The sequence below is a fragment of the Lautropia mirabilis genome, from assembly GCF_900637555.1.
GTDB lineage: Bacteria > Pseudomonadota > Gammaproteobacteria > Burkholderiales > Burkholderiaceae_E > Lautropia > Lautropia mirabilis.
The window spans coordinates 1,678,875-1,736,545 of sequence record NZ_LR134378.1 but is presented as its reverse complement, the minus strand read 5'-3'; the positions used below and the strand labels follow the sequence as shown (position 1 = coordinate 1,736,545).

At 65.7% G+C, this 57,671-nt stretch carries 42 protein-coding genes, 1 tRNA gene and 1 pseudogene (1 of these 44 only partly in view); 10 read left to right on the top strand and 34 right to left on the bottom strand.

Annotated features, from left to right (window positions below; translation table 11 throughout):
* Nucleotides 1-2,342 carry the 3' portion of a cytochrome c peroxidase gene (locus EL249_RS06995; protein ID WP_005673480.1) on the top strand. The gene continues 49 nt to the left of window position 1, outside the view, so only the last 2,342 of its 2,391 coding nucleotides appear in the window; its start codon lies off the left edge, out of view; the stop codon is at nucleotides 2,340-2,342.
* Nucleotides 2,343-2,461: 119 nt separating this feature from the next.
* On the opposite strand, the gene typA is transcribed toward EL249_RS06995, so the two are convergent.
* The 12 genes and pseudogenes from typA to EL249_RS06935 form a co-directional block, all read right to left on the bottom strand.
* Entirely contained in the window at nucleotides 2,462-4,324 is a 1,863-nt protein-coding gene (gene typA, locus EL249_RS06990; RefSeq protein ID WP_005673481.1) for a translational GTPase TypA, read from the bottom strand.
* Nucleotides 4,325-4,449: 125 nt separating this feature from the next.
* Nucleotides 4,450-5,391, bottom strand: a complete 942-nt coding sequence (truB, locus tag EL249_RS06985; RefSeq protein WP_005673482.1) for a tRNA pseudouridine(55) synthase TruB — start codon at nucleotides 5,389-5,391, stop codon at nucleotides 4,450-4,452.
* A gap of 147 nt (nucleotides 5,392-5,538) precedes the next feature.
* Nucleotides 5,539-5,913 (bottom strand): annotated as a pseudogene (rbfA, locus tag EL249_RS06980) (30S ribosome-binding factor RbfA); the annotation flags it as partial.
* A gap of 6 nt (nucleotides 5,914-5,919) precedes the next feature.
* On the bottom strand, nucleotides 5,920-8,964 hold the full coding sequence (gene infB / locus EL249_RS06975; protein WP_005673486.1) for a translation initiation factor IF-2: 3,045 nt from the start codon (nucleotides 8,962-8,964) through the stop codon (nucleotides 5,920-5,922).
* Between the two features lie 87 nt (nucleotides 8,965-9,051).
* Nucleotides 9,052-10,542, bottom strand: coding sequence for a transcription termination factor NusA (gene nusA, locus EL249_RS06970; RefSeq protein ID WP_005673488.1), 1,491 nt, complete (start codon nucleotides 10,540-10,542; stop codon nucleotides 9,052-9,054).
* A 9-nt stretch (nucleotides 10,543-10,551) separates the two neighbouring features.
* On the bottom strand, nucleotides 10,552-11,178 hold the full coding sequence (gene rimP / locus EL249_RS06965) for a ribosome maturation factor RimP (protein ID WP_005673491.1): 627 nt from the start codon (nucleotides 11,176-11,178) through the stop codon (nucleotides 10,552-10,554).
* Nucleotides 11,179-11,661: 483 nt separating this feature from the next.
* Complete coding sequence (gene rluB / locus EL249_RS06960) at nucleotides 11,662-14,418, bottom strand: 23S rRNA pseudouridine(2605) synthase RluB (protein WP_005673493.1); 2,757 nt, start codon at nucleotides 14,416-14,418, stop codon at nucleotides 11,662-11,664.
* 12 nt (nucleotides 14,419-14,430) lie between these two features.
* Nucleotides 14,431-15,282 carry an SMC-Scp complex subunit ScpB gene (gene scpB, locus EL249_RS06955; RefSeq protein ID WP_005673494.1) on the bottom strand — a complete coding sequence of 284 codons (852 nt, stop codon included), beginning with the start codon at nucleotides 15,280-15,282 and terminating at the stop codon, nucleotides 14,431-14,433.
* 484 nt (nucleotides 15,283-15,766) lie between these two features.
* Entirely contained in the window at nucleotides 15,767-17,038 is a 1,272-nt protein-coding gene (locus tag EL249_RS06950) for a lipid A deacylase LpxR family protein (protein WP_169311673.1), read from the bottom strand.
* Between the two features lie 376 nt (nucleotides 17,039-17,414).
* Entirely contained in the window at nucleotides 17,415-19,991 is a 2,577-nt protein-coding gene (gene torA, locus EL249_RS06945; RefSeq protein WP_232001999.1) for a trimethylamine-N-oxide reductase TorA, read from the bottom strand.
* A gap of 35 nt (nucleotides 19,992-20,026) precedes the next feature.
* Entirely contained in the window at nucleotides 20,027-20,680 is a 654-nt protein-coding gene (locus EL249_RS06940) for a TorD/DmsD family molecular chaperone (protein ID WP_005673497.1), read from the bottom strand.
* A 23-nt stretch (nucleotides 20,681-20,703) separates the two neighbouring features.
* Nucleotides 20,704-22,317 carry a c-type cytochrome gene (locus tag EL249_RS06935; protein ID WP_232001998.1) on the bottom strand — a complete coding sequence of 538 codons (1,614 nt, stop codon included), beginning with the start codon at nucleotides 22,315-22,317 and terminating at the stop codon, nucleotides 20,704-20,706.
* 267 nt (nucleotides 22,318-22,584) lie between these two features.
* Between EL249_RS06935 and EL249_RS06930 the strand changes: the two genes are divergently transcribed.
* Complete coding sequence (locus tag EL249_RS06930) at nucleotides 22,585-24,879, top strand: ATP-binding response regulator (protein ID WP_005673499.1); 2,295 nt, start codon at nucleotides 22,585-22,587, stop codon at nucleotides 24,877-24,879.
* Nucleotides 24,880-25,008: 129 nt separating this feature from the next.
* On the opposite strand, the gene EL249_RS06925 is transcribed toward EL249_RS06930, so the two are convergent.
* Nucleotides 25,009-25,085 (bottom strand) — tRNA-Met (locus EL249_RS06925).
* Nucleotides 25,086-25,150: 65 nt separating this feature from the next.
* Between EL249_RS06925 and EL249_RS06920 the strand changes: the two genes are divergently transcribed.
* The 5 genes from EL249_RS06920 (at nucleotide 25,151) to EL249_RS06900 (ending at nucleotide 29,381) form a co-directional block, all read left to right on the top strand.
* A complete protein-coding gene (locus tag EL249_RS06920) occupies nucleotides 25,151-25,765 on the top strand; it encodes an NUDIX hydrolase (protein WP_050781867.1) in 615 nt (204 codons plus the stop codon).
* 70 nt (nucleotides 25,766-25,835) lie between these two features.
* Nucleotides 25,836-26,645 carry a leucyl/phenylalanyl-tRNA--protein transferase gene (locus EL249_RS06915; protein ID WP_005673502.1) on the top strand — a complete coding sequence of 270 codons (810 nt, stop codon included), beginning with the start codon at nucleotides 25,836-25,838 and terminating at the stop codon, nucleotides 26,643-26,645.
* Nucleotides 26,642-27,370, top strand: a complete 729-nt coding sequence (locus EL249_RS06910) for an arginyltransferase (RefSeq protein ID WP_005673504.1) — start codon at nucleotides 26,642-26,644, stop codon at nucleotides 27,368-27,370. Before EL249_RS06915 ends, EL249_RS06910 begins: the two co-directional genes overlap by 4 nt.
* Nucleotides 27,367-28,455 (top strand): quinone-dependent dihydroorotate dehydrogenase, encoded by a 1,089-nt coding sequence (locus tag EL249_RS06905; RefSeq protein ID WP_040531262.1) that lies wholly within the window; start codon nucleotides 27,367-27,369, stop codon nucleotides 28,453-28,455. The genes EL249_RS06910 and EL249_RS06905 overlap by 4 nt, the downstream gene beginning before the upstream one ends.
* A gap of 185 nt (nucleotides 28,456-28,640) precedes the next feature.
* A complete protein-coding gene (locus EL249_RS06900) occupies nucleotides 28,641-29,381 on the top strand; it encodes an IclR family transcriptional regulator (protein ID WP_050782063.1) in 741 nt (246 codons plus the stop codon).
* 128 nt (nucleotides 29,382-29,509) lie between these two features.
* Here EL249_RS06900 and EL249_RS06895 read toward each other — a convergent pair whose 3' ends face one another.
* From EL249_RS06895 to flgB, 14 genes are all read right to left on the bottom strand, one after another.
* Nucleotides 29,510-30,838: a serine hydrolase gene (locus tag EL249_RS06895; RefSeq protein ID WP_169311674.1), complete on the bottom strand. Its 1,329-nt coding sequence runs from the start codon at nucleotides 30,836-30,838 to the stop codon at nucleotides 29,510-29,512.
* Nucleotides 30,839-31,384: 546 nt separating this feature from the next.
* On the bottom strand, nucleotides 31,385-33,220 hold the full coding sequence (gene ilvD, locus EL249_RS06890; protein ID WP_040531271.1) for a dihydroxy-acid dehydratase: 1,836 nt from the start codon (nucleotides 33,218-33,220) through the stop codon (nucleotides 31,385-31,387).
* A 200-nt stretch (nucleotides 33,221-33,420) separates the two neighbouring features.
* Nucleotides 33,421-34,605: an EAL and HDOD domain-containing protein gene (locus tag EL249_RS06885; RefSeq protein WP_005673509.1), complete on the bottom strand. Its 1,185-nt coding sequence runs from the start codon at nucleotides 34,603-34,605 to the stop codon at nucleotides 33,421-33,423.
* A gap of 76 nt (nucleotides 34,606-34,681) precedes the next feature.
* Nucleotides 34,682-35,581 carry a flagellar hook-associated protein FlgL gene (gene flgL / locus EL249_RS06880; protein ID WP_005673510.1) on the bottom strand — a complete coding sequence of 300 codons (900 nt, stop codon included), beginning with the start codon at nucleotides 35,579-35,581 and terminating at the stop codon, nucleotides 34,682-34,684.
* 2 nt (nucleotides 35,582-35,583) lie between these two features.
* Nucleotides 35,584-37,470, bottom strand: coding sequence for a flagellar hook-associated protein FlgK (gene flgK / locus EL249_RS06875; protein WP_005673511.1), 1,887 nt, complete (start codon nucleotides 37,468-37,470; stop codon nucleotides 35,584-35,586).
* 21 nt (nucleotides 37,471-37,491) lie between these two features.
* Entirely contained in the window at nucleotides 37,492-38,535 is a 1,044-nt protein-coding gene (flgJ, locus tag EL249_RS06870; protein ID WP_005673512.1) for a flagellar assembly peptidoglycan hydrolase FlgJ, read from the bottom strand.
* A 66-nt stretch (nucleotides 38,536-38,601) separates the two neighbouring features.
* The gene (locus tag EL249_RS06865) at nucleotides 38,602-39,726 is read right to left on the bottom strand and encodes a flagellar basal body P-ring protein FlgI (protein ID WP_005673513.1); all 1,125 of its coding nucleotides are present in this window, start codon (nucleotides 39,724-39,726) and stop codon (nucleotides 38,602-38,604) included.
* A gap of 188 nt (nucleotides 39,727-39,914) precedes the next feature.
* Nucleotides 39,915-40,676: a flagellar basal body L-ring protein FlgH gene (locus EL249_RS06860; RefSeq protein ID WP_005673515.1), complete on the bottom strand. Its 762-nt coding sequence runs from the start codon at nucleotides 40,674-40,676 to the stop codon at nucleotides 39,915-39,917.
* A gap of 17 nt (nucleotides 40,677-40,693) precedes the next feature.
* Nucleotides 40,694-41,476 carry a flagellar basal-body rod protein FlgG gene (flgG, locus tag EL249_RS06855; protein WP_005673517.1) on the bottom strand — a complete coding sequence of 261 codons (783 nt, stop codon included), beginning with the start codon at nucleotides 41,474-41,476 and terminating at the stop codon, nucleotides 40,694-40,696.
* Between the two features lie 128 nt (nucleotides 41,477-41,604).
* Complete coding sequence (flgF, locus tag EL249_RS06850; protein ID WP_005673518.1) at nucleotides 41,605-42,342, bottom strand: flagellar basal-body rod protein FlgF; 738 nt, start codon at nucleotides 42,340-42,342, stop codon at nucleotides 41,605-41,607.
* A 57-nt stretch (nucleotides 42,343-42,399) separates the two neighbouring features.
* Entirely contained in the window at nucleotides 42,400-43,653 is a 1,254-nt protein-coding gene (gene flgE, locus EL249_RS06845) for a flagellar hook protein FlgE (protein WP_005673519.1), read from the bottom strand.
* 185 nt (nucleotides 43,654-43,838) lie between these two features.
* Complete coding sequence (locus EL249_RS06840) at nucleotides 43,839-44,609, bottom strand: flagellar hook assembly protein FlgD (RefSeq protein ID WP_005673520.1); 771 nt, start codon at nucleotides 44,607-44,609, stop codon at nucleotides 43,839-43,841.
* A 30-nt stretch (nucleotides 44,610-44,639) separates the two neighbouring features.
* A complete protein-coding gene (gene flgC / locus EL249_RS06835) occupies nucleotides 44,640-45,089 on the bottom strand; it encodes a flagellar basal body rod protein FlgC (RefSeq protein WP_005673521.1) in 450 nt (149 codons plus the stop codon).
* Between the two features lie 14 nt (nucleotides 45,090-45,103).
* Complete coding sequence (gene flgB, locus EL249_RS06830; RefSeq protein ID WP_005673522.1) at nucleotides 45,104-45,568, bottom strand: flagellar basal body rod protein FlgB; 465 nt, start codon at nucleotides 45,566-45,568, stop codon at nucleotides 45,104-45,106.
* A 320-nt stretch (nucleotides 45,569-45,888) separates the two neighbouring features.
* Here flgB and flgA point away from each other — a divergent pair, with 320 nt between their 5' ends.
* From flgA to EL249_RS06815, 3 genes are all read left to right on the top strand, one after another.
* Nucleotides 45,889-46,827: a flagellar basal body P-ring formation chaperone FlgA gene (gene flgA / locus EL249_RS06825; RefSeq protein ID WP_005673523.1), complete on the top strand. Its 939-nt coding sequence runs from the start codon at nucleotides 45,889-45,891 to the stop codon at nucleotides 46,825-46,827.
* Between the two features lie 61 nt (nucleotides 46,828-46,888).
* Complete coding sequence (locus EL249_RS06820; RefSeq protein ID WP_005673524.1) at nucleotides 46,889-47,398, top strand: flagellar biosynthesis anti-sigma factor FlgM; 510 nt, start codon at nucleotides 46,889-46,891, stop codon at nucleotides 47,396-47,398.
* Nucleotides 47,395-47,709 carry a hypothetical protein gene (locus EL249_RS06815; RefSeq protein WP_005673525.1) on the top strand — a complete coding sequence of 105 codons (315 nt, stop codon included), beginning with the start codon at nucleotides 47,395-47,397 and terminating at the stop codon, nucleotides 47,707-47,709. Before EL249_RS06820 ends, EL249_RS06815 begins: the two co-directional genes overlap by 4 nt.
* A gap of 580 nt (nucleotides 47,710-48,289) precedes the next feature.
* Here EL249_RS06815 and EL249_RS06810 read toward each other — a convergent pair.
* The 7 genes from EL249_RS06810 to motA all read right to left on the bottom strand — a co-directional run bounded on the left by EL249_RS06810 (nucleotide 48,290) and on the right by motA (nucleotide 57,302).
* Nucleotides 48,290-49,006, bottom strand: a complete 717-nt coding sequence (locus EL249_RS06810; protein ID WP_040529860.1) for an RNA polymerase sigma factor FliA — start codon at nucleotides 49,004-49,006, stop codon at nucleotides 48,290-48,292.
* Between the two features lie 17 nt (nucleotides 49,007-49,023).
* Entirely contained in the window at nucleotides 49,024-49,674 is a 651-nt protein-coding gene (locus EL249_RS06805; protein ID WP_005673527.1) for a P-loop NTPase family protein, read from the bottom strand.
* Nucleotides 49,667-52,075, bottom strand: a complete 2,409-nt coding sequence (locus EL249_RS06800) for a GTP-binding signal recognition particle (protein WP_005673528.1) — start codon at nucleotides 52,073-52,075, stop codon at nucleotides 49,667-49,669. Before EL249_RS06800 ends, EL249_RS06805 begins: the two co-directional genes overlap by 8 nt.
* Nucleotides 52,072-54,213 (bottom strand): flagellar biosynthesis protein FlhA, encoded by a 2,142-nt coding sequence (gene flhA, locus EL249_RS06795; protein WP_005673529.1) that lies wholly within the window; start codon nucleotides 54,211-54,213, stop codon nucleotides 52,072-52,074. Before flhA ends, EL249_RS06800 begins: the two co-directional genes overlap by 4 nt.
* Entirely contained in the window at nucleotides 54,210-55,364 is a 1,155-nt protein-coding gene (flhB, locus tag EL249_RS06790) for a flagellar biosynthesis protein FlhB (protein WP_005673530.1), read from the bottom strand. Before flhB ends, flhA begins: the two co-directional genes overlap by 4 nt.
* A gap of 147 nt (nucleotides 55,365-55,511) precedes the next feature.
* Entirely contained in the window at nucleotides 55,512-56,441 is a 930-nt protein-coding gene (motB, locus tag EL249_RS06785; protein WP_005673532.1) for a flagellar motor protein MotB, read from the bottom strand.
* Nucleotides 56,442-56,444: 3 nt separating this feature from the next.
* Nucleotides 56,445-57,302 (bottom strand): flagellar motor stator protein MotA, encoded by an 858-nt coding sequence (motA, locus tag EL249_RS06780; RefSeq protein WP_005673533.1) that lies wholly within the window; start codon nucleotides 57,300-57,302, stop codon nucleotides 56,445-56,447.
* Between the last annotated feature and the right edge of the window lie 369 nt (nucleotides 57,303-57,671).

Below are 57,671 nucleotides of genomic sequence, written 5' to 3'. Positions count from 1 at the left end.
GTAGCGCCGTGAACACCAACCCCGATCCCCAGGCCGTGACACCCATCACGCCCTCCGTCACCCCAGGCACGAACGGCCACGGCACGCAAGGACACAACGAAACTGGCCCCCAGAACGGCACCAGCAGCGACAGCCGTGGCCAGGGCAGCGTGGCGGGCGGTAACGCAGCGAGTGGCAACAGCTCCCAGAGCAGCGCGGGCAACGGCAACCAGAACGGTACAACCGGCGGATCAACCAGCACCCCAGGCACCGGTAACGGATCCGGCAACACGGGAAGCGGCGCTTCGGACGCCCCGGTCAGCATCACGCCACTCAATCTGCCCGGCAACGATGCCGACCCGAAGTCGCAGAAGCCCACGGCCGCCATCGTGCGCATCCTGGGCCAGGTGCGCGGTCCGTCTGCAGCTGCCAACCCGGCCAGCCTGCGCCTGCCGCAGGGCTCCACGTCCATCGCCTATGACCGGCAGGACCCGCCGCGCATCTGGGTCATCAACCCCGACCAGGACAGCGTGAGCGTGCTGGACAGCAAGACCCGGACACTGCTGCGCGAGATCCCGCTGACCGTCTCCGGACGGACCGAGACCGCCCCGGAAAAGCCGGCCACCGAGCACGGTCCGCGCACGCTGGCCATCGACAATGCCGGCCATGTCTGGGTGACCAACCGACACAGCGGCAGCATCAGCATCATTGATCCGGCCACGATGACCGTGGCCACCCGCATCACGCTGGGCATCGCCACCCAGCCCTACGGCGTGGTGGCTGCCCCTGATGGCAGCGGCATCTGGGTCAGCACGCTGGGCTCTCAGGAGCTGCTGCAGTTCGACCCCGTCACCCACCAGCTCAAGCAGCGCATGGCACTGGGCCCCGAGGTCCGGCACCTGGCCATCATTGCCGACAGCAAGCGCCTGCTGGCAAGCCGCTTCATCACGCCTGCCCTGCCTGGCGAAAGCACCCTCACGCCCCGTACCCGCGGTACCGGCTTCCGGGGTGGCGAAGTCCTGCTGATCGACCCCGCCCGTGCCACGCTGCAGCGCACGATCCCGCTGGCAGTCAGCACGCTGGAAGACACGCCCATCCAGGGACGCGGCCTGCCCAACTACCTGGGCGCCGCCGCCATCTCGCCGGATGGCCGCTCGGCCTGGATTCCCTCCAAGCAGGACAACATCCAGCGCGGCCAGGGCCGTGACGGCCAGCCGCTGGACTTCCAGAGCACTGTGCGCGCCATCGTGTCCAACCTGGACCTGCAGGCTGCCACACCGGCCGAACGGCCCGCGCGACGCTATGACGTGGACAACAGCGGCCAGGCCAGTGCCGCCACCTACACGCCGGATGGCCGATACGTGCTGGTAGCGCTGGAAACCTCGCGCGAGATCAGCATCCTCAATGCAGCCACCGGTACCGAGGTGCGTCGGCTGGACGTGCAGCGCACGCCCCAGGGCATCGCCGTCTCGCCCGATGGCAAGCAGGCAGCCATCAGCAACGTGATGTCGCGTACCGTCAGCTTCTTCGACATCAGCGCGCTGGCCAATGACGAGCCCCGGGCCATCCTGCCCGCCACGGCCACCGGTACGCTGAAGAGCGCCGAGCGGATGCCGGCCCAGCTGAAACGCGGCAAGGAGCTCTTCCACGACGCCCGCGACCCGCGTCTGGCACGAGACCGCTACATGAGCTGCGCCAGCTGCCACAGCGAAGGCTACGGCGATGGCCGTGTCTGGGACATGAGCAGCCTGGGCGAAGGCCTGCGCAAGACAATCTCGCTGCAGGGCCACGGGGGCAAGAAGGCCCGCCTGCACTGGAGCGGCAACTTCGACGAGGTGCAGGACTTCGAGCAGCAGATCCGTGCGCTGGGCGGCGGCAGCGGGCTGATGCCCATCGGCAGCTTCGAGCTGAACGGCCGCAGCCTGCCGCTGGGCACCCCCAAGGCGGGCCAGTCGGACGACCTGGATGCCCTGGCCGCCTATGTAAACAGCCTGAACCGCTATGCCCCCAGCCCCTACCGCAACAGCGACCGCAGCCTGACAGCCAGCGCAAAAGTCGGCGAATCACTGTTTGCCAGCAAAGGCTGCACCACCTGCCACAGCAATGCCGACCTGGGGGGTGACGGGCTGACCCGTCACGACATCGGCACGCTGAAGCCTGCCAGCGGCAAGGTGCAGGGCGAGGCCCTGACCGGCCTGGTCGCCCCCGGTCTGCGTGACGCCTGGTACACCGCCCCCTACCTGCACGACGGTTCGGCCGACACGCTGGAAGCGGCCATCCAGGCGCACAACACCAACACCTTCACGGCCGCAGAACTGAGCAGCCTGGCCGCCTACGTCCGCCAGATCGGCAACGGACAGTAAGCACGGCCCCAGAACTGCTGCAGCGATGATTGCCGCAGACATGAAAATGGCCCCGACAGGGGCCATTTCCGTTTGGGGCGAAGCTGCCGCCGGGAACGACAGCAGCTACCGGAAGAAAATCAGGCCTCGCCTTCGCGGCTGGCGCGACGACGCTCGTGCTCCTTCAGGTGACGCTTGCGCAGGCGGATGCTCTTGGGCGTGATCTCCACCAGCTCGTCCTCGGCGATGAATTCCACAGCCTTTTCCAGCGTCAGCTCGATGGGCGGCGTCAGGTTGATGGCCTCGTCCTTGCCCGAAGCGCGCACGTTGGTCAGCTTCTTCTCACGGATCGGGTTGACCACCAGATCATTGTCACGCGTGTGGATGCCGATGATCATGCCCTCGTACAGCGCATCGTTGGGCTTGACGAACATCCGGCCCCGGTCCTGCAGCTTCCAGAGCGCATAGGCCACGGCCGCCCCGTCATCCTGCGAGATCAGCACACCCTGGCGGCGCCCCTCGATCTCGCCTGCCCACGGGCCGTATTCCTCGAAGACGTGGCTCATGATGCCGGTACCGCGCGTCATGTTCAGGAACTCGTTCTGGAAGCCGATCAGGCCACGGGCCGGCACACGGTATTCCAGACGCACCCGGCCCTTGCCGTCCGGCTCCATGTTCTGCAGCTCGCCACGGCGGCGACCCAGCGCCTCCATCACGGCGCCCTGGTGCTCTTCCTCCAGGTCCATCGTCAGCGCCTCATAGGGCTCCTGACGCTCGCCATCCACCACCTGCAGACGCGGCTTGGGTCGCGACACCGCCAGCTCGTAGCCCTCGCGACGCATGTTCTCCAGCAGGATGGTCAGGTGCAGCTGGCCACGGCCCGACACCACGAAGGTGTCCGCATCCTCAGTAAACTCCACACGCAGTGCCACGTTGGCCTGCAGCTCGCGCTCCAGACGCTCCCGGATCTGGCGGCTGGTGACGTACTTGCCCTCGCGGCCGGCCAGCGGCGAGGTGTTGACCAGGAACTCCATGGTCAGCGTGGGCTCGTCGATGCGCAGCAGCGGCAGCGGATCGGGGTTGCCGATCTTGCACAGCGTGGAGCCGATGTCGATGTCCTCGATGCCGTTGATGGCCACGATGTCACCGGCCTGAGCGAAAGGCACCACCTCACGCTCCAGGCCACGGAAGCGAAGCACCTGGTTCACCTTCACGGTGACCGGCGCCTTCTCGTCGCCGTGCATCAGCAGCACCGATTCACCACCGCGCAGCGTGCCGCGGTTGATGCGGCCGATACCGATACGACCCACATAGCTGGAATAGTCCAGCGCCGAAATCTGGAACTGCAGCGGGCCGTCCGGATCGTCGGCCCGAGCCGGCACGCGGGAGAGGATGGCGTCAAAGAGCGGCGCCATGCTGGGATTCTCCGCCGCTGCGGCAGCCTCGGCCTCTTCCACTTCGTTCACCGCATAGCCCGCCAGCGCCGAGGCGTAAATCACCGGGAAGTCCAGCTGCTCTTCGGTGGCGCCCAGACGGTCGAACAGGTCGAAGGTCTGGTCCACCACCCAGTGCGGCCGCGCACCGGGACGGTCGATCTTGTTGACCACCACGATGGGCCGCAGGCCCAATGCCAGCGCCTTGCGGGTCACGAAGCGGGTCTGCGGCATCGGGCCGTCCATGGCGTCGACCAGCAGCAGGACGCCGTCCACCATCGACAGCGCACGCTCCACCTCGCCGCCGAAGTCCGCGTGTCCCGGGGTGTCAACGATGTTGATCCGCGTGCCCTTGTACTCGACCGCGCAGTTCTTGGCCAGAATGGTGATGCCCCGCTCGCGCTCCAGGTCGTTGGAGTCCATCACCCGCTCGTTGACCTGCTGGTTGGCCCGGAACGTACCGGACTGACGCAGCAGCTGATCCACCAGCGTGGTCTTGCCGTGGTCGACGTGCGCGATGATCGCAATGTTGCGGATCGGCTGGGTTGTAGATGTGTTGGTGTCAGACACGCTCAGTCTCGAATCGAATCAAAAAGGGCAACCGGGGTTGCGTTTCGTAAAGTCCTTGCGGCACGGATATCCCGTCCCTGTCGGGGAGACCCGGCCGGCTCGGCATGTTGTTCAGTCAGTCACGATCAGTCAGGCACGATGACCCGCAGTGGCGCCAGACGCACGCTGCCATCAGGCTGCGGCACCTGGCGGGCCAGTCCGGCCAGTCGGCCAGCATGCAGCACTGCCACCTGCCCCTCCGGGGCGTCAATGGCGGGCCCGGCGGGCGACGACGAGAGATCGGCATTCGGGTTCGTTGGGGTCTGCCAGGGCACTGCCTGCCCCTGCGCAAAGCGCCGGGCCTGCTCATCCGTCAGCTCAGCCTGCGACCATCCTGCCACCAGCGCCAGCAGCCCATGCAGATGAGACTGCGCCGCCGTCGGCCCCTCGGCCAGCAAGGCATCCAGCGTCACCGCATCCTGCACGCGGTACTGGCCAACGCGAGTACGCCTCAGACCGCTCAGATGGGCACCGCACCCCAGGGCTGCGCCCAGGTCGCGGGCAATGGAACGGATGTAGGTGCCGCTGCCGCATTCGATGCGCAGACGCGCCCGCTCACCGTCAAAATCCAGCAGCTCGATGACATCGACCCGCACCTCGCGGGGCTGGGCCGCCACCGGAGCGCCCTCACGGGCATGGCGGTACATCGCCTTGCCGCCCACCTTCAGGGCCGAATACACCGGCGGTACCTGCTGGATGACGCCCATGAAGCGCGGCAGCGCTGCCAGCAGCGCCTCACGCGTGGGGCGTGAATCCGAGCGGGAAATCACCTCGCCTTCCACGTCATCGGTGGCCGTGGTGATGCCGAAGCAGACCTCGGCCTCGTAGGCCTTGTCATGCGTGAGTGCCGCGCCGGCCAGCTTGCAGGCCTCGCCAAACATCAGCGGCAGAACCCCGCTGGCCATCGGGTCCAGTGTTCCCCCATGGCCAGCCTTGTCCGCGCCCAGCAGGCGCTTCACCTTCTGCAAGGCCGTATTGGAAGACAGGCCCAGCGGCTTGTCGAGCAGCAGCAGTCCGTGGACCTTCAAGCGCGGTGCGTCCGGTCAGTCGTCATGGCGCGCAGCGCCAACAGGGGCAGACACCTGGCCTGCCGTTGCAGGGGTGGCACTGGCCGATGCGCTATCGGGCCGCTTGGCCGAGCCTTCCCCAGTGTCCGTCGCCACGTCACCCGGATCGTCGGCCGCCCGTCGCGAGTTGGCCTCGTCGATGAGCCGCCCCATCTCGATGCCCCGCTGGGCGGAAGCATCGTGCACGAAGTGCAGCTCAGGCGTGGTATGGATGCGCACCCGGCGACCGACGAGCGAGCGCAGGAAGCCCGACGCCGCCCGCAGGCCACGCAGCGTCTCGGCCACCCGTTCATCGTCATCGGGCAGCACCGAGAAATGCACGGTGGCATGCGCATAGTCGGGCGTCAGATCCACGCCCGTCACCGTCACCAGACCCAGCCGGGGATCCTTCACCTCGGTGCGGATCAGCTCGGCAATTTCCTGGTGCAGCAGCTCGGTCACGCGCAACGCCCGCCCGGGCGTTGCTCCTGGTCTACGTTTCATGGTGCCTCAGTCCGCTGCAGAGGCGCCCGCGGCGGAAGCCAGCGTCCGGGCCACTTCCTTGACCTCGAAGACCTCCAGCTGGTCGCCTTCCTGGATGTCGCTGTAGTTGTGCAGCGTGATACCGCACTCGAAGCCAGCCTTGACTTCCTTGGCGTCATCCTTGAAGCGCTTGAGCGACTCGATGCGACCCGTCCAGATGACGGTGGAATCGCGCAGCAGGCGAACTTCGGAATCGCGGCGCACCAGACCTTCGGTGACGTAGCAGCCAGCCACCGTGCCCACCTTCGTGACACGGAAGACCTGACGGATCTCGACCATGCCCAGCATCGTCTCGCGCTTCTCGGGCGACAGCATGCCTTCCATCGCCGACTTCACATCGTCCACGGCGTCGTAGATGATGTTGTAGTAGCGCAGGTCGATGCCGTTGGTCTCGGCCATGCGCCGTGCCGGCTGGTCTGCCCGCACGTTGAAGCCGATGACCACCGCCTTCGAGGCGATCGCCAGGTTGATGTCGCTCTCGGTGATGCCACCGACCTGAGCGTGCACGATCTGCACCTTGATCTCGGCATTGCTGAGCTTGAGCAGCGCGTGCGCCAGTGCTTCCTGCGAACCCTGCACGTCGGCCTTGATGATCAGCGGCAGGGTCTGCACCTCGCCTTCGCCGATCTGGTCGAACATGTTCTCGAGCTTGGCGGCCTGCTGGCGTGCCAGCTTCACGTCGCGGAACTTGCCCTGACGGAACAGCGCGATCTCGCGGGCCTTGCGCTCGTCGGCCAGGGCAATCAGCTCCTCGCCGGCCTGCGGCACATCGTTCAGGCCCTGGATCTCGACCGGGATGGACGGCGTGGCCGAAGCAGCATTCTTGCCGGCTTCGTCCATCATCGCACGCACCCGGCCCCAGGTGGAACCCACCAGCACCGTGTCACCACGCGACAGCGTACCCGACTGCACCAGCACGGTGGCCACCGGACCACGGCCCTTGTCCAGCCGCGCCTCGATCACCAGACCGCGTGCCGGCGCCTTCTCGGGGGCACGCAGCTCCAGGATCTCGGCCTGCAGCAGCACGTTCTCCAGCAGGTCGTCGATGCCCTGGCCGGTCTTGGCCGACACGCCCACGAAGGGCACGTCACCGCCGTACTCCTCGGGCACCACGCTCTGCGCCACCAGCTCCTGGCGAACGCGATCGGGATTGGCCTCGGGCTTGTCGATCTTGGTGATGGCCACCACCAGCGGCACTTCAGCCGCCCGGGCGTGCGAGATCGCCTCGATCGTCTGCGGCATCACGCCGTCGTCGGCCGCCACCACCAGAATCACGATATCGGTGGCCTTGGCACCCCGCGCACGCATCGCCGTGAAGGCCGCGTGACCCGGGGTATCGAGGAACGTGACCACGCCACGCGGCGTCTTCACATGATAGGCACCGATGTGCTGGGTAATGCCACCGGCCTCGCCGGACGCCACCTTGGTCCGCCGCAGGTAGTCCAGCAGCGAGGTCTTGCCGTGGTCGACGTGACCCATCACGGTCACGACCGGCGGCCGCGGCACGGCCGGCCCCACGTCCTCGGTAGCCACTTCGTCCAGCATGGCCTCCGGATCATCCAGCTTGGCCGCGATGGCGGTGTGGCCCATTTCCTCCACCAGAATCATGGCGGTTTCCTGGTCCAGCACCTGGTTGATGGTCACCATCTGACCCAGCTTCATCAGCTGCTTGATCACCTCGGTGGCCTTCACGGCCATCTTGTGGGCCAGATCGGCCACCGTGATGGTCTCGGGCACATGAACTTCACGCACGATCGGCGTCTCGGGCTGCTGCGCCTGGGCAAAGCCACCACGGCGATCGCGGTCATTGCCACGACGCGGACCACGCGTGCGCCAGCCCGTGCCGGTACCGCTGCCCGCGTTGCTGTCGTTGCGTCCGCCCTTGGTCGGACGGCGCTTGCGGGAAGCGTCATCCTGCCAGGACGACGAAAGCTTCTCGGACTTGACGTGCTTGTTGCGGCCACCACCACCGGCGTTCTCGGCCGGTGCAGGCGCAGCCTGCTGGCCCGACGGACGATGCAGCGTGCCACCACGACGGTCCTTGGCCGCACCGGCAGCAGGTGCCGGCTGCGCAGCCGGAGGAGCCGGCGGCGGCGGGGGCGGCGGCGGACGCCGGCTGGCTTCCAGCAGACGGTTGATTGCGGCCACCTCGGCCTCGGCGCGGCGACGCGCCGCTGCAGTGGCATCAGCCTCTTCCTTGGCCTTGCGGGCTGCAGCGGCGGCCTCTTCGGCCGCCACGCGGGCAGCTTCCTGCTTGGCCGCGCGCTCGGCCGCCTCGGCAGCAGCCTTCTCCTCGGCCTGCTTGCGTTCCTGGTCGCGTGCAGCGGCCGAAGCAGCTGCGGCGGCCCCCGCTTCCTCGCGCATCTTGCGCTGCATGGCCCGAGCAGCCTCGGCCTCACGCTCGGCATCGGCCTGCATCTTCGCCAGACGCTCCTGCTCGGCGCGTGCGGCTTCCTCGCGGCGGCTGGCCTCGGCGATCGCCTCGTTCTCGCGCTGGCGATCACGCTCCAGCCGTGCGGTCTTCTCGCGCAGCTCGCGGGCCTGACGCTCCATCAGCTCCTTCTGCCGACGGGCCTCTTCCTCACGCAGCCGACGCTGTTCCTCGTCGATGACCGAGTTGGCCGATTTCACCGGGGGCGGGGGTGCCACCGGCGCGGCAACCGGTTCCGGTGCCGCCGCTGCAGGGGCATTGCCCGGGGTGCCGTCACGCTTCACGAACGTGCGCTTGCGACGGACCTCCACCTGGATGGTGCGTGCCTTGCCCGTGGAGTCGGCCTGCTTGATCTCGGAAGTCTGCTTGCGCACCACCGTGATCTTCTGGCGTCGGGGGGCATTCTCTCCCCCTGCACCATGCGACGCCCGCAAGGCCGACAGCAACCGCTCCTTGTCCGCTTCCGACAGCGGATCCGAGGGGGTCTTCTTGTCGACACCCGCTGCGCGCAACTGTTCCAGAAGCACCTCTGCAGGTACTCGCAATTCCGCCGCAAATGTCTCAACGTTCGTACTGGCCATGTGTCCTTCCGCTACTACCGATTCAGTGTGTGCGTCACCTGCGATCGTCACCCCCGACCGACGCGGGATCCGGGGGCGACATCGACATCACGCACCGCCTTCCTCGACGAACCAGTGCTCGCGAGCCTTCAGGATCAGTGCCTTGGCCCGCTCCTCGTCGAGTTCGGTGATTTCGATCAATTCATCCACCGCCAGCTCGGCCAGGTCGTCGCGGGTGCGGACATTGGCCTCGGCCAGCTTCACGGCCAGCTCGCGGTCCATGCCCTCCAGCGACAGCAGGTCGTCGGCGGTCTCGTTCAGTTTCTCTTCGGTGGCAATTGCCTGGGTGAGCAGCGCATTGCGGGCCCGCTCGCGCAGCTCGTTGACCGTGTCCTCGTCGAAGGCCTCGATCTCGAGCATCTCGTTGAGCGGCACGTAGGCGATCTCTTCCAGGCTGGTGAAGCCCTCGTCGATCAGGATGTCGGCCACTTCGGCATCCACGTCCAGGCGTTCCATGAAGACGCCACGGATCGCTGCCCGCTCGTCTTCCTGCTTCTTCTCGCTTTCCTCGGCCGACATCAGATTGATCTGCCAGCCGGTCAGCTCGGACGCCAGGCGCACGTTGCGGCCGCCCGTACCGATGGCCAGCGCCAGATTGTCCTCGTCCACCACCACGTCCATGACGTGACGCTCCTCGTCCACCAGGATGGAGGAAACGTTGGCGGGCGCCAGCGCGCCGATCACGAACTGCGCCGGGTCTTCCGACCACAGCACGATGTCAACCCGCTCACCAGCCAGCTCCTGCGTCACGGCCTGCACGCGCGAACCACGCACACCCACGCAGGTGCCGATCGGATCGACCCGGCTGTCGGTGGCATGCACGGCAATCTTGGCGCGCACCCCCGGATCACGCGCAGCAGCGCGGATCTGCAGCAGCCCCTGCTCGATCTCGGGCACTTCCAGCTCGAAGAGCTTCATGATGAACTCGGGCGCCGTGCGCGACAGGAAGAGCTGCGGCCCACGACCCTCGCGATTGATGCGGGACACCCAGGCCCGCACGCGGTCGCCGTTGCGCAGGTTCTCCTTCGGGATCATCTGGTCACGCGGCAGGCGAGCCTCGATGCGGCCCGACTCGATGATGGCGCCCTCGCGATCGACACGCTTGATCGTGCCCGACAGCAGCGAATCACCGCGGGAGAGGAAGTCGTTGATGATCTGCTCACGCTCGGCGTCACGGATCTTCTGCAGGATGACCTGCTTGGCGGCCTGTGCACCGATGCGACCGAACTCGATCTCTTCCAGCTCTTCCTCGATGAACTCCTCGAGCTGGATGTCCGGATCCTGCTTGCGGGCCTCGGACAGGATGATCTGCAGATCGTGGTCGTCCAGCTCGCCGTCGGGCACCACCTGCCAGCGACGGAAGCCACGGTAGCTGCCATCCTCGCGGCTGATCGCCACGCGGATGTCCACCTCGTCCTTGTAACGCTTTTTCATTGCCGACGCGAGCGCACTCTCCAGTGCGGCAAACACGACGTCGCGCGGAACATTCTTCTCGCGCGCCAGCGCATCGACCATCAGCAACAATTCACGTCCCTGCATAACCACTCCCTAGAAAACCGGCTTCGGCACCAGCCGAGCCCGATCCACTTGCTCAAATCCAAACCGCAGCCAGCGCACATCAGCCGTCTGCAACGCGGCTTCCACCGGATCGGCAGGCACGGGCCGCGCCTTCGGCGGCCGACGACCGGGCACCCCCCGGTTGCGCCCCGGACGGGCGTTGTCCGCCGGCTTCTCGCGCCAGGCCAGCAGCCAGTCACTCTCGGCCGGCGCAGCGCCCCCGGCCTGCACCACCTCAGGCAGCGCGGCATCCGGACCCAGCAGCTCGCGCACCCGCGCCAGCGCCGGCTCCGCCGACAGCAGCACACCCTCGAAGGTGCGGCGGCCGTCCTGCGGCATGCGCAGCCAGAGCTTCACCTCGTCACCCGTGAAGCGGGCAAAATCCTGTGGACGACGCAGCCGTCGGTCCAGCCCCGGCGAGGAAATCTCCAGCCGGTCATAATCCACATCTTCCACCAGGAACAGGTGCGAGAGCTGCTCGCTCACCCGTTCGCAGTCATCCAGCGTGATGGGCTGCGCATGATCGACATTCTCGATGGTGATGCGCAGCAGCCCACCGGCGACGAACTCCACGTCCACCACTTCGTAGCCCATGCCCGAGACCACGGGATCGACCATCGATTCGACGTTGCTGACTGTTGCCGGAGTGCTTCCCACCTGTTGACCCTACCCTGCCGCGCCTGCGCGACCGATTTTCCAGACTGCCACCCGTGCATGCCGGTGCTCGCACGAACAGCCAGAATTGCTGCGCCCGCCACGGATAAAAAAAAATGGGCTTGCCAGCCCATTCCGTACCACGGCGTGGAGCCCGGCCATGACCGAACACCCACCGGCGCCATGCACCCGCCACCCCGTGGCGGCCGTGAAGGCGACCCGGCCGCCATACCTGCGGACCGGCTGCGGCCGGCGCCCTGCAAAGACGCCGGAACCAGCAGGTCCCTTCGCTGTTGCGGGCGGCAATGCCACCTTCGAAGGTATCCTGCAAGACGGCTGATTGTAGCCGACGAATGGTCGAAACTCAAGATCGCCCCTCCCTGGCCACACCCCGCCGGTCGAGGCGCACCGCCCCGACCGACTCCGGAGAACCCCGCTCGGACCAGGTCAGCGTCCTTTGGCGAAACTCTTGCGACGGGGTCGCTGCTGGGCCGCGTTGCCGCCGTTGCCACCGGCACGCTTGGCCCGCGGCTGACGGGGCGTACCGTTGCCCGGTGCACGCTGCCCGCCCCAGTTGCCGCTACCGGCATTGGGATCAAAGGGCTGGCCCAGCCGAGCCGCAAAGCCCGGCGTCGCCCCCCAGCGCTGCTGACGACCATCCCGCTTCATCGAGCGGGTGATGCCCTCCAGGTGCGCCGAATCCGACGTAGGCTGCCAGTCGTCATCCTCATAATTGATGCGACCCGTCGCCGGGGCCTGCCGATTCCGGGGCGCCACATTGCCGTTGCGCCCACTGCCCTTGCCACTGCGGGGCGCCACGTTGCCATTGCGCTCCTTCACGCGGCGCGGCCGGCGGTCGGGCAGCACGGTCTCGCGCGCCACCTTCGACCAGTCGGTATCACCACTGTAGGACACGGCCTGCGGCAGATACCGGGTCTCGGTCCATCCCCGGCGCTCGCTCACCGTCAGCGTCTTCTTCTCGGCGGTGGGCTCCAGCGTCTTCACCGACACCATGCGCGGCGCCTCGACCTTCTCGGGTGACTGCTGCCGACCCGCCGTGCGCGAACGCCGCGGCAGCTGACGCTTGCTCCGCGCCTGCTTGCCCGCATCATCTGCCGGCAAGGACCCCTCGGCCACCTGACGACGATTGCCCCGCCGTGTCCGCTGCGCCTGCTGGCCGCCAGCCACCTCCTGCGCCGCCTTGCGCCGACCGCCACGGGTCCGGCGCCCGGCCTGCTGACCCTCGCCACCCCCAACGCTCCCATCCACCGGCGTAGTCTGACCACTCGGCATGGCCATCCCGGACATGTCCTGCCCAGGCAGCTGCACCATGCCCTCGCCCGTCTGCTGGGCACGACCCCGTGCCCCGCGCAGCATGCGCCGGCGCGCCGGATGGCGGCTGCCTGACGGCTGCGGTGAGCCGGAAGCCGCGCCCTGCTGGCCGCTTCCCTGTTGGCCAGCACCGGCCTGAACCGCCTTGCCCGCACCTCGTCCCTGGCGGCGCGGCGCGTCATTTCCACGGCCAGCGCCTTTGCCCCGCCCTTGGGCGTTGCCCGACCTGGTCTCCCGCGCGGCGTCCGCCGCCCCGTCAGTCATCTCGGCCACATGGCGGCGCATCTGCTGCTGCAGCTGACGCACCTCGGCCTCGGTCAAGGCGTGCAGGCGACCACGCTGCAGCCGCGGCGGCAGCGCGATCGGACCAAAACGGATGCGCACCAGCCGCGAAACGGTCAGCCCCACGGCATCGAAGAGCCGCCGCACCTCACGGTTGCGCCCTTCCAGAATCACCACCCGATACCAGTGATTGGCACCTTCGCCGCCGATGTCCTCGATGGACTGCAGCGTGGCCGGACCGTCTTCCAGCGTCACCCCGGTCAGCAGCTGCTGGCGGATCCCGTCATCCACCCGCCCCAGCACCCGCACCGCGTACTCACGCTCCCAGCCATAGCGGGGATGCATCAGCTTGTTGGCCAGATCGCCCGACGTGGTGAAGATCAGCAGCCCCTCACTGTTCAAATCCAGCCGTCCCACGGCAATCCAGCGTGCCCCACGCAGACGGGGCAACCGGTCGAAGACCTTCGGCCGTGACCCCGGATCATCACGCGTGACCAGCTCGCCGGTCGGCTTGTGGTAGAGCAGCACCTGAGGCGTCTGCGAGGCCGCGCTGCGCTTGCGCGACAGCGGCTTGCCGTTCACACGGATGACGTCCTCGGTTCCCACCCGCTGGCCCACATGGGCTGGCAGACCGTTCACGGACACCCGTCCGGCGATGATCAGCTCCTCCATGTCACGGCGCGAACCGATGCCGGCATCGGCCAGGATCTTGTGGAGCTTCTCGGCATCGGGCGACACCGGCCGCCGGGTACCCCGACCCGCATCGCGCAGGCCGATGCTGGCCTCGCGGGCAAAGAACGGCACCGGCTCCCCGGGCACTTCCTCGCCATCATCCTCATCGTCGAAATCGTCTTCGTCGTCGTACCGGTCGTCTTCGTCGCGGAAATCATCGTCATCGAAGTCGTCCTCGTCCGCCGACGCGCCGAAAGACGGCACCTCGGAAGCAGACCACCGGGCGTCCACGCCCGCATCATCCGAGGACGGCTGCACGTCGCGCCCGGCGCGGATGCCGTCGTCCGATGCCTCACCCATCGGTGCCACACTGGCCGACGCATCGGAAAGCCCGTCCTCGGAGACAGGCACTTCAGTCGCCGTCACGCCCTCGGCGGAAGCAACCTTGCTGCGGCGGGTCGATGCCCGGGGCGTCCGGGCACGACGTGGCTTGGCAGCAGCCTCCTCGGCATCGGCAGACTCAGCATCGGCCGAGACGGCATCGCCCACCTCGGTGGCAACGCCCGCCTCCGTCGCCACGGCATCCGCCGCCGGCTTGCGACGCGAGCGGGAGACCCGCTTGGCAGTCTTTGCTGCAGGCTCTTCGGCCGACACATCGCCAGCACCTTCCGCCCCCGGCACACCCTCGGCGTCATCCTTCGCAGCCGTCTTGCGGCGGCGGGTTCTGGGTGCAGGCGTGCCGGTATCAGCAGCATCCGCCTCGGCAGCCTTGCGTCGCGGAGCACGCTTGCGCGGCGCTGCCGTCTCCCCGGCGGACGTCGTGCCCGTGTCCGTCTGCAGCATCGGATCGGCCGATGCACCCTGCCCCTCATGGGCAGCATCGCGCTGCATGTCTTCTTCGTACTGTTCGGTATTCATGCGATGGTCACATCACAGGGGGTTGCCTGCGGACGCTTCCGCAGCGGGTGGTTCTTCATTCACGGCCACACCGGCTTCGGGTGCCGCCTCTTTCTTCATGTTCATGTCGACCGGTGCCTCTGCCTCAGCCTCTGCCGCACTGGTACCGGATTCGCTCTCGGCACCAGCACCTTCGCCGCCAGCGGATGATGCTCCATCAGCTTCATCGCTACCGGGCGCTTCAGTACCCTCGGATGCCTCGGCATTGCCGGACGCTTCGGCGCCCTGGCCAGCCTCTTCGGCAACCTGGGCCGAGGCCGCCGCACCGGTCTGCAGCGCCAGCGCCTCCAGCACATCGGCCGGCAGCGCATCGTCGTCCAGCGCCGGCAGCTCGGTCAGCGACTTCAGGTTCAGGTCATCCAGGAACTGCCGGGTGGTGCCGAACAGCGCCGGCCGCCCCACCACATCCTTCACGCCGATCTGATCGATCCAGCCCCGATCCTCCAGCGTCTTGATGATGTTCGACGACACCGTGACGCCCCGGATCTCCTCGATGTCGCCCCGCGTGACAGGCTGCCGGTAGGCAATGATGGCCAGCGTCTCCAGCACGGCCCGCGAATAGCGCGGCGGCTTCTCGGGGTTGAGCCGGGTGACGAAGCGCGCAATGTCCGGCGCGCTCTGGAAGCGCCAGCCCGAAGCCAGCGCCACCAGGTGCAGCGAGCGATCCAGCCAGTCGTTACGCAGGCTCTCCAGCACGTCACGCACCGTGTCGGGCCCGATCTCGGCCTCGCCCGCGAACAGCTGGCGCAGATCCGACACCGACAACGGCTTGGCCGCGCACAGCAACGCGCCCTCGATGACTCGTTTGACCTCAGCGGTATTCATCAACCTGATAGCAAAGACGCCGCATACAGCCCTCTCCCAGGGGAACGGCACAGGCAACTGTCGGTGGGCTGCGCACCCTGCTGCCCGAAACGGGCACGGGGATGGCAGGCCGGACATCCGCGGCCTGCACGACAGGCATGACGGCAGACGACCGGACAGCACGAAAAGCTTGGAAGGACCAGCCAGCGGCAGGCTTTCCCGGCAGAAATCTTCGAGGACGATGCCACGGGCACCGGGCCGGCACGAGTCCGGCCCCGTCGTCCTGCCCGGGACGACTGTCTGTCACAGGAAAGGCAGGCTCAAGACCTGCATGCGAGAACCGCCACGGATATACCGGCAGGCACGCACCCGAAGGTACGTCGGCAAACCGTCAAGGGCCCAGCAATGGCCCGGCAACGCGATTCATGGCCGATCGGCTCGCGCCATTCTACCCCAAGTGCCCGTACAAAACGCAACGACGACGCGGCTGCAACACCGCAACCGTTCAGAACGTGTAGCCGATCTGCAGGGATCCGAACGACGGCACGTGCCGCTGCCCCTCGAACTCGCGAGAACGCACCACCCACATGAACTGGGCATTCCACCGTCCCGAGCGCACACTCATGCCTGCCCCGACGTCCCCCACCAGGCGCTTGCGCCGCACCCGGTGACTGTCATGCCAGGTACTGCCGTCCAGGGTCAGGTCCCGCAGCACGGCACGGCCACCCAGTGTCACGAACCCGGTCCAGTGCGCCGCATCCGTCGCATCCCACGCCACCTCGCCGGGCTCGTTGGACCCCGGGCGCAGCGGCGCCGATCCCCCATCGTCCTGCAGATCGGAGCCAAAACGCCATTCCAGGCCCGCAAAGGCGCTGGTCTGCAGGTTGCCCAGACGCATGCCCCAGTGTCCCAGCAGATCCGTGCCACGGACCGTGGCCGGCTGCCAGCGCTTCACCCGGTACTGTGCCGCCTCCAGGATCGGCTCGTCGGGCAGCTGGTGCGCCCAGCCCCGGAAGCGGGGGGCATTGATCACCCGGTGCACCGCATTCTGCAGCGACTCGCCACGGACCGACGGTCCCACCCAGCCCAGGCGCACCTCATTGCGCACCCGCTGTCCATCCATCCAGGTACCGGCCGCCAGGGTGGCCACCAGCGTCGCCGCATAGGGACGATCCTTCACCTGCAACCAGGTGGCACGGCTGTTCTCCGGTGTGTAGATGGCCTGATCCAGCCGGAAACTCACGTACTCGGAGGGAACCCGCCCCGCACCCAGCGCGCGCCACAGCGGACACAGCGGGCCTTCCCCGCCGGATGCCCCCCAGCCATCATGGGCCGCCGTACGCGCCGCCACCTCCAGCATCACGCCGCTGCTGTAGCCATAGTCCTCGCCCGAGGCCAGATCATTGTCGATCTTCAGCCGCACCTGCGTGGCTGCTGTCGGCCGGCACCCCCAGGGCCGGGGCGCATCCTGCCCCGCTTCCGTCGCAGACGATGGACCCGACCAGGGCACCAGAACATCCGGGGCCGGCCGCGGCTTGCTGCCGGGCTCGACGGGATATCCCCTGCCCACCGGATCATCCACCCGATGGACGCCTGGCCACTCGTCCTCGGCCGGCGGCGCCTCCTCGTAGGAGGCATCAGGCTGCAGCACCGCCCCCGGATCGCCAAACGGATCGGTGCCCGGCACCGCCCGATCGGGATCGTTCCAGAACGCCATCAGCACGCCACGCGTGGCCCGCTCCGTCGTGCCGCCCGGGGTTGGCAGGCGCCCTTGCAACGAAAGACCGGATATCGGCAACGCCCGTTGAAGCGAAAGCCCCGGTACAACGACCGGGACCGGTTGCGCGGGATGGGGGTCGGTCGCAGCGGCGTTCACCGATCCAGTCGCGGCCAGCCCCAGCCATGCCAGCACCGTCCCGGCGGCCACACTGCATCTGCCATCCTTGACCCTGGTTCCCTGCAAGCTGTTCCGTCTGACCACCATCACCTTCGTTTCCGTGCCTGTAAGTGATTGCAAGTATGCAAGCACACAGGCGCCGAAGGTACCCCACGTGATGGGTAGGCGTCGCTGATTTGCCAACTTCCCGGAGCAACCCGGTCAACGGACGATGGACGTTGCCGGTGTACAACGCCCATCGTCATTCACTGGCGTGTTACCCACGTGCCTTCGGCTGCGAGAACACCATCACGGGCGGCAGCGAGCCACGGAAGCGCTCCACCTCGGCCACCGCGGTATGACCGCAATTGCCCTGCGCCAGCTTCGATGTAGCCACACCCGTCGTCAGCACGTTCACGTCCCCCCACGCGCACAGTGTGTTCGGATCGCGTGAGTTCACCGGGTCATACCAGCCCCCCTCGTTGATCCGGATGGCACCGGGCATGATCTCGTCGGTGACCTTCAGACCGGCCAGGATCTGGCCCCGCTGGTTGAAGACCCGCACCACGTCACCATCCTTCAGGCCACGCGCCTTCGCATCCTGCGGATTCATCCAGCAGGGTTCGCGCCCGGCAACCTCGTAGCTGTTGCGGTTGATGGTGCCGCACAGCTGCGAGTGCAGCCGCATCTGCGGGTGATTGGACACGATGTGCAGCGGATAGCGCGAATCCGAACGCCCCGCACGTTCCAGCGGCTCCATCCAGGTGGCGTGTGGCGGACAGTCGTCATACCCGTATTTTTCGATGGTCCGCGAATACAGCTCGAACTTGCCTGATGCCGTACCCAGCGCGTTGAGCAGCGGGTCGGCCCGGAAATCGGCATGCCGCACGAAGTCCCTGGCCTCGGCCGAAATCGGGAATGCCAGCGGCCGGTTGCTCTTCCAGAACACATCGAACACCGGCATCTCCATGCCCTTGGCACGCGACTCGATCTTGGCCGCCTCGTACAGGTTGCGGATCCACTCCATCTCGGTGAGCCCCGCCGTGAACTCCTCGCCCTTGCCCAGGCGAGCCGCGATGGCGGCGAAGATGTCGAAGTCGCTGCGTGCCTCGAACACCGGCTCGACGAGCTTCTTCATCGCCACAATGTGGCTCTGCGCATAATCGCCCATCTGTTCGATGTCGTTGCGCTCATAGGACGTGGTGGCCGGCAGCACGATGTCGGCATGCCGCGCCGAGGCCGTCCACTGCACGTCGTGCACGATGAACGTATCCAGATTGCGCCAGGCACGCCGCATCTCGTTGCGGTCCTGCTGGTGCGAGAACGGGTTGCCGCCCGCCCAGTAGGCCAGCTTGATCAGCGGCAGCTTGATCTCGTGTCCGTTGAACTGCATCACCTTGCCGGGATTCAGCAACGTCTCCACCAGCCGCGACACCGGAATCGAGACAGCCCCGCTCTGCGTCAGCCAGGCTGCTCCCCCGTTGGCCTGCCCCGACGCATCGTCGATGGCCTTCAGGATCGGCGTGGTGGCCGCAGGCGCGCCGCCCGAAGCATAGTGATAGCTCAGGCCATAGCCCCCTCCCGGCAGACCGATCTGCCCCAGCATCGCCGCCAGCGTGATCAGCATCCAGTGTACCTGCTCGCCATGATGCTGGCGCTGCGTCGAGTAGCCCAGCGCCAGCATCGTGCGGTTGGCCGCAAAGCGGCGCGCCAGATCGCGCAACGTCTGCGCCGGCACGCCGCAGATTCCTGCCGCCCATTCCGCCGTCTTGGGCGTGCCATCGGTCTTGCCCAGCAGATACGGCAGGAAGCGGTCAAATCCGGTGGTATAGCGATCAAGGAATGCCTGATCGTGCAGCTTCTCCGTGTACAGCGTATGGGCAATGCCCAGCATCATCGGCACGTCGGTCTGCGGTCGCGGCGCAATCCACTCGCCATTCAGCTCCTTGCAGGTCTCCGTGAGGATCGGGTCGATACTGATCACCTTCGTGCCCGCCTTCTTCATGGCGGCCACACCCGGCCAGGCACCATGGTCGGCCACCTGCCAGGAGATCTGCGAATTGTTCAGCGGGTTGCAGCCCCAGAACACCATCAGCTGGCAATGCTTGGCCAGGTTCTCCCATGAGGTGCACTGCTCATACACCTCCAGCGAACCCGACACATAGGGCAGGATCACCTGCGCTGCACCGGTGGAATAGTCACCGCTGCTGTTGGTATAGCTGCCCGTCAGGTTCAGCATCCGCCGCAGCAGCGTCTGGCAGTTGTGGATGCGCCCCGGGCTCTTCCAGCCATACGACCCTGCAAACACGGCCTGCTGCCCATACTTCTTGCGCACCCGTACCAGCTCGTCGGCCACCAGTTCAATGGCCTTGTCCCAACTCACCCGCACGAAATCACCGCTGCCCCGGCCATCCGGATCAGCGCCCGGGCCCTTCTCCAGCCAGGCACGGTGCACCATCGGATAGCGGATGCGCGACGGCGAATAGAGGGAATCCAGCACGCCAGGCAGTTGTGGAGACGGTGCCGGATCACCCGACCAGGGCCTGAACTCCACGGCCCGGCCGTCCTTCACGATGCCGTAGAACGCGCCCCAGTGGCAGCCGGAAAGGATGCCCTCCTGCACATCCTTCCCGCCTTTTCCTCCCGCTGCGGCCGCAGGCTCTTCCCCACTCGCCGACTTGGGTGAATCCTTCCCGGCGGCCCGGGCCAGAATCGGTGCCCCGGCCACGCCCAGCGAGGCCAGCACCTGCCCCTCGATGAACCGGCGCCGCGACAGCCGGCCGCCCGCTTGCGCGTCCGTCATCGCAGCCTTCTCAGGGGTTGTCTGCATCCCGTCCACACGGGCGTCTTCCATTCCCGTGCATCCTTCGCGTTCATTGAGCCTGTCCATCATCGTTCCTCCTGTCCAGTCCCGTAGCCTATGCTCACCCGAGTCAAAGCCGCGGGCAGCACCTCGGCCATCACCCCGTAATACCCTTCACCATCCAGCCGTGCCATGGCTCGGCAGAACGGTGCCACCCAGTCCATCTCCACCAGCAGCGCCTGAACCGTCGCCCAACACTCCTGCCGCAGCGCCTGCGCCAGTGCCGCCAGCTGCACGGCCAGGTGATCAGGTGGCTCATGATTGGTCTGCGCAAGCGCCATCCCCAGCGTCTGCAGCAACTGCTGCATCCGCGCCATCGGGGCATCGTACAGCCGACCGCTTCCCTGCCAGGCGCTGGCATAGGGCAGCGCACAGCGTTGTGGGAACACACCCTCAAAGAGGGCCGTGTACCGACGCTGCAGCGCCACCGTCACCTCTTCTTCCGTCCCTTCGGACAGATGCTGCCCCAGGCGTGCCATCAACGTTTCGTTGCCCAGCACCTCGCCCATCTCGCGCAGCAGCATCTGCCCGACCACTGAACGCGCCGCATGAACCTGTTCCCGCTGAGGCACATGGATGAACTGCGCAGCCAGCCAGTCGAGCACATCCGCCAGATCGGCAGCCGCCGGGTAGCTCACCTCGGCGGTCTGCCCCTCCGGCCCGTCATGCCTCTTCAGCATGCCTGCATCTACCGGTGCATTCATCACTTCCCTCCGTGCCCTGTACCGGATGCACCGTCGTCGTGCAGATCCTTCGAGTGGTTCTGCAGGTACGACAGGATCAGGCGATACTGGTCATCGCTGAACGAGGTGAAGCGGCGCATCGACTTCAGTGTGCCAACCCACTGGTTGGCCGTGAAATGCCCCTGCTGCGGCAGCACATGGCAGGCCGAACACGCCTTCCGGTAGGCATCCTTGCCATAGGCCCACACGGACCCACGGTCGGCATTCATCCCGGTTGCATCCGACCACACCTCCAGCGTCACCGGCAACCAGCGCTGACCGGTATCGGCATCCTGCTCGGGCTTGCCGCGCACCACTTTGGCCGCAGCCGCGTCATCCAGCACGGCCATCATCACCCGCTGGCCGCGCGCCTGGTAGATCACTGACGGCGTTTCTTCATCCTGCCAGCCCTTCAGCACCAGCTGCAACCGATCTCCCTCACGCGCCTTCACCGTCACCTGTGCACCACCCAGCAGTTTCCCCGGAGCGTTGCCCGACTGGCCGATATCCTTCGCATCCAGCCAGACCGCCTTGCTGGTCACCACCGTGGCCGGCTTGCCCACCTCGAAGGCCGAAGTAACCGAAACCGGCAGGCGTGCCGACACCTGGACCATGTCCTTCAGCATCACCACCTCGTCGGTATAGTTCGGCGCCGGCGCATTCGGTGCCGGCTTCGACACGGCCGGTAGGTATTTCAGGTACAGCGCCATGGCGCCAACATCCTTGGTCGACATCTGCGACGTGTTGCGGATCACCTCCGCCATGTCACCATCCGCCGCCCGGCCGATCGGACTCACGCCCGTGTGCAGGTAGCGCGCCAGCGAAGCGGCCGACCAGAAACCGATGCCGGTCTCGTCGGGCGTGATGTTCGGGAACCAGCCGGTACCGGTGGTATCGGGCCCGCCCCCGTAGCGACTCTCGGCCAACACGTTACCCATGAAGCCACGTGACGAATGGCATTCGGCACAGTGCCCGGCTCCCTCCACCAGATATTCGCCGCGCTGGTAGGCCTTGGCCATGTCGCCGGACAGCTCGACAGGCACCGGTCCCGGCTGCCAGGGCTTGCCATCCAGGAAGGCCAGCCGCCACAGGCCCACACCACGCCGCATGTTGAACGGGAACTTGAGCTGATGCTCCGGCACCGCATCATCCTCGGCCGGCAGCGTCATCATGTAGGCGTACAGATCACGCACATCCTCACCTGAAAGCCGCTGGTACGAGGTATAGGGAAACGCCGGGTACAGGTTCTGGCCATCCAGTCCGCCAGGACCCACACCCTCGCGCAGCGCCCGGTCGAACTCGGCCAGCGTCCATTTGCCAATGCCGCGCTCAGGATGCGGTGAGACATTGGGCATATGGAAGGTGCCGAACTGCGTCTCCAGCACCCGTCCCCCGCCCAGTACGGTGTCCTTGTCCTGGCCTGGCGTGGCATGACAGGTGGCGCAGTCCGAGGCCACGAACACTTCACGCCCGTTCTTCAGGTCTGCCCCTTCCAGCGGCGGCAACTCACGCGCACCATGCAGTGCCGACCACGTCCACGGGGAAATCAGTACCCCATATCCCGCCGCGCCCAGCACCACCAGGCTGGCTGCCACCTTCCAGATCCCTCTGCCCTGCCGCCCCATTGTTCGGTTCCTCCTGAAATGGATGGTTCCCTGAAAGCTGGCTGAAAGCGCTATTTGAAATTGATATAGCGCTTCAACCCATCCTTAGGCGAACAACCACCCTGAAGTCACTATAGGCACTGACGAAGCCGCGAAGGCTGCAGGGTTGTGAAAGGGATGTAAACAGGCATGCAATCGTCTTGCCGTGCGATCCGGGTTCTGGTCGAATCCATGCCAATAACATCTGCAGGGAAGCCCATGGATCGGCCTGATGAACGCCTGAAGACGCTGCTGCACCAGGAAAGCAACGCACTCGTGCAGGCCATTCTTCAGCTTGCCCTGGCGCACGGCTTCACCGATCAGACCAGTTCGATGCGTGCTGCCTGGGCCGAAGCCGTCGAGCGGATCAATGAATCCCTGTCGACATGGCTTACACATGCACGGCCACGCCAGCTTGATGGGCGCAACGACTACCGTGCTGATCCTCGCTTCGAGCGGCTGCGCGAAATCGCCTGGCGCCATTACGAAGCCGGCGTGCCCCTGGAACTGCACCATGGCCTTTTCACCTTGTGCCGCCAGGCCTATCGCCAGCACCTGCGGCAGATCCCGCAGCACCCGGATGCCGACACCCTGCTGGGTGTCCTGGACGATTTCTTCGATGAAGCCACCCAGGCCATGCTCGCCCCGTGGGCCATGCGCCCTCCCGGCGAAGCGGCCCTGGCCGAAAGCATCCGGCGCCTGACCCGCGAGCGGGATCAGTATTTCGGCGTCCTGGAAAGCCTCAGCGGCCCGGTCTTCATCACGACCGAAGAAGGCCGGCTGCAACATGCCAACGACGCTGCACTGCAATCCTTCCTGGGTCTGTCCGAAGCGGGGGCGCTCCGCTACCGGCTGGCGCTGCAGCACCACCGCGACACGCTACAGGCCGTGGTCGACGACATCCTGGCCGCAGGCCGACAGGAACTGCACGCCATCTGGCTGGATACGCACGCGGGACGACGCTGCTTCGACATCCGCCTGCGTCCCCTGGAAGACATCGCCTCCAAGCTGGACCGCTGCCTCATCATCCTGATGAACGATGTCACCGGCCACCAGCGGGCCATCGAGCGTGCCCGACAGGCTGAGCACACCATGTCGATGTTCCTGGCCGCCATGAGCCACGAGATTCGCGGTCCATTGCACAGCGTTCTGGGCGCAGCCGAACTGCTGCGCGATGCCAGCCTGGCAGAAGCCGAGTCCCTGCTGGACCTGCTCGGGCTGTCGGCCGGCGCCCTCAACGCCACACTGGAAAACGTGTTGAGCTTCTCGCGCTTTCGCCACCAGGCTCCCCAGCCCCGGCCCACAGCCGTGCCGTTGCGCAAGATGCTGGCGGATCTGGTGCGCACTCAGGACGTGCAGGCCCGGCTCCAGGGCGTGCCCCTTCAGCTGCAGCTTTCCGCCGAACTGCCCGAACAGGTCATGCTGGACAGGTCACTGGTGCAGCAGGTGCTGGGCAACCTGGTGCGCAACGCCCTTCGGCACGACGATGGCCAGGGCGTGACGCTAGGCGTGCAGATCGAGGGTTCCGAGCTGGTCTTCATCGTCACCGACCATGGCCCCGGGCTTCCCCCGGACATTCAGGCCCAGCTCACCCGTCCGGCCAGTGCGGCCTCCACCCCGCTACCCGACCCTGTGGACAACAGCCACAGCTCGGGCCTGGGCCTGCTGATCGTCCGGCGCATGACCCAGGCGCTGGGTGGCCGACTGCAACTGCCAGCCAACGCAAACGGTGCCAGCATCGAAGTGCGGCTGCCACTGGTACTGCCCGAAATTGCCACCCCTGACGCGGACAGCCCTGTACACCCGCCGGAAGCCCCGCTCCTCGACCAGAGCTGCCTGCTGCTTGATGACGACCCGATCGGCGCACTGGGCACCATCGCCATGCTCGAACGCCTGGTCCGTTCAGTGGACCACGCCACCAGCCTGACCCAGGCCAGCGCCCTGCTGCAGACTCAGCCCGATGTCTACGACTTCTTCATCGTCGACACCCGGCTGCCCGATGGCAGCGGTCTGGACTTCGCCCGCCAGGTCCGCCAGGACCCACGCATGGTCGGCAAGCCGGTGCTGCTGCTGAGCGCCAATACCGAGCAGGTCCGCCAGCAGCCCGAAGCCGGCACGCTCTTTGCAGCTCTGCTGGAAAAGCCCCTCGACGCCACGGCACTGGCCCAGGCGATCCGACGCCACGCCGGCCCCCCACCCAGCAGCCCGGACAAGGAAGACACGCTGTCGATTGCCAATGGCCTGTGGCTGGATACCCCGACGCGGCGATTGCACATCGATGGCCGCATCGAGACGCTCTCGCCCGCCGAGACCCGGCTGCTGGTCTGCCTGGCTGCCGCCATCGGCAAACCCTGCGACCGCACCCGCATCAGCGAGGCCATCTGTGGCCGGGACTGGGTGTACGGCGACCGCACCGTGGACGTGCTGGTCTCCCGTCTGCGCCGACGGCTGCGAGGCAGCGTGGCGCGCATCGTCACCGTGCACGGGCTGGGCTACACCCTCACGGTCGGCTGACAGGCAGAAAAGGGAAAGAGATGTAACGGAAGTCGCGCGAGGCAGAGCCGCCATCGCCCCGACGGATTGAACAGGCGAAAAAAAACCCCTGAGCAAATGGATAAGGACTCAGGGGCGGGAGAATGTCGATGGTTGCGGGGGGAGGATTTGAACCTCCGACCTTCGGGTTATGAGCCCGACGAGCTGCCAGACTGCTCCACCCCGCGAAAAGAAGTATAGCCATACTGGATTCCGTTTGCAAGTCTTTCTGCTTGGCCGTAAATTTCACCTCATGAAGTACTGTTCAGAATGCGGCAGTCCCACGCAGATCCTCGTCCCCGAGGGTGACAACCGCCCACGCCAGGTCTGCACCCATTGCCATGCCGTCCATTACGTCAATCCGCGCATCGTGGTCGGAGCCGTCTGCCTGTGGGAAGACCGCATCCTGCTGTGCCGCCGCGCCATCCAGCCCCGCAAGGGCAAATGGACGCTGCCTGCAGGCTTCATGGAAATCGGCGAGACCATGTCGGCCGGTGCCCTGCGCGAGACCCGCGAGGAATCAGGCGCCCGTGCCGAGGTCGACGGCCCGCTCTTTGCCATTCTGGATGTCCCCCATGCCGAGCAGGTCCACGCGTTCTACCGCGCCCGCCTGCTGTCCCCCGAGCTGGACCCGGGCGAAGAAAGCCTCGATGCCCGACTGTTCGACGAGAAGGAGATCCCCTGGGACGAGATCGCCTTCAGTACGGTAGAGACCACGCTGCGCTGGTTCCTGGCCGACCGCCGTCTGGGCCGCTTCTCGCTGCACGAGGGCCACATCCCTGCCCCATCGGGCAGACGGCCCACCAATCCGTCCCCGCACCAGAGCGGCAACGCTCAAACATCCTCCGACAAGGGCAAGCACAGCTGATCCCCCGATCGTCTCTTCCTGCCCGGTTCCATCACCGCATTCCCCTCGCCCCTTCAACACCCCGCCACCGATGATTCGCTACTGGGTCGAAGCCGACACCCCGCTGCCCGCCGCCGACCGCGACGTGCCGGGCCATCCCGGGCTCATCGCCCTGGGGGCCGACCTGGGCCCTGACCGGCTGGTGGAGGCCTACACACAGGGGCTGTTCCCCTGGTACAGCGCGGGCCAGCCGGTCCTGTGGTGGTCGCCCGACCCGCGCATGGTCGTCTTCGTCGACGAGTTCTCGCCTTCGCGCTCGCTGCGGCGGCTGCTGGCACGCCTGGCCGCCAGCGATCATCCCGGTCCCACGTCCTCCGTCTCCCCGCGTGCCCCCCAAGGCGCCCCGACGCAAGACAGCACTGCCGCCCCTGCCACACCCCGCTGGCAGATCACGCTCGACACGGCCTTTGCCGACGTGATGCAAGCCTGCGCTGAGCCCCGTCCCGGCCAGGACGGCACCTGGATCACTCCTGCCATCCGGGCCGCCTACACGGCCCTGCATCAACGCGGCATGGCCCATTCCCTGGAGGTCCGTGAAGACGGCCAGCTCATCGCCGGCCTGTATGGCGTCTCCATCGGCCGCATGTTCTTCGGCGAGTCCATGTTCACCCGCCGACCCAACGCCTCCAAGTGCGCCTTCGCCACGCTGATGCACCTGCTGGCCGCCCACGGTCTTCCCCTGGTCGATTGCCAGCAGTCCACCCGGCACCTGGGCAGTCTGGGCGGCCGCGACATCTCCCGTGCCGACTTCCTGGCGCACATCCGCCCCCTGCTGGCTGCCCCCGCCCCCGACTGGCAGGCCATGGCCCGCGACATCGCCTGGCCGGACTTCAGCCGATGAGCGACAACCGGCCTCCCACCCAGCGCTACATACGGCTATACGTCACGGCCGCCTTTCCCTGCAGCTACCTGCCCAACCGCTTCGCCCGCTCACAGGTGGCCGAACCCGCTGCCTCCATCGACGCCGACAACTATGGCGAGCTGGTACGTGCAGGCTTCCGGCGCAGCGGCCGCTTCACCTACCGGCCCCGCTGCGACAGCTGCCAGGCGTGCATCCCGGTGCGCGTCCCCGTGCATCAGTTCCGGCCCGACCGCAGCCAGCGCCGCGCCATCCGCCGCCACGGCAGCCTCATCAGTCGCAACCTGCCGCTGGTCTTCAGCGACGAGCACTACGCGCTCTACATCCGCTACCAGCAGGCCCGCCACAGCGGCGGCAGCATGGACGAGGACGACGAGGACCAGTACCGCGAATACCTGCTGCAATCAGGTGTCGACACCCGGCTGGTCGAGTTCCGCACCCCCGACTCCACCCTGGTCATGGTCTCGGTCATCGACGTTCTCGACGACGGCCTGTCCGCGGTGTATACATTCTTCGAGCCCGATCTGCCCGGAGGCAGCCTGGGCACCTATGGCATCCTCTGGCAGATCCGGATGTGCCAGGTACTGGGACTCGACTACCTCTACCTGGGCTACTGGATCGAGGAAGCGCGCTCCATGCGCTACAAGAGCAATTTCCGCCCGCTCGAACAACGGATAGACGGACAATGGATACCCTTGAAAGACTGAACGCCCTGGGCTACCGGACCCTGCGCCCCCTGCTGTTCCTGCAGGATCCCGAATGCGCCCACCACGCCGGCCTGCGGCTGATGGACCTGCTGGCTGCCGTGCCGGCCGGTCTGCGCCCGGCACGCGTCCACGACCCCGTCGAACTGCTCGGCCTGTCCTTTCCCAACCGCGTCGGCATCGCGGCCGGCATGGACAAGAACGCCAGCCACATCGACGCGCTGGCCGCACTGGGCTTCGGTTTTCTCGAACTGGGCACGGTCACCCCGCTGCCCCAGCCCGGCAATCCCAAACCGCGCCTGTTCCGCCTTCCCCAGGCCCAGGCCATCATCAACCGCTTTGGCTTCAACAACGAGGGCCTGGAAGCCTTCGTGCGCAACGTCCGAACCTCCCGGGCCTGGCAGAAGCGCCAGGCACTGCCTGCCGGTGCCCCCTGCCAGCCCGACACCCCGCCGGTGCTGGGCCTGAACATCGGCAAGAATGCCGCCACCCCGCTGGAATCGGCCACGCGCGACTACCTGACCGGCCTGGCCGCCGTCATGCCGCTGGCCGACTACGTGGCCGTCAACATCTCGTCACCCAACACGGCCAACCTGCGCAAGCTGCAGGGCGGCAACGAACTGGACGAGCTGCTGGGTGCGCTGGACCGCGAGCGCCAGCGACTGGCCACCTCGGTGGGCCGCAATCCGCCCCTGCTGCTCAAGATCGCACCGGACCTTGATGACGACCAGATTGCCGTCATCATCGAGGCACTGGTACGCCACCACATCGACGGCGTCATTGCCACCAACACCACCCTCTCGCGTGAGGCCGTCAAGGGTCTGCCCCACGCCGAAGAAGCCGGCGGCCTGTCGGGCCGGCCCGTGTTCGAGGCCTCCAACCGGGTCATTCGCGCCCTGCGTGCCGGTCTGCCCGCCCGCTACCCCATCATCGGCGTGGGCGGCATCATGTCGGCACAGGATGCCGTGGCCAAGATCGAGACAGGTGCCGACCTCGTGCAGATCTTCAGCGGCCTGGTCTACGAAGGCCCCGCTCTGGTCTCTGCCGCCGCCCGGGCCATTCACCGGCATGATGAGACGATACGCTAGAATCACGGACAGCAGATGAATCCGTCTGCGGGAGGGCCCAGCCATGGCCCTTCCCCCAGAGCCCTCCTTGAGCCCTGATGACAGACAACACACCTCCTGAAGTCACCATTCCCCCCCAGGCTGGCATTGAGCCCGCCTCGCGCCCTGGCAAGGGCATCAAGACCACCATCCAGGTCCTGGAACGCATGGTGTCGCTGCTCGACGCACTGGCCCAGCAGCCCCGGGCCGTCAGCCTGAAGGAACTGTCCAGTCGCACGGCACTGCACCCGTCCACTGCCCATCGTATCCTCAACGATCTGGTCACCGCCCGCTTCGTCGATCGCGTCGACACCGGCAGCTACCAGCTGGGGCTGCGGCTGCTGGAACTGGGCAACCTGGTCAAGGCCCGGCTCAGCGTGCGCGACGCCGCCATGGGCCCCATGCGCGAGCTGCACCGCCTCACCGGCCAGCCCATCAACCTCTCCATCCGCCAGGGCGACGAGATCGTCTACATCGAGCGTGCCCTGTCCGAGCGCAGCGGCATGCAGGTGGTGCGCGCTGTCGGCGGGCGGGCGCCCCTGCACCTCACCTCGGTCGGCAAGCTGTTCCTGGCGGGCGAAAACCACCGGGCGCTGCAGAACTACATCAGCCGCACCGGCCTGGCCGGCCACACCCGCAACAGCCTCACCGACCCGGCCCGTCTGGAGCGCGAACTGGCCCAGGTGCGCTCCCACGGCTTCGCCCGTGACAACGAGGAGCTGGAACTGGGCGTGCGTTGCATCGCCGCCGGCATCCGAGATGATTCGGGTGACCTGGTGGCCGGCCTGTCCATTTCGGCCCCGGCCGACTTCCTGCAGAACGGCTGGGTCGAACAGCTGTGCCGCACGGCAGCGCAGATCTCGGCTTCGCTGGGCTACGACGCCAGCAGATCGGACAGCGCCCACTGACGCCAGGTCACGGCAGCAAGCATCAGGGCCATGCAGGCCCGCCGACCACCGAAACCCCACCCATGAAAAAGGCCCCGGAGGGTGCGTAATGCACCGTCCGGGGCCTTTCTTTGTTCATCCTGGGCTGGTCAGCCTTCCAGGAAGCGCCTGATGCGGTTGGCATCGGCCACCCGCGAATACCGTCCCTGCGAATCCAGCAGCACGATGATCATCTGCCGGCCATTGACACGGGCCTGCATCACCACGCAATTGCCCGCCTCGTTGATGAAACCCGTCTTCTGCACCGTCAGGCCCCATTGCTGGTTGCCCACCAGCGGATTGGTGGTGTGAAAGACCCGGGTACCGTAGGCCGTGCGCACCTGCAGCTGGCTGGCCACCGAGAAACGACGGATCTCCGGATAGCGCGCCGAACGTGCCACCAGCAATGCCAGATCACGCGCCGTCGACACGTTCGAGGCCGACAGCCCGGTCGGGTCCAGGAACACCGAATCCCACATGCCGATCTCGCGCGCCTTGCGGTTGGCCGCCGCCACAAAGGCCGTCACCCCGCCCGGATAGCTGCGCGCCAGCGCGTGCGCTGCCCGGTTCTCGGAAGACATCAGCGCCAGCTGCATCAGCTCGGCCCGGGTCAGCTCGGTACCCACCGGCAGGTGCGAGGTGCTGTAGCGCTCGGTATCGCGGTCCTCGGCCTCAATGCGGATCTTCTCGTCCAGCGGCTGTCCACCGTCCAGCACCACCATCGCCGTCATCAGCTTGGTCAGCGAGGCGATGGGCAGCACCGCCGACGAATTCTTGTCATACAGGATCTTGCCGTTGCGCGGATCCACCACCAGCGCCACGCTGGAACGCAGCGCCAGCGGATCCGGGATGCGGTTCAGGCCAGCTGCCTCGCCCAGCGAACCACCGGCGATGGCCGGCAGTTCGGATGCACGGGGCGCAAAGCTCTCGTTGCCTGCCAGCGACACCGTGCGCGCACCGACCCCGGCACTCCCCGTGCCCAGCAGCTGCGGGCGCGCGGAGGCGGACCGGCGCTGTTCCTGGGCCACCGCTGCCATGGCAGATTCGACACGCTTCCGCTGCGCCGCAGCATCATGCCCCTTGCCGGAGCGCGCACCGGTCGTCGTGGCTACACGCACCGGACTGAGGGCGGCTTTGGCGGCAGGCTTCTTCTTGGCATCAAATTGCGCGCTTTTGTTACCAATTTTGGTTGTTTTGGCGGCAGACGTCGCCTTGACGGCAACGGCCTTGCCCGTTTTTGCGTTGGCACTGCGTGGGGCGCCACCCCGGGTTGCAGAACCGGCAGCCTTCGTGGCTGCAGCCGTCTTGCGCGTACTTTTGGAGGCGGCCTTGGCATTGCGCGACGCCCCCGCCTTGCCGCTGACCCCGGCCGAAGGTTTCTGGGCCGGCGCCGCCTGAGCATGGGCCCCCCCTGCCAGCAGCATTGCACTCACCAGCACCCTGGACACCCATGACAACGTAACTGCGCGCACCATCTTTCCTTTCGCCACAACCTTGAACCAATGCGTACATTCTAATAGCTAAATCATTGGTTTTTCAATGCGTTACCCGTATAGCCTTAAGCAGCGCCTAAAGTTGCGCTCCGCCCACACACGCCACCGACCGCCCATCCCCCGAAGATCCCCGCCCAGCCTGCATTCACCGGAATTCGTCGCCGAATGACCGACGGAAGCAACCCAGGAACCGACGAGTGACAGCTTCAATTTTCGGGATATATACAACACATTCCGTAACAAGACTTGCTTTCATTGCCAGATTGAGCGCCCCGACCGAAAGATCCGTCTGAAAGGCCGTGCGTAACCATCCGCGGCAAGACGTTGCGTTGCAGCAAATCCTGTTCATCTTCCGCGTCATCCAGGCGTCCCCTCGGCCCTGATCATTCTCTCCTCCCCATTCGGCACACCCTCACTCTGACACGGATGGGCCTACAAACGACAGGGGCCGGCAAAGCCGGCCCCTGAGGTCACAGAATGCCCCGCGTGAGGTCAGAGCATCGTCTTGTCACGCACGGCCCCCTTGTCGGCCGAAGTGGCAAAGTGCCCGAACACCTTCAGCGCGAACGACACCTCACGCTGTCGGTTGCGGGGTTTCCAGCCATGCACGTCCATCGCGGCACGCCGCCGGGCCAGCTCCTCTTCCGGAACCTCCAGCCGGATCGAACGGTTCGGGATGTCGATGGCGATTGTGTCACCGTCCTCGACCAGGCCGATCATCCCGCCAGACGCTGCCTCCGGCGAGACGTGCCCGATCGACAGCCCCGACGTGCCCCCCGAGAAACGACCATCGGTCAGCAACGCACAGGCCGCCCCCAGACCCATCGACTTCAGGTAGCTGGTGGGATAGAGCATCTCCTGCATGCCCGGGCCGCCCTTGGGGCCTTCGTAGCGGATGACCACCACGTTGCCGGCCACCACATCGCCACCCAGGATGCCGGCCACGGCGTCTTCCTGGCTCTCGAAGACCTTGGCCTTGCCCGTGAACTTCAGGATGCTCTCGTCCACGCCCGCCGTCTTCACGATGCAGCCGTTCTCGGCCAGATTGCCCGAGAGCATGGCCAGACCGCCGTCCTGACTGTAGGCATGGGCCCGGTCGCGGATGCAGCCCTCGGCCCGGTCCTGGTCCAGCGTCTTCCAGCGGCAGTCCTGCGAAAACGCCTCGGTCGTACGGACGCCTGCCGGACCTGCCCGGTAGAAGGTATGCACCGCCTCGTCCTGCGTCTGCATGATGTCGTAGCACGCCAGCTGCTTCTGCATCGACACGCCCAGGATGGTGCGCGTCTGGTTGTGCAGCAGCCCGGCCCGATCCAGCTCGCCCAGGATGGCCATCACCCCGCCGGCCCGGTGCACGTCTTCCATGTGGTACTTCTGCGTGTTGGGCGCCACCTTGGACAGGCAGGGCACCACACGCGAAAGCCGGTCGATGTCGGCCATCGTGAAGTCCACCTCGGCCTCCTGGGCCGCAGCCAGCAGGTGCAGCACCGTGTTGGTGGAACCGCCCATGGCGATGTCCAGGCTCATCGCGTTCTCGAAGGCGTCGCGCGTGGCCAGCGCCCGCGGCAGCACCGAGGCATCGTCCTCCTGGTAGTAGCGGCGGCACAGCTCCACGATCTGGTCGCCCGCCTGCAGGAAGAGCTGACGGCGGTCGGCATGCGTGGCCAGGCAGGAACCATTGCCCGGCAGGCTCAGCCCCAGCGCCTCGGTCAGGCAGTTCATGGAGTTGGCCGTGAACATGCCCGAACAGGAACCACAGGTCGGACAGGCCGACTTCTCGATCATGTCGCTGTCGGAATCGCTCACCGTGGGGTCGGCGCTCTTGTAGATGGCGTCCACCAGGTCCAGCTTGATCACCTTGTCGGCCAGTTTCGTCTTGCCGGCCTCCATCGGCCCGCCCGACACGAACACCGCCGGAATGTTCAGTCGCAGTGCGGCCATCAGCATGCCCGGGGTGATCTTGTCGCAGTTGGAGATGCACACCATCGCGTCCGCACAGTGCGCATTGACCATGTACTCCACCGAGTCGGCGATCAGGTCGCGCGAGGGCAGCGAATACAGCATCCCGCCATGGCCCATCGCAATGCCGTCGTCCACGGCAATGGTGTTGAACTCCTTGGCCACCGCCCCGGCCTTCTCGATCTGTTCGGCCACCAGCCGGCCCATGTCGCGCAGATGCACATGCCCCGGCACGAACTGCGTGAACGAGTTGACCACGGCAATGATCGGCTTGCCGAAATCGGTTTCCTTCATGCCGGTGGCGCGCCAGAGCGCGCGGGCACCGGCCATGTTGCGGCCCTGGGTACTGGTGGCAGAGCGTAACTTGGGCATGATCTCTCCAAAAAAATAGCCGGCCATTTTACATCCAGCCGGCTTCTTTCCTGCCATGAAACATCCCGACGCCACCCCCGCAGTTCCGGGTATCACGCCGGATGATGCAAGCCATCAGGACAGCCGCAGATCACTGGGACAAACGCCTTCCGGTCACCCCGGCAGCACCAAGCCCACCGGCCTGAAGGCCGTCAAGGCCTTCAGACCTCCACGACGCGCAGCGTGGCCAGGATCGCACGATTGCACGCATCCAGCCCCAGGTGGCTGTTCTCCAGCCAGACCAGCACATCCGGCGTCGGTCCCTGCTCGATCGACTCCACCACCCGCAGCAGCGGTACGTGCGGCCCCGTGCCCTTCACCAGCGCCTCACGCACGGCGTCGGGCACCCGTACCTTGGCCAGCAGCTTCGAGAACGGCTGCCCCAGCGCCCGATCCAGCAGCGAGAAGACGCCCAGCAGGAACATTTCCTCGCGCAGCTCGCTGTCAGCGCCGTGGCCGACCAGCTGCTCCAGGATCAGCCCCCGTCGGAACGAGGCCAGCATCAGCGGTCGGCGACTTTCGTCGGCACTCACGCTTACCAGCATCAACGACAGCCAGCGGCGCAGCCCCTGGTAGCCCATGAACATCACCGCCTGCTGGAAATTCTGCACGGGTACCGACAGTCCGAAACCCATCGAATCAATATGCTGCAGGAGCCGGAAAGCGATCTCCGGCTCCTGGCGGACCACCGCCTCGATCTCGCGCAACGACGCATCCCGGTCCACCATCGACAGCAGCCGCAGCACGCCCAGATAGTCGGCGCTGCCCACTACCGAATCCGAGGGCACCAGCGGCGGAATCTGCCAGCCGCACACCGCATAGGCGCCCATCGAGAAGGCCTGCTCCATCAGCGGCAGACTGTCCACACCGCTCTGCACCACGGCCGTGTTGCGCCGCGTACGTGGCCGGATCAGCCCCGTATCCGGCTCACCCTCCTTCCCGCGCCGCTCATCCTCGACATCCACCATGGCCAGCCGAAACACCGCCAGCAGCTCCTCGGGCAGCTGCGTGGCGGGCGTTCCCTGAAGCACCATGCCCATGCCGCGATCATGCAGCAGAAGCAGCATCTGCTGATGCTCCGGATCCTCGGCCACCGTCGCCGGCACCTCCAGCCACAGTCCCGGAGTCGGCTCCAGATCACCCAGTCCGGCATCGAACTCGGCCTGCGGCGCCGACAGCAGCAGCGTATGCGACTGCAGTGGCCGATCTCCGGCCATCAGCCGATACAGGTCCGAAAGCCGCGTCGGCTCCTCACCCAGTGAGGCAAATCGCACCTGCAGGGCCATGATGCGACGATCACGGTCGATCACGGGACGGTAGCCGATCAGCAGACTGGACAATGACATCAATGCACTTCCCGAAAGACGGAGGATCCCGGGCGCAGCCTACCTGCGCCCCCCTGCTCCCTCAACCCTGCAGCGATCAGAGGTAGTCGAACATCGACAACCGGGAGACCTGCGAATAGGTCTGCATGGCAGCACGCAATGCCATGTCACGCGACTGGATGCCCGACAGCACCTCGGCATAATCGGTGTCCATCAGGTCCGAGCGGCGCTGGGATGCACTCAGCTCACCCGACGACAGCAGACGTTCGCGCGCGTCGATCATGTGCATCTGCTCGCCCAGGATGCTGCGCTGCTCCGACATCAGGTTCAGCGTCTGATCCACCGACGACATCCCGCGCTTCAGTGCGCCATCGACGTCACCGTTGCCGCGCAGCGCGCCAATCACCGTATCCAGCTCCTGAAAGATGCTTTCTTCATCCCGGGCGCCAAACCCCTGCATCACCCACGAACCGTCCACCGTCAGGTCATACGGAATCCGAAGACCCGTCTGCCGTACCCCCGGCTCGCTCTGGAAGGTCGGATTGTTCTGCGGCCAGAAGGGTGCATGCTCGCTGCCACTGCCGCCAAAGATGTAGTTGCCGTCCTGTGTCTGCTGGTTCGCAATGTCCAGCAGCTCGATGCGGTACTGCATCAGCTGCCCGGCAATCGTCTCGCGGTCCTCACGGTTCATGACACCGTTGCGGGCACTGATCATCAGGTCACGCGCACGCTGAAGCGTCTCGATGCCGTTGCCCAGCAGGCTCTCGGCCTGAGCCATCTGGCTCTTGGCAAACGACATCATGCGTTTCTCGATGTTCGTCCGTGCCTGATCGGACCGCAGGCGCTCGACTTCGGCCGCTGCCAGGGGGTCGTCGCTGGGGCGATTCACCTTCTGGCCAGTCGAGGCCTGCTGCTGCAACTTGGCGATGGTCGCCTGCTGCTCGGTGATGGTCTGCACCGCCTGGTTACGGAACTGGTTGCTTGCCACTCTCATCATCGTCACCTTGCCAGAGCCAGAATCGAATTGAACATTTCATCAGCGGTCTGGATCACCTTCGCCGCCGCCTGGTACGCCTGCCGGTACTGCAGCAGACGTGCCGCCTCTTCATCCAGGTTCACCCCGCTGCGGTTGGCCAGCACCGTCTTGGCACCCTCCAGCATCTTGGCAGATGCCTTCTCCGACGTCTTGGCCTGCAGTGCACGGCTCCCCACATCCGACAGCAGAGACGCGAAGGCCTGGCTGAAGGTCGCACCATCCACGTTATGCCGATCGGCCAGCAGCGTCATCTCACGGGCATTGGCGTTGTCCTGGCGTGGCGCGCTACGCTTCTTCATCTCCAGTACATCCCCCATCGCAGGGCGCCCGCTCAGCGTCAGCGTCCAGCCGTTCGCCTCCACATTAAAGGGCTTGTCGGGTTCGAATTCCTTCTCGGCCCCCACGGCATTGCCATTCACCTCGACCCGGTACCGGTTGTTCGCCGTGAAGGTCACCTTGACCGGATCCAGCCCGCCCTTGCCCTCCTCATCTTCCGCAAGCTGCCTGACTGTCGTGAAACCCTTGTTGGCAGCACTGCCATTCACCGTCATCACGTCCGAAGAGGCAATTGCACTACCATCGCGCAGCACCGATCGCATGCGGCCCGCATAAGCGGTGCCTGCCTGGATCATCATCGAATCCCCTGCAGCCATCGCACCGGATGCCTGCCGGATACTCAGACCGTCCACCTCGATCGGCATCTGAGCGAATTCACGACGGCTCTTGCTCACCACGTCTTCCAGCTGGTAGACGCTGCCATCGTAGGAAAGACGGTAATCGGCCGCCTTCAGCTTCGACGTATCGAGAACGCTCACCTCCAGCTTCGCCCCGCCGGTGTTGTGGTCGGCTGCCTGCACCACCGGCTTGCCCACCTCGAACATGGCCTGGCCACGCTTTCCGTTCGCATCCAGACCGCGCGCCTGCTGTGCGTTGTAGGCGCCGGCGAAAGCGGCCGCCATCCGCCCCAGCGATGCCTGAACCGCCAGCAGGTCCTGGTCCCGGAAGCGAAGCAGCCCGGCGATCTCACCCGAACCCAGCGTGCTCTCGCTCATTTCCACCTGCTTGCCGTGAATGTCCAGCATCAGGCGCGTGCGAGCCGAATCGGCATCACCCGGCACGGTCTTCAGCTGGGCCGCCCGCTCCGAAAGAACCAGCGAATGACCGTTGGCTGAATACAGGTTCACCGAACCATCTGGCTGATCGTCACGGGTCAGCTGGATCTTGGAGGCCAGCTCATTGATCAGCGAATCCCGCTGGTCCAGCATGTCGTTGGGCTGATGGCCATTGGCGTAGGACTGCGTGATCTGACGGTTCAGCGATGCCACCTGTTCCAGCCGGGCATTCACGTACTGGGCCGAATCCTCCAGTCGACGGCCTGCCTCACCCACCATCGCTTCCAGTTTCTGCGAGGTTTCCGAGAAACGGTTTGCCACCGTGTTGGCGCGTGCCGCAATCACCGCCCGCGCACTGCCGTCGGCCGGCTGGTTCACCAGGTCGCCCAGCGCCGCACGGAACTCGTCCATGGCCACACCAATGCCCGTCTCGGTATCGGCCAGCAGGTTGTCCACCTGCCCCAGCTGCTGCGCCCGCACGGCATCGGTGCCGGCCAGCGAGGTGCTGCGCGTGACCTCGTCGGCCATGAACCGGTCATAGGCGCGGCGCACGTCCTGCACTTCCACACCGTTGCCGATGTAGCCATGCCCATGGTACTGACCGCCCGCCGTCGCCAGCTGCACCTCCTGGCGCACATAGCCCGGCGTATGCACGTTGGCAATGTTGTGCCCGCCCGTCTGAAGCTGCGTATAAGCTGCTGCCAGCGCGCTCTGCCCGATCTGGATGAGTCCTGCCATGTTGCCCGTCTTCCCTTCTGGTTACTGTCGCTGCCCGGTCACCGCCCGCAGCAGACTGCCGATCGTCTGCTTCAGTTTCGTGCCGTAGGCCGGATCGGTGGCGTAACCGCCCTTTTCCAGCCCCTCGGCAAACTCTCTGGCACTGCCGGCCTGCACCACCTGCCGATAGCGCGGATTGGCCGCCATCAGGGTCGCCCAGTCCGCAAATGCCTCGGCATAGCTTTCGTAGCGCCTGAACAGTTCCACGGACTTTCTGGCCACGCCATCGACATACTCCGTCGTCATCGCGGCCACCGTCCGGCCCGTCCACCCCTTGCCCGCCTTGATGCCGAACAGGTTGTGGCTGGGATTGCCCTGCGCATCCCGTATATCGCGCTGCCCCCAGCCGGACTCCAATGCGGCCTGACCAACGACCCATGCTGCCGGAAGGCCGGTCTGTTGCTGGGCCTTCAGGGCATGCGGCCACATCTTCTGCACGAAGGCTGCCTGCACGGGCCCCAGCGCCGCCAGCCCCTGCCCGGCCACCACCCGACCTCCTGATGGAGACCTCGCCGTGGCATCCAGCTGTCCGCTCCGGGCATCACCACCATGCCGTGACGGATCCCTCTGCCCGCCCTGCCCCAGACCCTCGGCAGCCGACGAAACCACCGCCTCGGCTTCTGGCGCTTTTGGCATGAACGGCTCGCCCTCCCGAGGCGACCAGGCACCGACCACAGACGCCGGACGGGCGCCTTCCCCAGCGCCCCCCAGCAGCTGTCGCTCGATCATCGCGGCCAGACCGTTGCCCTGCCCGGCCGCCATGGTCGAGAGCTGCGTATCCAGCATGCTGGTGAAGGTATCGCTGCCCGCACCATCAAACATGCCGCTTTTCGGCACCGCGTCACGCATGCCCTTGAGCAGCTGACGCATGAACAGCGCCTCGAACTGCTGGGCCACCTGGCGGATGGCCTCCCGATCCTGAGGACTGGCATGGCGCAGCGCATCCAGGCTGCGTCCGTCATAAGCGAGGCCGGCCGACGAGGCCGCATCGGCCCGGGCCGAGAAGGCCGAAGAAGACAGAGACATCGCAACATGCTCCCGGGGGGCGACATTCCGCCCCCTCGCATCATCGAGAATGAAGCACCAGCCGGATCAGATGATCTCCAGCTCGGCCTTCAGGCTGCCTGCCGCCTGCAGCGCCTGCAGAATGGCAATCAGATCCTGCGGCGTCGCGCCCAGCGAGTTCAGCGCCCGCACCAGATCCTTCAGCTGCGCCGATTTCGGCAGCATCATCACGGCTCCGCCCTCCTGGCGCACCGTGATGTCCGACACCTGCCCGGCCACCGTCTGCCCGCCCGAGAAGGCACCGGGCTGGCTCACCACCGGCGTCGAGGACACCGTCACCGACAGATTGCCGTGCGCCACGGCACTGGGTGCCAGCGCCACCGACTGGTTCATGACCACGGAGCCGGTGCGCGCATTCACGATCACCTTGGCCGGCGCGGCCGTCAGTGCCACCTCCATGGATTCCAGCTCGGCCAGGAAGCCCACGCGCTGCGCAGGATCGCGCGGCAGCGGCACCTGCACCACCCGGGCGTCCATCGCCACGGCCTGACGGCCGTCACTGCCCGGGCGCAGACGGATCTTCTGGTTGATCGCATCCGTCACCAGCCGCACGTCCGAGAAGTCCGTGCGGTTGAGCTCCACCCGGATCGAATCGCCTTCCAGCGTCTGATTGGGCACGACCCGTTCAACAGTCGCCCCGCCAGGAATGCGCCCGGCGCTCAGATGGTTGATCTGCACCTTGCTGCCACCGGCCGATGTTCCTGCACCGCCCACCACCACGTTGCCCTGCGCCACGGCGTAGATCTCGCCATCCACGCCCCGCAGCGGCGTCAGCAACAGCGTGCCGCCGCGCAGGCTCTTGGCGTTGCCCACCGAGGACACCGTCACGTCGATCAGCTGTCCCGGCTGCGAGAACGCAGGCAGCTGCGCCGTCACGATCACGGCGGCCGAGTTCTTCAGCTGAGGCGTCACGCCAGCCGGCAGCTGGATGCCCAGCTGCTGCAGCAGCGACTTCATGCTCTGCGCCGTGAAAGGCGCCTGCGTGGTCTGGTCTCCAGTACCGTCCAGCCCCACCATCAGGCCGTAACCCAGCAGCTGGTTGGTCCGAACCCCCTGGATGCTGGCCACTTCCTTCAGGCGCTCGGCCTGCGCCGGTAGACTGCCCATCAGGGCAGCCACCCCACAGGTAGCCGCCAGCAGCCTGGTGATCATTGCCCGACCAGGGCGAAGTTTGTCCGGTCTGCTCATTGATTCTGGTCCTTTCGGGAACCCGGGTTTCACACCCCTTTATCAGACCAGAAAGCGTTCCCTTGGGAACGCCTGATGAAGCCCGGAAAACCCGGGCGTTTCCAGCAGCACCAGCCAGGGGATGCCCTCCCCGAGCTGTGCCGCGGCGAGCGTCAGATCGGCATGACCGACAGGAAGAAGCGCGTCAGCCAGCCCGTCGTCTGCACCTTGTCGATGTCGCCTGCGCCGCGCACCTGCATGCGCGCATCGGCCACCTGCGTGGAACTGACCGTGTTGCCCGGCATGATCGTCAGTGGATCCACAACACCGGCGAACTTCAGCGTCTCCACGCCCTGGTTGATGCCCACCTGCTTCTCGCCACTCACCACCAGGTTGCCATTGGGCAGCACGTCCACCACCGTCACCGTGATGGTGCCGGCAAACTGGTTCTCGTTGCCGGCCGCGCCCTTGCCCTCGAAGCTGTTGCTGGTCGAGGCATCCAGCCCCAGCTTGCCCAGCTTGTCAGCCTTCACGAACGGCAAGGCGCCAAACTTGGCCGATCCCCCGCCCTTGCGGTCAATGGTGCTGTTGGAGCTGTGCTTGGCCACCAGCCGCTCCTCGATCAGGATCGTCAGCATGTCACCCGGCTGGCGGGCGCGGCGGTCCTCGAACATGTTGCGCGTCGCGCCGGCCTGGAAGATGGACCCATTGGCCTCACGCTGCGGCACGGCCCGCATCGACGCCAGCCGGTTGTGATCCACCATCGGCGTGTCGATCCGTGCCCGGGGCGGCATCACCGTCGAACAGCCGGCCAGCGCCAGCATCGACAGCACCAGCAGCGACGTTGCCAGTCGCCCGCCCCCGGAAGCCCGGACGGTGGAACAACGAGGGCCGGAGCCCGAAGTCAGGCGGCGTGTTTCGGTGGCAGGCATCATGCAATCACCCTTCATGCTCAGAGCTGTGAGATACGCGCCAGCATCTGGTCGGAGGTCTGGATCGCCTTCGAGTTGATCTCGTAGGCACGCTGCGTCTGGATCATCGACACCAGCTCCTCCACCACGTTCACGTTGGAGGTTTCCAGATAGCCCTGCTGCAGCAGGCCGGCACCATTGACACCCGGCGTGGCTGCCGTGGGCGTGCCCGAGGCATCGCTTTCCTTGAACACGTTCTGGCCTTGCGGATCCAGACCAGCCGCATTCTGGAACGTGGCCAGCTGGATCTGACCGATCTGCGTCACCCCTTCCTGGCCGGCGATCGTCACCGACACGGTGCCGTCGTTGCCCACCGTCACATCGCGGGTGCCGGGCGGGATGGTGATGGGGGGCGACAGCGGCATGCCATTGGAGTTCACCAGCTGCCCCTGCGCATCCGGATGGAAGGAGCCATCGCGGGTATAGCCGGTCGTGCCATCGGGCATCTGCAGCTGGAAGAAACCGTGGCCGCTGATGGCCAGGTCGAAGCTGTTGCTGGTCTGCTGCAGGTTGCCCTGCGTGAACAGGCGCGACGTGGCGACCGGCCGCACACCGGTACCCAGCTGCAATCCGGTCGGCAGCTGCGTGTCGGCCGAGGACTGCGCCCCTACCTGCCGCATGTTCTGGTAGATCAGGTCTTCAAACACCGCCTGCGAACGCTTGTAGCCATTGGTGCTCACGTTGGCCAGGTTGTGCGAGATCACGTCCATCTGCGTCTGCTGCGCATCCAGACCGGTCTTGGCAATCCACAACGATCGAATCATCTTGTCCTCTCCCCGGTACGCCCCATGCGGCGTCCCTCGTCAATCCATGTCCTTCATCGACCGGTCCCGGTGGCACCACGCACGGGCGCTCTTCCATGACCGACCGACATCATCATTCCCTGCCGGCATCAACCGCGAATCGACAGGATCTGGCTGGCACGCTGCTCGTTGCTCTCGGCCGTCTGCAGCAGCTTCATCTGCATCTCGAACTGCCGCTGAACCTCGATCATGCCCACCATCGACTCCACCACGTTCACGTTGCTGCCTTCCACGGCACCCTGCACCACCCGCACGCTGTCGGAAACCGGCGCCTCGCCGCCTTCCTTCATCCGCATCAGGCCGTCGTCACCCTTCTTCAGCTCGGCCATGTCCGGGTCAACCAGCTTCAGCTTGCCCGCCTGGCTGGGCTTCTGCCGACCAACCTGCACCATCACGGTGCCGTCATCGGCCACCTGCACGTCGGCACCAGCCGGCACCGAGATCGGGCCGCCATCACCCAGCACCGTCTGACCGCGGCGCGTGCGCAGGTTACCCTGCTCATCCACCACCAGCCCACCATCGCGCGTGTAGGCCTCGCTGCCGTCAGCCGCCTGCACCGCGAACCAGCCGTTATCCCGGATCGCCAGGTCCAGCGGATTGCCGGTCTGGCGGATCGGACCGGACTTTCCGTCGAAGCCCGTGGACGTCTCCACGTTGAACACCCGCGTGGTGGCCGTGCCCTCCTCGCGAATCGGCACGGCGCGTGCCGTCATGAGGTCGGCGCGGAAGCCATCGGTGGAGGCGTTCGCCAGGTTGTGCGACAGCGCATCCTGACGCTCCATCAGCGCCTTGGCACCCGTCATCGACAGATAGATCATCCGGTCCATTCATTCACTCCCGTCACGGGGCCAGACACATGCCTCGCCCCGGATTACAAGACATCATCATCGCAGGTTGACGATGGTCTGCAGCAGCTGGTCGTGCGTCCGCACGGTCTGCGCGTTGGCCTGATAAACCCGCTGGGCCGTGATCATGTTCACCAGCTCCTGCGTCAGATCCACGTTGGAGGACTCCAGCGCCCCCGACTGGATCACGCCCAGCGTACCGGTGGAAGGCGATCCCACCAGCGGTGCCCCCGAATCGGCCGTCTCGCCCCACTGGTTTCCGCCCAGCGGCTGAAGCCCCTGCGGATTGGTGAAGTTGGCCAGCGCCACGCGGCCCTTGCTCACCGTCTGGCCATTGGTATAACGGGCCATCAGGCTGCCGTCACGCCCCACCGAGAAGCCGGCCAGCTTGCCGGAGCCGTTACCATTCTGCTCCTGGTGCGCCACCGTGAAATTGGTACCGAACTGGGTCGTGTCAGCGAAATTCACCGAGACGGTATGGTTGCCGCCCGCATCAGCGCCCATGTTCAGCGACACGTCAAAGGTCATGACATTGCTGGTGGTCGGATCCCCATTGCCGTCACTCGCCCCTTTCAGGGTACCGTTGGGATTGAAGGCCAGCTTGCCCACGGCAGCCCCCCCATTGAGCGGCTCACCGTCCAGCGTGCCATGCACATCCCAGCTGTTGTCACCGGTCTTGCGGAAGTACATCGCCATCACGTGCTCACGACCCAGCGAGTCGAACACGCTCACCGACGTGCCGCCGTCATAGGTCTTGGCATCAGTCAGCGTGAAGGCGTTGGCCGGCGTCGTGGCACGTGCATCCACATTCACGCGCACCGCAGCCGAGGTGGTCTGCTTCGGAGCGATGTCCGTCGAATCCAGCTTCAGATCCTGGGCAGTACCGTTGGTCACCACCCCGTTCTTGTCCACCGGATAGCCCGTCAGGCGCTTGCCCGAGGCGTTGACGATGTAACCGCTCTTGTCCAGCTTGAACTGCCCTTCCCGGGTATAGGTGATGGCGCCGCCGTTGTCCGACATGCGGAAGAAACCGCCACCATTGATGCCCAGGTCCAGCGAGTTGTTCGTGGTGGTCAGCGCCCCCTGCGAGAACTGCTGCGCAATTGCACCCACTTCGGTACCGATGCCAGGCGAGACGTTGGAAACCCCGTACACCGTGGTGGCGTACACATCGGCGAATTCGGCACGCGATGCCTTGAAGCCAACAGTACTGGCGTTGGCAACGTTGTGGCCGATCGTGTCCAGATGGCGCGCCGCTGCATTCAGGCCGGAAAGCCCCTGCTGAAATGCCATGGATCAGACTCCTCGAAAAATGGCGATCCGTTGAAATGTCGCGCCCCGGGCAGGGTTCCGCGAACCAATGACAGAAAGGAAGCGATACGTTCCGCATGCGTCATGCACTGTCCTCCAGACCCCATCCAGGAACCGGGGAACATTCACGACGCATCCGGACGATATCGCAATCATGAAAGACTCGATCAGATGATCAACCGGGCTTCTGCCGGCGATACCGGTTTTGCATGGTCCAGCTCCAGCATGGCGCCGGTATTGGTCTGGGCCACACCGGTCACCGTCACCGGTACCAGCGTCTTCGACTCCACCGCGGTACCATCGTCCACGGCCGTCACCGTCATGCGCAGCATGCCGGCATCGATGGGGCGACCATTGGCATCCTTGCCATCCCAGGCCAGGCTGTGTGCCCCGGCATCCAGGTTGCTCATCTGCTGGCTGTAGACAATCTCGCCCCGCTCGTTGGCCAGATCGACCCGAACATTGCTGGCCTTGGCGTTCAGCTCGAAGCCCAGACGCGTCTCACCCGCTTTCGCCCCCTGGAACTCGAAGCGCTCACCCGGCGCCAGCACCTTCTTGCCGATCATGTTGACCGACGCCAGCGCCGTGTTCTGCGCCGCACTGGCCGTGAAGTTCGCCATCGACTTGTTCAGCGACTCGATACCCCGAACCGTGCTGATCTGCGCCAGCTGCGAGGTCACCTCGGCATTCTCCATCGGGTTCATCGGATCCTGGTTGCGCATCTGCGCCACCAGCAGCTTCAGGAAGCGATCCTCCGTCCCGTCGGCAGTACTTTCGTCATTCTTGTTGACGTTGGGGTTGGCCACCCCATCCATCAGACCTGCCGATGCCTTCACGCCGCCGCTGTTGGCATCATCGGTCGTCCTGAAATCCTTCGACTTGTCCTCACCCTTGGCCGCCGTGGGCCAGCTCATCACACCGGTCAGACTCTTCAGCATGCCATTCACCCCTGTTCATATGTCCTTCGTTCACTGACCGATCGACAGCGTCTTGAGTGCAAGCTGCTGGGCCGTGTTCATCATTTCCACGTTGTTCTGATAGGAACGTGAGGCCGAGATCATGTTCACCATCTCCTCGATCACGTTCACGTTGCTGTGCATCACATAGCCCTCGGCATTGGCTGCCGGGTTCTTCGGGTCATAGGTCTGCTTGCCGGGTGTGGGATCCTCGATCACGTCCACCACCCGAACACCCATCGATGCCGAAGCCCCCCGCGTGGACCACTGACGGGCGCCTGCGGCCTGTCGCGCCTCCACCATGGCAGGCTTGAACACCACCTGACGGGCCTTGTAGACGCTTCCATCCGGCCCTGCCACCGTATCGGCGTTGGCCAGGTTGGATGCCACCGTGTTCAGCCGCTGGCTCTGTGCCGACAGGGCGCTGCCAGCCAGCGGAAGAATGTTCATCAGAGAAGACATGCTCGTTACCCCTCTCATTCACCGCGGATCGCGGTCATCATCGTCTTGATGCGGCCATTGAGGAAACGCAGACTGGCCTCATAGCCCACGGCGTTCTGCGAGAACTGTGCACGTTCCCGGTTCAGGTCCACCGTGTTGCCATCCATGCTGGGTTGCTCGGGATGCACGTACTTCAGGTCCGGTTTCCCGCCCGATTTCAGCGCCCCCCCCAGCTGCTGGTGACCACGATGTGTCCGCGCCAGCGCCACGGTGGACAGCCCCCCTTCGGCCGCAGGCAACGCGGCACTGCTGCCTGCATCACTCGCCGGCATCCCTGATGCCTCACGCAGTGCAGCCCCGAAATCGAAGTCCTTCGCCTTGAAGTTCGGCGTATCGGCATTGGCAATGTTGGAGGCAATCGTCTCCTGCCGGCTAGCCCGAAGCTGCAGGGCCCTGCCATGGAAATCCAGTGCGTCCGTCATCTGCTCGAACATGCTCATCCTCGCGCCGCATCACGGCCTTTTTCACGCTGCACATTATCCGCAGCGCCCTCTGGCCCAATCGAAGGAACAGGGCGGGAATTCCCCCCTATTCCATCCCCCAGGGGGTAACCATCATCACCATGCCGCGCTGACCATGGGCCCTCGTCTGTCGCCCTCTTCCCCAACGAGCGTTCTCCGTCCATCGTCGTCGGTACAAAGACCACATTCACAAGGGTCATTCATCCGGACATCCGGCCGCCGATCATCTGCGCATGGCCATTCGTTGGCGCATGCTGTCTTCTTGTTCCTGTCTCACGGTTTCCGATTCACGACATCCGATGAACACTCTGCACCCCGCTCTGCTCTCACTTTTCCGCCTGACCGGACAGCTTGCGGAGCGTGCGTCCACCTTTTCCACCCGCGCGGGACTGGACGAACCCATCCACCATCTGTTGCACGTAAGACGCGAAAAGCTGCACCGTGCCGCCGTTCTCGGGCTGCTGTTGCTCACGCTGCTGGCAGGCTCCGACTCGGAAGCCGCAACACGGGAGCACGAAACATCCGTCGTGCAGACAGCCCATTCATCTCGAGGCGGTGCGCCGGCGTCAGCCCCGCCCTCTATCCAGCCCGAGGCGACTGGCACCACCGTCAGCCCTGGCACCGCGAGCGCGGACACCATGCTGGCCTGGCTGAAACGTCAACCAGGCTTCCCTTCCGGGCAGGGCGTCCAGACACGCCTGGAGATCCTGCGCCAGCCGCGTACCGCACACCTGGCCCCCTGTCAGCACACCGAATACGTGCTGGCTGCCGGCGCGCGTCTCTGGGGGCGCGTCAACCTGGGCGAGCGTTGCACGTCAGGCGCGACCTGGACGGTCTGGCACAATCTCCAGCTCCATGTCGAAGGCCCGGCCCTTGTCGCACGCCAGCAGCTGGCGGCCGGGTCCGTCCCGCAACCTGCCGACTTCAGCGTCCAGCGCGTGGACTGGACCCGATCCCCCACCCCCCCTCTGCCCATCGATACCCGCCTGGGAGGCCAGGAGCTGCAACGGGCATTGGCCGCCGGTCAGTCGCTGCACGCCGATCATCTGCGGCCTGCCCCCAGCATCCGCTCAGGCGAAGTGGTGGCCGCCATTGCCGAGGGCGACGGGTTTAGAATCGCCACCGACGCCATCGCCCTGGCCAGCGCCGGCGAAGGCCAGTCCATCCGTGTCCGCACACCGGGCGGCAAGGTGCTCAGCGGTCTGGTCGAAGGGAAAACCGTGAAAATTTTCCGATAATCGGTCGATTGCCCCTCAAGTTTTCCGGTAAGGGCCCGATAACGCCAATAGAGAGCGTTTCATGCCCCCGCATGACCGCATCATTGGCAAGGAGTTCACCCTCATGATCACCGGAAAGGCACCTTACATCAGCACCGTGTCCCTGCTGAACCGGCCGGTCAACACGGCCGCAGCCGGGGCGGTATCCACACCCGGCGGCACGGAACCCGGCATCGACCCCATCAGCAAGACGGACAAGGTCCATCTCTCGGACCCAGGCCTGAATCTGCTTCCTGGCGACACGCAGGAAACCGATCCTGCACGCGCCGAGAAGGTCCAGGCCATCAAGCAGGCCATCGAAGAGAAGCGCTATCACATCGAGAGTCGCAAGATTGCCGACAAGCTTCTGCGCGAAGCCTCCGAACTGCTGGGCACACTGACCGGATATCCGGAAGACCCGATGAAGGAAGAGCCGTCTGCGGCAAAATCATCCGGTCAACCTTCTTCGGACAGGCCCGAGGGCGGAAAGGACCATGGCACGTCATCCCGCGTGCCCGGCTATCCCCGCTCCACGCGCTCCTATACGGCATGATGCAGCGAAACGATCTTGACGGCATTCTCGATCTGCTCCGGCGGCAACAGGCAGCCCTGGCCAGCCAGGCGCCGGATGCAGTCGACCGTCTGGATTCGATTCATGCAGAGCTGCAGAAGCAGCTTCTTCGCCTTCAGCCGGTGGGCCGTCGTCAGCCCTCCTCTCCAGGCAATCCCGTGGACAGACGCAAGGCGGCTGACATTGCACAGCTTCTGGTGGACAATCGCGCGCTGATGCTGCGCCTGTCGGACAACAACCGGCGTGCGCTGGAAACCATCTTCAAGACACAGCCGCTGGTCTATACGCGGTAGTCTTCTTCGGAAGGCAGCTCGGGCCACCTTCCCGCTCCAGCTTTAAGACGACTCCGTTGATGGGCGTCCCGTGAGCGGGTACCTTCCTCGGCTCATGCTGTCCGCTTCGCTTCCAGAGCGTCTGCGGGGGCACCCACGCCCGGGACGCTTCGCTACGTGCCGATTGTCGTTCTGGTGAGGACGGCTTCATTGAAGGGCCTACGCCTTTTGGAAGACGACTTCGACAAAAGGCGCCCCGTGACCGGGTACCCTCCTCGGCTCATGCTGTCCGCTTCGCTTCCAGAGCGCCTGTGGGGGTACCCGCTCCCGGTTCGCTTCGGTCTGTGTCGGGTGTCGCTCTGGTGAGGGCGGCTTCGTTGGAAGGTGTGTGCCCAATGGAAGACGATTTTTCCAGGTTCTCTCCACCCGCAAGCCGAGAGGCCAAGGGGGCGGAGGTATCTGCCGACGAATCTATTACCGCTTGCGGTTGTGAGGAGGTAGATGCCGCAGTCCCCTTGGCCGGTCTTCGTACAAAACCACTCTGACCCGCAAGCCCCTTGGCCGTCCGTTGCATGCCGAAGAACGGCCACGCAAGCCCCATTTACATCCAATCCCCAAGCTTCGCCCGCAGCCGTGCGACCGCCTGGCTGTGCAACTGCGAAACACGGGACTCGGTGACGCCCAGCACCTCGCCGATTTCCTTCAGCGTCAGCTCTTCCACATAGTAGAGGTTCATCAGCAGCTTCTCGCGCTCCGGCAGGCCGTCGATGGCCGCCACCAGCGACTCACGGAAACGGGCATCCTCCAGACGGCGATCCGGGGTGGGTGCATCGTCGGGCAGCATCTGCTCGATGCGGCTCTCGTCGTCGTCCTCACTGGCACTGTCCTCGAAGTACAGCAGCTGCGATCCCTTGGCCGACGAAAGAAGGCGCTGATACTCTTCTAGGGGGACCTGCAGCTCGTCGGCAATCTCGCGCTCCTGCGCCGGACGGCCCAGGCGCTGCTCCACGGCATGAATGGCCTGTTCGATGCTGCGCTGGCTCTTGCGCACCGAACGCGGCATCCAGTCGGCGTTTCGCAGCTCATCCAGCATGGCGCCCCGCACGCGCTGCATGGCAAAGGTGTCGAACTGCACGCCCATGGCTGCATCGAAGCGCGAGACGGCGTCCACCAGTCCAATAAGCCCCGCCTGGATGAGATCGTCCAGTTCAATGCTGGAAGGCAGGCGCGCAGCCATCTGCACGGCCACGCGGCGCACCATCTTCCCATAGCGTTCGATGACGGAATCGCGGTCAAGCGTTCCGCGCGGGGTATACATCGATTGCATCTCCGGTTTCAATGTGCCACCCCGCCAGAAAAACCGTTCTCTTCCAGCGCAGGCATGCCTGCACCGGACCATGAGGACCACTGGAACTGTGCCAGCTCTGCCAGCGACAGTCCCGACCAGGTGCGCAGTCCGGTCTCATCGCGGCAGCTACCCACCACGACATCAAGCTGCACGCTGAGAAAACGTCGAGCGCATCCTGCCAGGTTCAGGAAGTTTTCCCGGCCCCGAGCCACCTGCTCCACGTCGACGAAAAGCACGCCGAAGCGTCGGATTCCGGTGGTGGCGGCAATGTGCTTGATCTTGGCATATTGCGCCATCATTGCATCACGCCGGTGACTGAGGATCAGCAGGAGCCGATCGCCGGCCTGTGCATGCACCCAGCGCGCCATTTCCACCGGATCATCCAGCCAGAAGAGCAGCTCCTCCTCTCCCGGGACATCAGCCTCGCCGGCGTGGGTGTGGCGCAGCCACTGGTGCAGTGCCCTGCGATCCACGACCCGAATGTGTGCATCCTCGGGTCCGGCTGCTGCCGCCATCTGTCCGATGAAGACCCGTGCCTGAGCCTCCGGCACCAGGCACCCCGCCGGGATCAGACGGGATCGTTCGGTCCGGAACAGGCGTCGCAATCCGGCCGCCTGGTCCACGGCTGCGTCAAACATGGGACCCCTCGAACAGGTTGCGCAGTTCGTTGTCGGTCATGGACAAGGCCGGGAAACGGGCCACAGCCTGTCGATCCAGCGCCATTTCCACCAGGCGTCCGAAGTTCACCGCGTGATAGTCTTCGGGCACACGCTGGCCATCCGCATACCCCAGAAGTGGCAGGCGGTGACGCACCAGGGCATCCAGACAGGCCCCCAGTCCCACGGCCTCGTCCACCTTGGACAGCAGCACACCGGCCGTGTCGCGCGCACCGAAGGCGCCCAGCACTTCTTCCAGACTGCCCGACTGTGCCGCAGCGTTCATCACCAGCACGCGCCGCACCTGAGAGACTTCCAGTGCCGAGGTCAGCTGCCCGACACGATCATCGCGCTGACCGATGCCTGCGGTATCGATCAGCACCAGCCGACAACCTTCATGCTCCTTCAGCAGGCGTTGCAGCACCTCACGGTCCTGCGCTACCTGCACCGGCACCCCCAGCATCCGGCCAAAGGCCCGCAGCTGTTCCTGTGCACCAATCCGGTAGACATCCGCCGTGATCAGGGCCAGCGAACGTGGCCCATGACGCAACACATGATGGGCCGCGATCTTGGCAATGCTGGTGGTCTTGCCCACACCGGTGGGACCGATCAGCGCAAACACGCCGCCGGCATCGAAAAGTGTCCGCTCCTCCCCCAGGGCCAGACCTGCCCCCTGGTTCACGCCCGCCAGTGCACGCATCAGCATCTGGCGCAACCATTCGTCGGCCTGCGCGTCGGCATAGTCCGACGGCAGCAGCTCCACCAGGGTACGTGCCAGCATGGGCGAGAAGTGGCAGCCCAGCAGGTTGCGCAGCAGGCGCATCTGGCCCGGTCGCCGACGGGTGGCCTCGAACCAGCCCATGCCCGACGTGGCCCAGGCCTCGCGCGCGTCTTCGGCCGTACCGGCCACCGCCGTATCACCCGGCAGGGACAGCACCGGCCAGTCGGTGGCTGGACCCGCCAGCGTGGAGGACAGCGACAGCGGCGAAGAGGCGCCAAAGCCGGCCAACGCCGCCTCAGCCTGACCCTGCCCTTCCACGGCACCCGCTTCTTCCATCTCGTGCCACAGACGGCGACGACGGCCGATGCCCAACATGCGGCGTGCGGAGTCCACCATCTGCCACAGGCGGGAACGGGGTTGAGTCCGGGCGTGCTCTGCAGCAGCCTGAGCATTCGTGATCGCAGCCTGGGGCTTTGCATCGGCCTGGGAGGCCGGCATGGACGGCGCAGCAACCGTACCGGCAGTCGTGGCCTGCGGGATCCCCGTCACGCTCCCCGGAGCGACACTGCCCAATTCAGAACCGGCTGCCGTCCCCGGCATGACGGCCCCTCCCAGAAAACCGTTCTGGCCAGCGGCCGTCGACGTGCTGCCCGGCATCTGAAGCGCCGAGAGGTCGATGGGGATACCCTGTCGCTGCTGCTGCAGCAATGCAGCGAAGTCGGGCATCGGCGTTTCCGGCGCACTGCTTGCGCTGCCGTCGATCACATCTGTCGTGGAAGATGCCTGCGCACGGTCGTCCGCCAGGTTGCGGGAAGCCGTCTCTGAGCCGGCAGCCTCGCCGGGACGGGCAGTACCAACCGCCTTCTCGGCCTGCTGCTGTTGACGCAGGCGCTGGAACTCCAGCGTGCTGAGTTCGCCTTGTGCTTCAGGCGCCTTGACCTGGGGCAATGGCTCGGCCACCACGGCATCGTTGGCAGCAGCCAGCTTCAGGTCAGCCCCGGCTGCAGACAGGTACTGCGGCAGCGGTGCGTCCCCGGCCATGGCGGCCGCAACAACCTCGGGCGTTTCCAGAGCAGCGGCTGCCGGTGGATTGATCTCGTCGGCATTGGCTGCCACCGGCACAGCCGGGGCCGCGCTCTCTTCCTGCACAGCCGCGCGACGCTTGCGTCCTTTCTTCCGGGGAGCGGACGGTTCTGCCGTGGCGTCAGCTGCAGTCCTTCCGGCAGCTTTCGGTGCGGTCACCGTGGCGGCATCCGGCGCATCCACAGCCGGCCCAGCCTCCTTGACCACGTCCGACGCCGGTGCCGTACTGCTTTTTTCCGTCGAAGCCGGCGTGGGCACGGAGACTTCGGGGGCAGCAACGGCGGCTGCAGGCGTTGCTGCCACAGCGGGGGCCGTCGGCCGCGATTCAACACTGGCGGTACGGTTCTCGGTGCCGTTGGCGGCCGAACGACCAGAGGCGGCCAATGCGTTGATGCTGGCCGAAACCTGCTCCAGAGCGCGGCGACGGCGGGCAGAACGCGCCATCGGCACCACGACCGTCACCTGCACTTCATCACCGACGGCATCGCTGTCCAGGATGTCGACATCGCCACCGAAGCGTGCCTTGGCCTGGGCGATGGCCTCCCGCATGGTGCGGCCACTGAAGGTCATGGTTTTCATCGATTGCTCCCGATCAGTTGACCGATACGGATGGTGTGGGTATCAGGGATTTCGGCGTGTGCCAGCACACGAAGGCGCGGTGCAGCCTTGCGCACCATGGCGGCCACCTGTGGACGGATCCGGTCCGGCACCAGCAGACAGGCCGGCAGGCCCAGCGCTTCCTGCTGCTGGCATATCCGGGCAGCCTCGGTCGCCAGAAAGTCCGCCACCGAAGGATCCAGCGCTCCATTGGAGCCGGGGCCGAACGACTGCATGAGCAGCGATTCCAGTGCAGGGTCCAATGCCGCCACCGACAGGTCGGCGGACGGCCCGAAGATGCCTTGCACGATGGCCGGCGCCAGCGCCACCCGCACTTCGCGGGTGAGCTCGCCCGGATCCTGAATCTTGGCGCCATGCTCGGCCAGCGATTCGACAATGGTCTTGAGGTCGCGGATGTGGACAGACTCTTCCAGCAGGTTCTGCAGCACCTTCTGGAACATCGGAACCGGCACCAGCTTGGGCACCACTTCCTCGACCAGCTTGGGCGAGTACTGCGCCAGGTGATCCAGCAGCTGCTGCACCTCGCCACGACCCAGCAGACGCCAGGCGTAAAGCTGCATCAGGTGGTGCAGGTGCGTGGCCACCACGGTGGAGGCATCCACCACGGTGTAGCCGGCCGCCTGCGCCATGTCCTTTTCCGAAGACTGGATCCAGTAGGCATTCAGTCCGAAGGCCGGATCGCGGGTCTGCATGCCGTTCAGGCGCACGTCGGCATGACCGGGGTCGATGGCCAGCCACATGCCCGGATAGGCCTCACCGGTACCCACCGTCACGCCCTTCAGGCCGATGCGATAGTTGTTCGGACGCAGGTCGAGCTGGTCACGCACGTGAACCGGTGGCGGCAGGAAACCGATTTCCTGGGCAAACTTGCGGCGCACACCCTTGATGCGCATCAGCAGATCACCCCCGTTGGACTTGTCCACCAGCTGGATCAGCTTGTAGCCCACTTCCAGACTCAGGATGTCCACCGGCTGCACGTCCTCCCAGGTGGCGTCGCCGTCGCCAGCCGCAGCCGGCACCACTTCCTCGGCAGATGCCGGCGCCTCCTTCGCCACCACCGACAGCTTGAAGGAGACATAGCCCAGCATGGCAGCCAGCGACAGGAAGGCGATGTGCGGCATGCCCGGGATCACGCCCAGAACGCCCACGATGAGCGCCACCAGACCCAGTGCACGCGGCAGAGAGAACAGCTGGCTGGCAATCTGCTTGCCGATGTCGTCGTTGCCGTCACCCACGCGCGAGACCAGCAGACCGGCAGCCACCGAGATCACCAGCGACGGCACCTGGGCCACCAGCGCATCACCGATGGCCAGCAGCACGTAGTTGTTGGCGGCGGTGGCCAGCGGCAGGCTGTGCTGCACCACCCCGATGATGAGTCCGCCCACCAGGTTGATCACCAGGATCAGGATGCTGGCGATGGCATCCCCCCGCACGAACTTCGACGCACCATCCATCGAACCATAGAAATCGGCCTCGCGGCTCACTTCCTGGCGACGACGGCGTGCCTCGGCCTGATCGATCTGGCCGGCGTTGAGGTCGGCATCGATGGCCATCTGCTTGCCCGGCATGGCATCCAGGGCAAAGCGCGCCGACACCTCGGCAATACGCCCTGCGCCCTTGGTGACCACCATGAAGTTGATCACCGTGAGAATGGCAAACACGATGATGCCCACCGCGTAGTTTCCGCCAATCAGGAAGTTGGCGAAGGCCTCGATCACCTTGCCGGCCGCATCGGTACCGGTGTGGCCATGAAGCAACACGGCACGGGTGGAGGCCACGCTCAGCGAAAGCCGCATCAGCGTCGTCACCAGCAGCACCGTCGGAAACACGGCGAAGTCCAGTGCCTTCACCGTGTACACCGCCACCAGCAGCACCAGCAGCGAGGACGCAATATTGAAGGTGAACAGAAAGTCCAGCACCGGCGCGGGCAACGGCAGCAGCATCATGGCCAGCACCACCACGGCCAGCATCGGCACCGCCAGCGAGGACAATGGCGGCAGCGGCACCTCCTGCCCGGCAATGCGCAGCTGGGTGGGCAGCCGCAGCCAGCCCCTTCCCGGTGCCATGCCCTGGCCGCTGTCCGTCAATGGCGCGCTCATGCGTGTTTACCCTTTTCAGAATGCTTCGGATCCATCTCCGTCGGGACCGGCAGGTCGACCGGCGCCTGCGGCGCCGTCGAACGACCCGGAATCCAGCGCTTGAGCTGGTAGACATAGACCAGCACCTGGGCCACGGCCACGTACAGCGCCTGCGGGATCTCCTGATCCAGCTCCACATGCGCATACAGCGCCCGTGCCAGCGGCGGGGCCGACAGCACCGGAACCCCCGACTCGCGCGCGATGGCCTGAATGCGCATCGCCAGCTCGTCCAGTCCCTTGGCCACGACGCGCGGCGCCCCCCCGGCTGCCTCGTCATAACGGATTGCCACCGCATAATGCGTCGGGTTGACCACCACAATGTCCGCCGATGGGACCGCCGACAGCATCCGCCGACGAGCGGCCTCACGTTGTCGCGAACGTATCTGTCCCTTCAGCTGCGGGTCCCCTTCCGACTCGCGGTGCTCCCGCTTGGCCTCGTCCCGGGTCATTCGCAGGTCGGCCCGGTGGCGGAACCACTGGAACGGCACGTCGAAGAGTGCCAGCGCGAAGAGCAGCAGCATCGAGAGCCCCAGCCCCCCCACCACCAGCGCCATGGCATGGCTCACCGAACCCGCCAGTGACCCATGCGAGAGCGCGGCGAACTCCGGGAAACGGTCCATGGCATACCAGCTGCCGATAGCCCCCAGCAGGCTGGCCAGCAGCGACAGCTTCAGGAACTCGACCAGGTTCCGGAGCGAGAAGATGCGCTTGAGGCCGCTGGCCGGACTGATGCGAGAGATCTTGACCCCCAGCGCCTTGACGCTGAGGTTGAAGCCGCCGGGGATGGTACTGGCGGCAATGGCGGCTGCGCAGACCGACAGCAGGATGGCCAGCGTGCGCCAGCCCAGATCGCCAAAATGCGCCAGCGCCGGTTGCAGCGCATCCAGGAAGTACAGCCGCACCTGGCCGTCGAAGGCGAAGGTGCTGGCCATCAGCCGTCGCATGCCGTCGGCCAGCGACGGGCCCATCAGGGCAAGCGCCCCCATGCCGGCGCCCATCACCAGCAGATGCGCCACATCCCGAGAACGGGGAACGTTACCCTCTTCGCGCGCCTTTCTCAGGCGCTGCTCCGAAGCGGGTAACTGGCGATCTTCCTTGCTGGTCTCGGCCATTGAATGCGGGCTTCATGACGACGATGCCCGCATTATCAGGAAGGGCCAGCCCCTCTCATGCCCGGATAAAGCTGGGAAACCGCGACCGTTTCAGGCCCGCAGCACACCGGCGGCAGGCGCCGCCGGCTGGACGGCAGCCACGGAAAATCAGGGCGCCTTGGCCGGCTGGACAGCGCCCACGGCAGCGGCTTCACGGATGCTCTGCGCTGCGCTCTCCTCGTCGGAGGTCGTCATCTCGGTCCCGCCCAGGATGCGTGCCTGCGCAGCCTCGTTCAGCACCACGATGGCAATGCGCCGGTTCATCGGGTCATTGGGATTGGTCTTGTCCAGCGGAACCACCGCCCCGAGGCCCTGTACCCGCAGGATCTTGTTCGGGTCCATGCCCCCCTGCACCAGCTCGCGCCGCGACGAGTTGGCCCGCTCGGTGGACAGCTCCCAGTTGGAATAGCCACCGGTGGACCCGCCCGCATAGGGGGTCGCATCGGTATGGCCGCTGAGGCTGACGGGATTTTCCACCTCGTTGAGCAGCTTGCCGATGGTGCGCATGAGTTCCCGCATGTTGGGCGAGAGCACCGTGCTCTTGCCCGAGGCAAACAGCGGCTTCTTGCTGGCATCCACGATCTGGATGGACAGACCGTCCACCGTCATCTCCAGGCGGATCTGGTCGCGCAGGGCCTCCAGCGCCGGCACCTGCATGATGGACGCCTCCAGACGCTCCTTCAGCTTCTGCAGTTTCACGTCCTTCTTCGAGTCCTTGCCCTTGGTGATGCCCTTGTTGACCTGGCCGTCCTTGCGCGTCAGGTCGGTGCCGCCACCAGGCACCGGCGCGGTGGCATCGCCGACCCCACTGCCACCGATCAGCGACAGCTTGAGCGGCTGCTGGAAGTACTCGGAGATGCCTTTCAGCGTGTTCTCACTGGCCGAGCTCAGCAGCCACATCAGCAGGAAGAAGGCCATCATCGCCGTCACGAAGTCGGCATAGGCAATCTTCCAGGCGCCACCGTGGTGGCCATGCGCAGCCTTCTTGATCCGCTTGACGACGATCGGCTGGGCTTTCTTGGCGGCAGGACCCGACATGGCTTACGCTCTCTTCTGCTTGACGTGGCCTTCCAGCTCGGCAAACCCGGGCCGTTCAGTGGAATACAGCACCTTGCGACCGAACTCCACGCAGATGGCCGGCGCATAGCCCTGCATGCTGGCCAGCAGCGTCACCTTCACGCACTGCAGCTCCTTGGCCGCCTCGTTCGTCTTCTGCGTCAGCACGTCCGCCAGCGGCCCCACGAAGCCATAGGCCATCAGAATGCCCAGGAAGGTACCCACCAGGGCGTGTGCAATCATCTCGCCCAGGATGGCGGGCGGCTGACCCACCGAACCCATGGTGTGCACCACCCCCATCACCGCCGCCACGATCCCGAAGGCCGGCAGGCCGTCGGCCATCTTCTGGATGGAATGGGCCGGCACCATCGCCTCGTGATGGTGGGTCTCCATTTCATTGTCCATGAGGTTCTCGATCTCCAGCGCGTTGAGGTTGCCGGAGATCATCATCCGCAGATAGTCGGTGACGAACTCGATCAGGTGATGGTCGGCCAGCAGATCCGGGTAGCGCGTGAACAGCGGGCTGCTTTCGGGCTGCTCCACATCGTTCTCGATGGCCATCAGGCCTTCCTTGCGCGCCTTGGACAGGATGTCGTAGAGCATGGCCATCACGGACAGGTAGCGCTCCTTGGTGTATTTGGATCCCTTGAACACCGAGGGAAGCGCCGCCATGCAGGCCTTCAGGTCCTTGCCGGGGTTGGCCACGATGAAGGCGCCGAAGGCTGCGCCACCGATCATCAGCAGTTCCAGCGGCTGGAACAGCGCACTGACGTGGCCGCCCGCCATCGCATAACCGCCAATGACGGACGCGACCACGACGATGTATCCGATGATGACAAACATGTTGTGTATCCCTTGACTGGTTCACACCGGGCATGGGCCCGGGGCTCCCCTCCTTATCGGTCGATACCCGGCATTCTTGAGCATCGCCCTGCCCTGCGGCACCCATGACGGTCAGACGGACACCCAGCGGGAACGGGCGTCAGGTCGGGCACCTGTCAGGGACAGTGGATATATCCAGGGAAACACTTTCAGGCTCGATCCATGGTCAAACTCCCCAAGGCCAAGGAAACGCCCATGAAAAAAGGCATTCATCAGGATCCCGAAAGATCCGTCCGAATGCCCAAAAATGCTTCGCATGTTCCGGGCTGGCGCGCCTTGCCCTTCCTGCAGCGATCCGAACCCTCGGATCGCTGCAGACGGAATGGAGGT

Excerpts from the sequence above, each read along its gene's own strand:
- infB (WP_005673486.1), bottom strand. The coding sequence starts at position 8,964 with ATGGCCAGTACGAACGTTGAGACATTTGCGGCGGAATTGCGAGTACCT.
- nusA (WP_005673488.1), bottom strand. The coding sequence starts at position 10,542 with ATGCAGGGACGTGAATTGTTGCTGATGGTCGATGCGCTGGCGCGCGAG.
- rimP (WP_005673491.1), bottom strand. The coding sequence starts at position 11,178 with ATGGTCGATCCCGTGGTCTCGGGCATGGGCTACGAAGTGGTGGACGTG.
- rluB (WP_005673493.1), bottom strand. The coding sequence starts at position 14,418 with ATGAATACCGAACAGTACGAAGAAGACATGCAGCGCGATGCTGCCCAT.
- scpB (WP_005673494.1), bottom strand. The coding sequence starts at position 15,282 with ATGAATACCGCTGAGGTCAAACGAGTCATCGAGGGCGCGTTGCTGTGC.
- torA (WP_232001999.1), bottom strand. The coding sequence starts at position 19,991 with ATGGAAGACGCCCGTGTGGACGGGATGCAGACAACCCCTGAGAAGGCT.
- EL249_RS06940 (WP_005673497.1), bottom strand. The coding sequence starts at position 20,680 with ATGCTGAAGAGGCATGACGGGCCGGAGGGGCAGACCGCCGAGGTGAGC.
- EL249_RS06930 (WP_005673499.1), top strand. The coding sequence starts at position 22,585 with ATGGATCGGCCTGATGAACGCCTGAAGACGCTGCTGCACCAGGAAAGC.
- EL249_RS06920 (WP_050781867.1), top strand. The coding sequence starts at position 25,151 with ATGAAGTACTGTTCAGAATGCGGCAGTCCCACGCAGATCCTCGTCCCC.
- EL249_RS06915 (WP_005673502.1), top strand. The coding sequence starts at position 25,836 with ATGATTCGCTACTGGGTCGAAGCCGACACCCCGCTGCCCGCCGCCGAC.
- EL249_RS06910 (WP_005673504.1), top strand. The coding sequence starts at position 26,642 with ATGAGCGACAACCGGCCTCCCACCCAGCGCTACATACGGCTATACGTC.
- EL249_RS06900 (WP_050782063.1), top strand. The coding sequence starts at position 28,641 with ATGGTGTCGCTGCTCGACGCACTGGCCCAGCAGCCCCGGGCCGTCAGC.
- ilvD (WP_040531271.1), bottom strand. The coding sequence starts at position 33,220 with ATGCCCAAGTTACGCTCTGCCACCAGTACCCAGGGCCGCAACATGGCC.
- EL249_RS06885 (WP_005673509.1), bottom strand. The coding sequence starts at position 34,605 with ATGTCATTGTCCAGTCTGCTGATCGGCTACCGTCCCGTGATCGACCGT.
- flgL (WP_005673510.1), bottom strand. The coding sequence starts at position 35,581 with ATGATGAGAGTGGCAAGCAACCAGTTCCGTAACCAGGCGGTGCAGACC.
- flgK (WP_005673511.1), bottom strand. The coding sequence starts at position 37,470 with ATGGCAGGACTCATCCAGATCGGGCAGAGCGCGCTGGCAGCAGCTTAT.
- flgJ (WP_005673512.1), bottom strand. The coding sequence starts at position 38,535 with ATGTCTCTGTCTTCTTCGGCCTTCTCGGCCCGGGCCGATGCGGCCTCG.
- EL249_RS06865 (WP_005673513.1), bottom strand. The coding sequence starts at position 39,726 with ATGATCACCAGGCTGCTGGCGGCTACCTGTGGGGTGGCTGCCCTGATG.
- EL249_RS06860 (WP_005673515.1), bottom strand. The coding sequence starts at position 40,676 with ATGATGCCTGCCACCGAAACACGCCGCCTGACTTCGGGCTCCGGCCCT.
- flgG (WP_005673517.1), bottom strand. The coding sequence starts at position 41,476 with ATGATTCGATCGTTGTGGATTGCCAAGACCGGTCTGGATGCGCAGCAG.
- flgF (WP_005673518.1), bottom strand. The coding sequence starts at position 42,342 with ATGGACCGGATGATCTATCTGTCGATGACGGGTGCCAAGGCGCTGATG.
- flgE (WP_005673519.1), bottom strand. The coding sequence starts at position 43,653 with ATGGCATTTCAGCAGGGGCTTTCCGGCCTGAATGCAGCGGCGCGCCAT.
- EL249_RS06840 (WP_005673520.1), bottom strand. The coding sequence starts at position 44,609 with ATGCTGAAGAGTCTGACCGGTGTGATGAGCTGGCCCACGGCGGCCAAG.
- flgC (WP_005673521.1), bottom strand. The coding sequence starts at position 45,089 with ATGTCTTCTCTGATGAACATTCTTCCGCTGGCTGGCAGCGCCCTGTCG.
- flgB (WP_005673522.1), bottom strand. The coding sequence starts at position 45,568 with ATGAGCATGTTCGAGCAGATGACGGACGCACTGGATTTCCATGGCAGG.
- flgA (WP_005673523.1), top strand. The coding sequence starts at position 45,889 with ATGAACACTCTGCACCCCGCTCTGCTCTCACTTTTCCGCCTGACCGGA.
- EL249_RS06820 (WP_005673524.1), top strand. The coding sequence starts at position 46,889 with ATGCCCCCGCATGACCGCATCATTGGCAAGGAGTTCACCCTCATGATC.
- EL249_RS06815 (WP_005673525.1), top strand. The coding sequence starts at position 47,395 with ATGATGCAGCGAAACGATCTTGACGGCATTCTCGATCTGCTCCGGCGG.
- EL249_RS06810 (WP_040529860.1), bottom strand. The coding sequence starts at position 49,006 with ATGTATACCCCGCGCGGAACGCTTGACCGCGATTCCGTCATCGAACGC.
- EL249_RS06805 (WP_005673527.1), bottom strand. The coding sequence starts at position 49,674 with ATGTTTGACGCAGCCGTGGACCAGGCGGCCGGATTGCGACGCCTGTTC.
- EL249_RS06800 (WP_005673528.1), bottom strand. The coding sequence starts at position 52,075 with ATGAAAACCATGACCTTCAGTGGCCGCACCATGCGGGAGGCCATCGCC.
- flhA (WP_005673529.1), bottom strand. The coding sequence starts at position 54,213 with ATGAGCGCGCCATTGACGGACAGCGGCCAGGGCATGGCACCGGGAAGG.
- flhB (WP_005673530.1), bottom strand. The coding sequence starts at position 55,364 with ATGGCCGAGACCAGCAAGGAAGATCGCCAGTTACCCGCTTCGGAGCAG.
- motB (WP_005673532.1), bottom strand. The coding sequence starts at position 56,441 with ATGTCGGGTCCTGCCGCCAAGAAAGCCCAGCCGATCGTCGTCAAGCGG.
- motA (WP_005673533.1), bottom strand. The coding sequence starts at position 57,302 with ATGTTTGTCATCATCGGATACATCGTCGTGGTCGCGTCCGTCATTGGC.